Here is a 43,113-nt window from a genome sequence, read left to right as displayed (position 1 = left end):
GGTCGAGACGCGCGGCCCCAACACGCCGGCAGCTCCGGCATCCAGCACGCCGGCTATCGATTCCGGGGCGTGGCCCGGAACGCGCACCATGGCGGGCACGCGATGGACATCCGAGGCGCGGACGAGGTTTTCGATCAGTTCACGGCCGATCTGAGCATGCTCGGCGTCGATGCAGATGAAGTCGAGGCCGCTAGCCGCAGTCACCTCTATCGCGACGGGATGCGGGATCGCCGCGAATGTGCCGATAACGCGCTCGTGACCGATACATTTTCTGCGGAAGTCGCTCATCGGGGATACCTTCTGAAATCTGCTGAAACGGCTTTGAAACCTGCGCCAAATTAAAGTTTAAGCCTAAAATTCTGGACGCTGCAAGTGAATTAAACAGTATACTGCAATTAACGATATCGCGCAGAGAAAAGGCAATTATTGCGAAAATTGCTTGAAATCTGCCAAAATCAGTATACGGTTTTTGGAGGAGATTTCGATGTTGAAGCCGAGCGACAATCTGGTGGATGCGATCTATGCCGATCTGCGGCTGAAGCTGCAGCGGAGCGCCGTTTCGCCGACCGACCGCCTGGTGGATACCGAAATCGCCAATGCCCACGGTATTTCCCGCATGCCGGCGCGCGAGGCGCTGCTTCGGCTGGTTTCCGAAGGGTATCTGGTCGGCACGACGCGCGGCTTTGCGGTGCGGGAATTGTCGCTGGAGGACATTTCCGGGCTTTTCGAGGTGCGCCGCCAGCTCGAGCCGCGCGCCGCAGCCTGTGCCGCCCGCGACATGACGCCCGAGATCGAGGCGGAGATCACGGCGGCGATGAACCGGGTGGAGCTGGCGCTGGGTGCGAGCGATATTCCAGCCCTGCTGGCGGCCAATGTCGATTTCCGCAATGCTTGGCTCAAGGCGGTCAACAATCCGCATATGGCGGCGACGATTTCCCGCTTCATCGATTATTTCCAGTCGGTGCGGCTTGGCACGTTCGCCGACCCGGCTACGGCCTATCAGTATATCGACGGTCTTTCCCGTATTCATGCGGCCTTCCTCGCGCACGACCCGCTGATGGTTCAGGACCGCATGACGCTTTTCATGTTCGCGGCGGAGGAAGCCTACCTCTCCGTCCGGCGGCGCCAGTTGGAAGAGGCGGAGACCGCGCGTCCCGCTCGCAGAAGAATACAAAAGAGAGGAACAGCATGATCAAGCCGCATCCGCTGAAAGGCCCCAGCAGACTGAAACTCGGCGTCTTTTCGCCGAATGCGGACGGGGGGCTTGCGATTACCGACGTGCCGGAGCGCTGGCAGGCACGCTGGGAAGACAATCTCAACGCCGTGCAGATCGCCGATCGCGGTGGGCTCGACTTTTTCCTGCCGATCGCCCGCTGGAAGGGTTTCGGCGGCAAGAACCGGGTGCGCGAATGGTCCTTTGAGACCTTCACCTGGGCGGCCGGCCTTGCTTCCGTTACCGAGCGGATCGGGCTGTTCATGACCGTGCATGTGCCGCTCGTGCATCCGCTTTATGCGGCGAAGGCGCTGGCGACTGTCGATCATATCAGCGGCGGCCGGGCGGGTCTCAATATCGTCTGCGGCTGGAACCCGAAGGAATTCGGCATGTTCGGGGTGCCGTTGGTCGAGAAGGGTTACGACCAGGCCGACGAATGGCTGGAGATCATGGAGCGGGCCTATACGTCGGACGCGCCATTCGATTACGACGGAACCTATTATAAGCTGAGGGACGTCGTCAGCCGCCCAGCCAGCCTGCAGTCGCCGCGGCCGGTCACCATGAATGCCGCCTTCGGCGGGCCGGGCCGGGATTTCGCGGCCAAGAACTGCGAATACCTGTTCACCACATTCACCGAGATCTCCGAGGCCGGAAAACACGTGGAGGACATCAAAGCCCGCGCGGACAAGCTCGGACGCGACGTCGGCGCCTATACGGTCTGCCACGTCGTCTGCCGCGAGACCCAGCAGGAAGCCGAGGATTATTACGAGCGTTATGCCGTGACGATGGCCGATCACGCAGCGGTCGACGCACACATGGCCGGCAAGAAGGAATTCACCCAGTCGCACGACAAAAGTGCTTACGATCTTTATCGAAAGCGGTTTGCAGGCGGTGCTGGTGGCTATCCGTTGATCGGTACGCCGGAAAAGATCGTCGAAGACATGATCGCGATCGCCGAACAGGGGTATTCCGGCATTGCCATGTCCTTCGTAAACTACACCTATGAGCTGCCTTTCTTCTGCGATCGCGTCGTGCCTTTGTTAAGAAAAGCGGGGCTGAGGGTCGAATGACGATAAATATTCAAAGCGACGAGGTGGATGCGACACGGCTCGCCTTTCGGGAAGGGATGGCGCAGCTGGCGGCGGCGGTGAACATCGTCACCACTGACGGACCAGGCGGGCTTGCGGGCTTTACGGCGTCAGCCGTCTGCAGCGTAACGGACCGGCCGCCAACGCTGCTGGTCTGCCTCAACCGGTCGAGTTCGGTCGCCGGCATGTTCGAGAAAAACCGGGTGCTCTGCGTCAATACTTTGGGTGCCGGCCACGAGCCGATGTCGAGGCTGTTCGGCGGTTCGACGCCGCAGGATGACCGGTTCGCGGTAGGCGATTGGGTGCTCGCCGCGACGGGATCGCCGCGGCTGACCGATGCGGTCGTGTCTTTCGATTGCGAAGTGGAAAATGCGGTCGAGAGCGGCACGCATCATGTTCTGTTCTGCCGGGTCGTCGGGATTGTCCACGGCCCGGAAGATGAAGAAGCACTCGTCTATTTCCGGCGCCGCTATCATCATCTCAAGTGAGATGGAGACCTCCGCGGGAGTTTGTCCCGCGGAGGTCTTTGCATCACCTGGTCTTGGCGATGATCTCGCCTAGCACCATGTCGAAACGGTCGATCTCTTCCGCCTTGTTGTAGTGGACCATGGAGACGCGCATGCAGCCCGTTTCCATGGTCAGCCCGAGGCGCTTCATCAGGCGCGGCGCAAACATGTGGCCGTCGCGGCTGCCGATGCTGTTCTTGCCGAGTTCGGCCGATAGATATTGCGGCGTCAGGCCCGGGATGTTGAAGCAGATGGTCGGAACGCGCTTTTCCACCTGCGCTTCGTCGGATACGCCGTAGATCGTCGCCCCGTGCTTCTTCAAGACCGACAGCATCTTCTTCGACAGCGTCTGTTCGTAGGCGCGGATGGCGCCCATGGCGGCGGCAAGCGCATCGCGGCGCGAATGTTCGCCTTCGGGGAGGAACCTGCGGCCGAGCTCTTCGAGATAAAGCACGGCAGCATTCATGCCGGCGACGTTCTCGTAGGTGAAGGTGCCGACCTCGATCTTGTAGGGCGGCACGTCCGGAATGAAGTCTTCCTTGAAGGTAGGCAGCTTGACCAGCGCGTCATAGCGGCCCCAGAGGAAGCCCATATGCGGTGAAAAATTCTTGTAGCCGGAGCAGACGAGATAGTCGCAACCCCAGGCCTGGACGTCGATCAGCGCGTGCGGACCGTAATGCACGCAGTCGAGGAAGACCTCGGCGCCGGCCGCATGCGCCAGCTTGCCGACGGTCGCGACGTCGACGATCGTGCCGATCGAATGGGCGGTCACCGTGCAGGCGACAAGACGGGTCTTGTCGTTCAGGAGCGGCTTCAGGTCGTCGGTATGCAGCGTGCCGTCTTCGCGCATCTTCCACCAGACGATCTTGGCACCGTCGGCCTCCAGCGCCATCCAGGTGGCGATGTCGGCATCATGGTCCATGTCGGTGACGATGATCTCGTTGCGCTCCTGGAGCATTTTGGCGATGCCGAGGCTGACGAGGCGGATGAATGACGTGGCGTTGAGGCCGAAGGAGATTTCCTCCGGGCGGTAGGCATTGACCAGCAGACCGACGGAGACGCGGGCTTCGGCAATGGTGCGGTCGACGCCCTGGCTGTGGAGATAGGGCGCCATGCGCTGCACGTTGCAGTCTACGAGATGGGCGGCAACCGCATCGACGACGGCTTGGGGCACCTGGGCACCGCCGGCATTTTCGAAGAAGATGAAGTCCTTGTATTTCTGGAGAGCCGGAAATTTCAGTCTGAGCTCATCGACCGGAAAAGCCTTGGCGAGGTTATCGCCTGCCGTGACATGCGTGTTCATGGATTTCTCCCAGGGTGTCGTATTATCGATGAAGAGGGATACAGGTGATAATAAGCCTCCCCCTATTTATGTTTGCTCGCAGCCTAATGAGCATTTGATCAAACTTTCAAATGTTCTATTGTGCCATTGGCATTTGATCAAGGGGAAACGCGTCGCGAACGGGAGATGGCCGGACGCCGCGAGACTTGAAGAACGCGGCCTGTTATGCGAGGCCTGGTTGTGATTTGAACGGGATCAGAGGGCAAGGATGGCGGATAGCGGGCTTTTGAAGGTCACGTCGCGCGTGACCGTTCAGGATACGGTTTACGAACAGCTGCGCCGGGCGCTGATGTGGGGCTCCTTCGCGCCATCGCAGGCGATCACCATTTCGTCGCTGGCAACCGAGTTCGGCACCAGCCACATGCCGGTGCGCGAGGCACTCCGAAGGCTTGCGGCGGAAAACGGGCTGGAAATCGGCCATAACGGCTCGGCCCGGGTGCCGGCGGTTTCGCGCGAGCGGCTCGACGATCTCTGCCAGGCGCGCATCGCGCTCGAAGGTCTGGCGACGGAACTTGCCGCCAAACATATGACCGACGAGGATATCGACCGTTCGGAAGTGCTTGCACGCGAGCATGAGGAAACCGGCAAGGCCGGCGACGTCTACGGCATGCTGCGCAAGAACCAGGAGTTCCACTTCGGCATCTATGAGGCTTCGCGTTCCGAGGTGCTGCCCCAGCATATCGAAATGCTCTGGCTGCGGTTCGGCCCCTATATGCGGATGCTGACCAATTACGTGGAAAAGGAATTCGACAAGGGCGTTGTACACCCATTCTCGTCCTATCACTTCCGGATCGTCGCAGCGCTTCGCGAGCGCAACGGCGCGCTGGCGCGGGAGATGATGGTGGGGGATATCCTCGCCACCCAGTCGCATCTGCGGGATATGTCCCCGGAACTGCGGTAGCCCCGGCGCGGCCCGCCGGGGCTAGCTTTTAAACTTAGGCTTACTGGCCGAGGCCGAGCGAGGCGAGATATTCGACCGAAGCCGGAATCTTCGACTTGTCCTTGATCTCGACGATCAGGCGCGGATTGCTGGCGAGATCGGCAAGTGCCTGGAAGACCGACGGCCAGAGGATATTGCCTTCGCCGAGCGCCCAGTGGCGGTCTGCGTACCCATCGGCATCCTGCAAATGGACGTGCTGCAGGCGGTTGCCGGCTGCCTTCACATAATAATCGACCGGCGGCGCGCCGGTGGAGCCATGCGCGTAATGGGCGTGGCCGGTATCGATCGAGACCGCGACGGCCGGCGAATTGAAGCTATCGGCGAGTGCCACGCGGACGTGCTGGTCGATGTCCTCGATGTTTTCCAGAACGATCACAGCGCCGATATCTTCGGCCTGCTTGACGGCGTCCCTCATCGTCAGATGCACGTGCTCGACGACGCGCTCGGACTCGCCCCTGTTGTTGTCGAGGTTGTTGTAGGACCAGGTCGTATAGGGGCTGTGGGCGACCATCTGCGTCGCGCCGATCGCGGCGCAAACGTCGAGGCCCTGCTTCAGGCGCTTTGCGACGACGGCGCGGATATCCGGGTCATTCGAGGCGATGGTGAAGCCCCAGAACGGGCCGTGGATGCCCAGGCGGCCTTCAAAACCGTCCAGCAGCTTTCTGGCGCGGGCGGCGAGCGGCATCCAGTCGCCGTTCAGGACGTCGGCGGTGGTGAAATCCTGGAGTTCGAGATCGCGCTGTTTTTCGAAAAGCCAGTTGCGGTGAACTTCGAGCTCGCCAAGCGTCATGGCGGCGCCGATCACGGGGAGGGAAGACATGGAAAACTCCGTCAAAAATAAAGGAAATATCGGGGGAGGGACGCGCAGGAAGAAATCCGCGCAGGCTCCCCATCTCAGAATTCTGTGTCGACAGTATTACATTTGTAACACGAGATGATGAAATTTGCATGCGTGTTCAATTTCATCGAATCGCCAAGTTAGCGTCACGGAACTGATACACAGGCTGGCCAAATAGCCCCTGCAAATCAGGGGGTAGTCGTGAGCTGCAGCAAGACGCTTCTCATCGTTGTTCATCGGGGCGGGCGGCTTTCGCATTCGCAGCCCGAACGGATGGCGTGCCGTTGGCGGCCTAGGCTCTGCGAACCCCTTAGCCGTCACCGCTCAAGCTCGCAGGGGCTGATCGAGCTCGTCCATTAACCGAAGCCAAAGGACAATTTCCATGGTCAACTTCACCCGCCGCAGCACGCTCGGGCTTGCCGGCGCCGCTGCCGGTTCGCTGATCCTGCCGCGCTTCTCGTTCGCCCAGGGTGCCAAGCGCCCGTCGATCACGATCGCCGTTCAGAAGATCACCAACAACAACACGCTCGACATCTGGAACGAACAGTCGAACGTCGGCGAGCGCGTTTTCTTCCCGAACCTCTGGGAAGGCCTCATCCTGCGTGACTGGATGGGCAATCAGGGGCCGCTTCCGGGTCTTGCAACCGAATGGAAGCGCATCGACGACAAGACGCTCGAACTGAAGCTCCGCAAGGGCGTCAAGTTCCACAACGGCGACGAGTTGACAGCAGAAGACGTCGTCTTCAGCTTCTCCGCCCAGCGCCTGTTCGGCACCACCCAGCCTGCCGGCGGCAAGACCATCTTTGCCGACGACAACAAGCCGGTCACCGCCAAGGAATTGCCGGCCGCCATCCCGGGCATCGGCCGCCGCCTGTGGCCGGCACTTGCCGGCGTCGAAGCCGTCGACAAATACACCGTCCGTTTCCACAACGCGACGCCGGACGTCACGCTCGAAGGCCGCCTCTACGCCTTCGGCAGCCAGATCGCCAACCGCCGCGCCTGGGACGAAGCCAAGACCTACGTCGATTGGGCCCGCAAGCCGGTTACGACCGGTGCCTACATGGTGGGCGAATACAAGCCGGACGTCTCGCTGACGCTCGTTGCCTTCGACGAATACTGGGGTGGCCGTCCGCCGCTCGCTCAGATCCGCTTCGTCGAAGTTCCGGAAGTCGCTTCCCGCGTCAACGGCCTGCTCTCCGGCGAATACGACTTCGCCTGCGATCTGCCCCCGGACCAGATCGCCACCGTCAAGGCTGTCAAGGGCTTTGAAGTTCAGGGATCGACGATCAACAACCACCGCATCTCGGTCTTCAACACTCAGAACCCGATCCTCGCCAACCCGCTGATGCGCCGCGCCATGACGCATTCGATCGACCGCCAGGCGATCGTCGAAGCGCTGTGGGCCGGCCAGACAAAGATCCCGGCCGGTCTGCAGTTCCCGTTCTACGGCCCGATGTTCGTCGAGGGCTGGAAGGTTCCGGAATTCAACGCCAAGCTCGCCCAGGACCTGATCAAGCAGGCGGGTTACAAGGGCGACGTAATCCCGTTCCGCCTTCTCAACAACTACTACACCAATCAGACCTCGAACGGTCAGATCATGGTTGAGATGTGGAAGCAGGTCGGCCTCAACGTTCAGATCGAAATGAAGGAAAACTGGGGCCAGATCCACGATCCGGCTGGCGTCAAGGGTGTTCGCGACTGGTCGGCCTCGGCCGCCTTCAGCGATCCGGTCTCCTCGATCGTCGCCCAGTTCGGTCCGAACGGCGAGGTGCAGCAGAAGAAGGACTGGACCAATGCGGAAGCCAACCAGATGGCTTCGATCCTGGAAACCAGCACCGATGCAGCTGCCCGCAAGAAGGCTTTCGCCCGCATGCTGGAAATCTGCGAGCGCGAAGACCCCGTCTACCAGATCCTGCACCAGAACGCCGTGTTCACGGGCATGAAGTCATCGCTCAAGTGGAAGGCCGCTCCGGCCTTCGCGATGGACTTCCGCTCCTCCAACTGGGCGATCTGAACGGATTGTTCTCCTCTGCTCCGGCGACCATGCGGCCGCCGGAGCGTCTGTTTTCAAAAACGGCAATGTCTTCGGTCCGGAACCGGCGGGAGGCAGGAGTATGGCGGGATATGGATAGAGCATCGTCCAATCTGGTGGAACTGCGTGACCTGAAGGTCGCCTTTGACGGTGTCCAGGTTCTGCACGGCATCGATCTCAACGTGGGCCGCGGCGAAGCGGTCGGTCTCGTCGGAGAATCGGGATGCGGAAAATCGGTGACGTGGCTCGCGGCTCTGGGACTGCTTCCCGGCAAGGCGAGTGTCAGCGGTTCCGTTCAGCTTGATGGGCAGGAACTCGCCGGCGGTCCCCGCGAGGCTTTCGAGCGGGTGCGCGGCGGCCGGATCGCGATGATCTTCCAGGACCCGTCGAGCTCGCTCAACCCGGTGCTGAGGATCGGCCGCCAGATCGTCGAGGCTCTGTCGTTGCACCGCGGCCTCCGGGGGGATGCGGCCAAAAGAGAGGCGCTGCGGCTGCTGGACATGGTCGGCATCCCCGATGCCCGTCGCCGTTTCGATCTCTATCCCCACGAATTCTCGGGCGGTCAGTGTCAGCGGCTGATGATCGCCATGGCGCTTGCCGGCGAGCCGGACCTCCTGATCGCCGACGAGCCGACCACGGCGCTCGACGCGACGATCCAGGCGCAGATTCTCGATCTCCTGATTCAGCTCCGGGCCGAAACCGGCATGGCGACGGTGTTCATCAGCCACGATCTCGGCGCGGTTTCCCAGGTCTGCGAACGGGTCTGCGTCATGTATGCCGGCCGGATCGTCGAGCAGGGCAGTGTCGCCCAGCTCTTTTCCGAGCCGCGCCATCCCTATACGCGCGGTCTTTTCGACGCGATCCCGCGGATCGACGGTCCCCGCCAGCGGCTCATCCCCATCCCCGGCACCGTTCCGAACCCGAAACATCTGCCCGAAGGCTGTTCCTTCCAGCCGCGCTGTTTTCGCGCGGTCGAGGCCTGTCGCAGCGAGCGCCCTTCGCTCGAAACGTCGGCCGACGGCCGGCAGCTCGCCTGCTTCCGGCCGGTTCCGGCCAATGGGCCTGTCGAGACAAGAACCAGAATGACCGAGGACATGCTGCAATGACCGCCCTCATCGAAGCGGACAATCTCGTCCGCGTCTATCAGATCCGTCGCGGCCTGTTTGCACAGCCGCATCCGGTGCGCGCTGTGGACGGCATTTCGCTGGCACTGAAGCCCGGCGAAACGCTGGGCGTCGTCGGCGAGTCCGGCTCGGGCAAGTCGACTCTCGGCCGGATGCTGCTCGGAATCGACGCCGCGCAGGGCGGCGAGGTCCGGTTCGAAGGCAAGCCGATGCCGCATCTGAAGACGCCGGAATGGCGCGCGCTGCGGGCCAAGATGCAGTTCGTCTACCAGGATCCGCTGGCAGCGCTCGACCGGCGCGTGACGATCGCAAAACAGATCGGCGAGCCGCTGGACATCCACAGGCTCATTCCGAAGCAGCATCAGGAGGCACGCGTCGCCGAGCTGATGACGGCCGTCGGCCTGCGTCCGGATCAGGCCGGCCGTTACCCTCACGAATTGTCGGGTGGCCAGCGGCAGCGCGCGGTGATCGCCCGCGCGCTTGCCGCACGTCCCAAGCTTCTGGTTTGCGACGAACCGGTTTCCGCGCTCGACGTCTCCATCCAGGCACAGGTCGTCAACATGCTGCGCGATCTGCAGGAGCAGAACGGCATCGCCATGGTGTTCATCAGCCACGACCTCAAGGTGGTGCGCAACATCGCCGACCGGGTAGCGGTGATGTATCTCGGCCGGATCGTCGAGGAAGGCTCTTCCGACGTGATTTTCCATTCGCCGCAGCATCCCTATACCAAGGCGCTGGTTTCAAGCGTGCCGGTGCCGGGCAAGATCCTCCAGGGACGCGTCATCCTCCAGGGCGAGCCGCCGAATCCGGCCAATCGCCCACTTGGCTGCGCCTTCCACCCTCGTTGCGCGCTGGCGCAGGACGTCTGTCGTTCCGTCGTGCCGCAGCTCCGCCCGATCGGCAACGGTCGCACGGCCGCCTGCCATGTCGTGGCCGGCGAAGCCGCCTCGATTGCGGCCTGAGAGGAGTTCCTGATGATCCGCTTCATAGCCGTTCGCCTCCTTCGGGCAATGATCACCATCTTTGCCGTCGTCACCTTCGCCTTCGTCGTGCTGCGCATGTCGGGCGACCCGGCGCAGGTCATGCTCGGCCCGGACGTGCCGCAGGAAGCCGTCGATGCGTTCCGCCGTTCCTGGGGGCTCGACCAGCCGCTCTGGATCCAATACGTCGCCTATATCAAATCGATCTTCACCGGCGATTTCGGCGTCTCGATGCGCGACAAGGCGTCGGCGCTGGATCTGGTGCTGCAGCGCCTGCCAGCAACGCTGCAGCTCACGCTGCCGGCGCTGCTTCTCAAGCTTGTCTTCGGCATTCCGGCGGGCGTCTATGCGGCGCTGCATCGCCAGAGCTTTGCCGATCGTGGCGTGATCCTGCTTGCGGTACTCGGCTTCACGATCCCGTCCTTCGTGATGGGCCTCCTCCTGGTGCTGATCTTCGCGGTCATCCTCGGCGTGCTGCCGTCCGGCGGCCAGGATACCTGGATGCACGGCATCCTGCCGACGGTGACCATGAGCATCGGCGGTATAGGCATCCTCGCCCGTTTCTCGCGCAGCGCCATGATCGAGGTGATGGGCCAGCCCTATATCCGCACCGCCTCCGCCAAAGGCCTGAAATGGGGCGACGTGGTCTGGAACCATGCGCTGCCGAATGCGGCGGTGCCGATCGTGACGATCGTCGGCTTCATGGTCGGTTCGCTGATCGCTGGCGCGGTGGTGGTCGAATCGATCTTCTCATGGCCGGGCATCGGCCGCCTGCTGATCGTCTCGGTCAGTAACCGAGACCTTGCCGTCGTCCAATGCATCCTGCTGATCATCGCCGCCGCGATGGTGGTTTCGAACCTGGTCGTCGACCTGCTCTACGGCTGGCTCGACCCCCGCCTTCGCTCCAACGCGGCGCATTGAGGATAAAGAGATATGGCTACGATCAATCTGTCGGAAACCGCGCGGACGCCGGGCTGGTATGCGACTTTCGTCACCCGCCTTCGCCGCAACGTGCCGTTCACCGTCGGTCTCGGCATTCTCTGGCTGGCGGCCATGGTGGTGGTTGCGATCTTCGCCGACCAGATCCGCCCCTACAACATCACCGCGATGGACCTGTCGAGCCGCCTTTCCCATCCGGGCGCCCTGAAACATCTGCTAGGTACCGACGAGCTCGGCCGCGACGTGCTTTCGCGCCTCCTCCAGTCGGTCCGGGTGTCGCTGATCATCGCCTTCGGCGCGACGATCCTGTCGGCGGTGTTCGGTACGGCGCTCGGCTTCGCGGCCGCGCAATTCCGGGGTGCGGTCGAGCATCTCGTGCTGGTGCTTGCCGATTTCCAGGCGGCATTGCCATTCCTGATCATGTCGCTCGCCGTGCTTGCCTTCTTCGGCTCGTCCATGGTGCTGCTCGTCTGCCTCATGGGCTTCTATGGCTGGGAACGCTACGCCCGCATCGCCCGCGGCCTGGCGATCTCGGCAAGCTCTCAAGGATACGCTGCCTCCGTCGTCCAGCTCGGTGCGACGCCGGCACGCGTCTATTTCCATCATATCCTGCCGAACGTCGCCTCGACCCTGATCGTCTCGATGACGCTGACTTTCCCGGAAATCATCCTGATGGAAAGCGGTCTTTCCTTCCTCGGCCTCGGCGTGCAGCCGCCGGAGACGAGCCTTGGCAACATGGTGGGCTTCGGTCGCGAATACCTGACCCGCGCGCCGTGGATCATGCTTGCCCCTTCGGTGGTGATCATGCTGACCACCCTGTCGATCAGCATCGCCGGCGACTGGCTACGCGACAAGCTCGACCCGACCCTTTCGTAGTCCCAAACGTGGCGTAATCTCAGGTGGCGGCCGCAAGACCGGCCGCCACCTGCATCTGTATTGCGGGGTGGAATGGCAACGGATCGTCAACGATCCGGACGGAAACAGCGCTATTGCGGGCTGTTTCATAAACTCGCCACTTGAGTTTCTGCAATCATGCCGCTAAATCTCAGGCCACCAGGACCGGGCCCCTCTGACAGTTCATCTCTGAGCTGTGATGTCGGACTGGATTAGTCCAACTTGGGTGCCTGGTGTTTGTGGAAATCATGTGACGACAACGGCGGCGACCTACACGGCAGGCGGAATGCAGGTCGTGAGCGTCTTAGGTTCGTCTCGGTCCACACGCGGGCACTCCCGCCTTTTAAGAGATTGGGTGCCAAATGATGGAATTCTTTACGCCGGAGGCGTTGTCCGCGCTCCTGCAGGTTATCATGATCGACCTCGTGCTGGCCGGGGACAACGCGATCGTCATCGGTCTCGCGGCTGCCGGCCTGCCGAAGGAACAGCGGTCCAAAGCCATTCTGGTCGGTATCATCGCGGCGACCGTGCTGCGTATCGGTTTCGCGCTTGCCACGACCCAGCTGCTGCAGATCGTCGGCCTGCTGCTGGCCGGGGGCGTCCTGCTTCTCTGGGTCTGCTGGAAGATGTGGCGGGAGCTGCGCACGCCGCATCATCATGAGGATACAGCCAGCGAAGCGCTGCTGGAGGCCGACCTCAACGCCGATGGCACGGTTGCCGGCGGGGTTCCGCGCAAGACTTTCGCCCAGGCCGCCTGGCAGATCGTCATTGCCGACGTCTCCATGTCGCTCGACAACGTGCTCGCTGTTGCCGGTGCTGCCCACGAACATCCGGGCGTGCTGATTTTTGGTCTGGTCCTGTCGATCGCGCTGATGGGTATTGCGGCGAGCTTCATCGCCCGCCTGCTCAACAAACATCGCTGGATTGCCTATGTCGGTCTCGCCGTCATCCTTTACGTCGCGCTCGAAATGATCTGGCGCGGCTTTCACGAAGTTGCGCCCTATATCGGTGGGTAATGTCTTCCGGCGCGGCGGTCCTGCCGTCGCGCCGTTTCCTTCGGGACTTTAAAGCCCCGTCTTCGCTCGCCATTTGCCAAGCCGCTTTTCCCTGATCTCAACCAAAACTTATGCCGCGTCAGCAGAACCTATTCGTCAGGCTGCCGATCTGCTTTTATGTCTTCATGCCAAGCTGCGGTGCCCCATGCGCCGGCCGTGTTGGAGTGGAGGACGCGGGCTCGATTTTTGGAGGAGATGCGCCTATCCGCCGGGCGCGATCGATCGATCATCTAGGAAAAGCCATGACCGAACCCTGTTATGATGTCGCCCATCTCGGCCACGTCGAGCTTTATTCAGACCGTTTCGACGAGTCGCTCGACTTTTTCACCCGTGTCTACGGGCTGACCGAAAGCGGCCGCGAGGGCGACAGCGTCTATCTGCGCGCCTATGACGACTACGAATTCCACACGCTGAAGCTCACCAGGCATCACACGACCGGTGTCGGCCACATCGCTTATCGCACCTCGTCCGCCGAAGCGCTGGAGCGCCGCGTCAGGGTGATCGAGGAAAAGGGCTGGGGCGTCGGCTGGACCGAAGGCGATCGCGGTCATGGCCGGGCCTACCAGTTCAAGAGCCCAGACGGCCATCTGTTCGAACTCTACTGGGACACCAGGGAATATGTGGCGCCGCCGGAGGAGAAGCCGGCGTTGAAGAACATTGCCCAGCGTTATCATGGCCGCGGCGCGAGCCCGCGCCGCCTCGATCACGTCAATCTGCTTGCTGCCGATGTCAGCCTGATCCGCGAATTCATGACCACGGCTCTGGGCAGCCGGGTTACCGAGATGATCCAACTCGACAACGGCCGTCTCGGCGGCTGCTGGTTCACCATCAACAACAAGACCTATGACCTTGCCTGCTCCGAGGACCATACCGGTTCGCACGGCCGTTTCCACCACGTCACCTATGCCTGCGACCAGCGCGAGGACATTCTGCGCGCCGCCGACATCTTCCTGGAAAACGGCGTTCATATCGAGTCCGGCCCGCACAAGCATGCGATCCAGGGCACGTTCTTCCTGTACGTCTGGGAGCCCGCCGGCAACCGTGTCGAGCTCGCCAATGCAGGCGCGCGCCTGATCCTTCGCCCCGACTGGAAGCCGGTCGTCTGGACCGAAGCCGACCGCAAGAAGGGCCAGGCCTGGGGCATGAAGACGATCGAAACCTTCCACACACACGGCACGCCGCCGGTGGCACACAAGTAAGTCAAGAGGCATCCCATGGCAAAGACAGCATTGGTCATCAGCGCCCATTCGGCGGATTTCGTCTGGCGTTGCGGCGGCGCGATCGCGCTTCATGAGGAAAAGGGCTACGACGTCACCGTCATCTGCCTGTCCTATGGCGAGCGCGGCGAAAGCGCCAAGCTCTGGAAGAACCCGGGCATGACGCTCGAAAAGGTGAAGACCGAGCGCCGCAGGGAAGCGGAAAATGCCGCCAAGGCCCTCGATGTCACCGACATCCAGTTCTTCGATCTCGGAGACTACCCGCTGGTCGTCGACCAGGACGCCAAGTTCAAGCTGGTCGACGTGATCCGTAAGGTTCAGCCGGAATTCATGCTCTCCCATTCCAAGTGGGACCCTTACAATACCGACCACATGTACGCGACGCAGGTTGCGATCGAAGCCCGGATGATCGCCCAGGCCTGGGGCCACAATCCGGGCGAAAAGATCCTTGGCGCACCGCAGCTCTATCTCTTCGAACCGCACCAGACCGAACAGATGGAATGGAAGCCGGACGTCTTCCTCGACATCTCGTCCGTCTGGGAGAAGAAGTGGGCCGCCATCCAGTGCATGGAAGGTCAGGAACATCTCTGGCACTTCTACAAGAACGTCGCCGAGAACCGCGGCAACCATTTCATGCGCAATTCCGGCGGCCAGGCCAGCGGACGCAAGTCGACCCATGCGGAGGGCTTCCAGTCGGTCTTCCCGCGCACCGTCGACGAACTTTGATAGGGGACGAACTCTGATGGCGGTCGTCGTCCAGAATATCGAACGCGCGGATCAGTCGGTCATCGACCGGTTGGCCGCCTGCGGTGTCGCTACGGTGCATGAGGCGCAGGGCCGCAAGGGCCTGCTCGCCAGCTACATGCGGCCGATCTATCCGGGTGCGCGGTTGGCCGCGAGCGCCGTCACCATCTCCGCACCTCCGGGCGACAACTGGATGCTGCATGTGGCGATCGAGCAGTTGAAGGCCGGCGACATCCTGCTGCTGGCCCCGACCAGCCCCTGCGAAGACGGCTACTTTGGCGATCTGCTCGCCACCTCCGCCCAGGCGCGCGGCTGCAAGGGACTGATCATCGATGCCGGCGTGCGTGACGTGGTCGATCTGACCCAGATGAAATTCCCGGTCTGGTCGAAGGCGGTCTATGCTCAAGGCACGGTCAAGGAAACGCTCGGCTCAGTCAATATTCCGGTCGTTTGCGCTGGCGCCTATGTTCGGCCTGGCGACGTAATCGTCGCCGATGACGACGGCGTCTGCGTGGTTGCCCGCGAGGAAGCCGAAGCGGTTGCCAATAAGGCGGAAGCCCGTGTCGCCGCCGAAGAAGACAAGCGGAAGCGGCTTGCTGCGGGTGAACTCGGCCTCGATATCTACGACATGCGCGGCAAGCTCGCCGAAAAAGGCCTGAAATATATCTGAGCGGTGGAGGCCGTTTTCTCTTTTCCCCACCGGGGAGAAGAAGGGAGATCGAGATGAGTGAAACTGAAACCGGCGTCCGTTGCATGTGGATGCGTGGCGGCACCTCCAAGGGCGGATATTTCCTCGCCTCGGACCTGCCGGCCGATCGCGACAATTTCCTGTTGCGGGTGATGGGATCGCCCGATCCCCGCCAGATCGATGGCATGGGCGGCGCCCACCCGCTGACCTCCAAGGTGGCGGTGGTTCGGAAATCCGGGCGGGAAGGGGTCGATGTCGACTATCTCTTCCTGCAGGTCTTCGTCGATCAGCCGATCGTCACCGACGCACAGAACTGCGGCAATATCCTCGCCGGCATCGGGCCCTTCGCCATCGAGCGCGGTCTGGTCACGGCAAAGGGCGACAAGACCGAAGTCTCGATCTTCATGGAAAACACCGGGCAGATCGCCATTGCGACGATCGAAACACCTGGCGGCCAGGTGACCTACAAGGGCGAGGCCCGGATCGACGGGGTGCCGGGGACCTCAGCGCCGGTGCCGATCGTATTTGCCGATACGGCCGGCTCCTCCTGCGGCGCGCTGCTGCCGACCGGAAACCCGGTCGACGTGATCGAAGGCGTCGCCTGTACGCTGATCGACAATGGCATGCCCTGCGTCGTCATGCGCGGCGACGTGCTCGGCATTACCGGCACGGAGAGCCCGAAGAATCTCGAGGCGAACCAGGAGCTGCGCGCCAAGCTGGAGGCGATCCGCCTGAAGGCCGGGCCGATGATGAACCTCGGCGACGTTACCAAGAAATCCGTGCCGAAGATGACCATGGTCTCTGCACCGACGGCGGGCGGGGCGATCTCGACTCGCACTTTCATCCCGCATACGTGCCATGATGCGATCGGCGTGCTCGGCGCGGTCAGCGTCGCAACCGCCTGCCTTCTGCCGGAAGGTCCGGCGTCTGAACTCGCGGTCATTCCGGAAGGCAACGAGAAGCTGCTGTCGATCGAGCATCCGACCGGCGAGATGAGCGTCATCGCCACCATGAAGGACGGCGAAGTCCATCGTGCGGCGGTGTTGCGCACGGCGCGCAAGCTTTTCGACGGCGTGGTTTTCGGCGACTGAGGGTAGGACACGGGCATGAGGATCGCATTTCTAGGTTTTGGCGAAGCGGCACGGGCCTTTCACGATAGCCTAGCGCCGAAGCTCGAGACCGGCGAATTTCGTGCCTATGATCTGCTGCTCGACGACGCCGAAAAGGCGGGCGAGATGCAGGCGGCGATGACCAGCCGCGGCGTCCGGCCGGAAGCCTCGCCTGCGGGTCTTGCCGATGCCGAATGGATATTCAGCGCGGTCACCGCCGATCAGAGCCTCATTGCCGCCCAGTCGATCGCGCCGCATCTCGGCCAAGGCGCGCTGCTGATCGACATCAATTCCGTGTCCCCCGGCCGCAAGCGCGAGACCGCCGCGCTGGTCAACCAGACCGGTGCCGACTACCTCGACATGGCCGTGATGGCCCCTGTCCATCCGAAGGGCCATGCGACCCCGGTTCTGATTGCGGGCAAAAACGCGGCCGAGCTTCTGGAACGTTTTCGTGGTCTCGGCTTCAGCGCCGATATCGCCGGAGAAGCAGTCGGCTCTGCGACAGCCATCAAGATGGTGCGCTCCGTGTTCGTGAAAGGTCTTGAAGCAATTACTGTCGAGGCACTACTCGCAGCTGAGGCGTCAGGCTGTTTCGAGGAAATTCTCTCGTCGCTCTCCCAGAGCTTTCCAGGCCTCGACTGGTCGAAATTCCCGGATTACCAGTTCGAGCGCACAACCCGCCACGGCCGCCGCCGGGCCGCCGAGATGCGCGAAAGCGGCGTCACGCTTGATGCGCTGGGGCTGAACGGCGGTCTTGCCCGCGAGATTGCCGCGGTCCAGGACGAGATGGCGGCAAGCGGCGTGAAGCCGACCGGCGATCTCAGGGATACAATTGCGCGGGTCCTTTCGGCTCGGCGTCAAGGCAAATAAGATCGCGTCTTCAGGGCGTTGCCTTGTATACGCGGCATGCTTTTCCGCTCCAAATCCCGCACCATCATCCACAGCCTGAACCCCCTGTATACATGAGGCTTGGCCAATCCATCAGATGTGGCTAAGATTTGCCGATCGACAGGCGGAGGTTGCGCCGGCTTGTCTCCAGGCAAAGGTGCGGATTTGGAAGAGACCTCGAGAACGACCCACACGATGCGCGCGCTGATGGAGCTGCGCAAGAAGATCCTGAGCGGCGACTATCCCGGCGGAACCCGTCTTTTCGAAGTGTCGCTGGCCGAGACGCTGCAGATTTCCCGAACGCCGGTGCGCGAAGTGATGTCGCGTCTTGCGGAGGAGGGGTTGCTCGACCGGTTGGCGAATGGCGGTTTCGTGGTCCGCAGCTTCACCTATGCCGATGCCGTCGATGCGATCGAGCTGCGCGGCGTGCTGGAAGGGACGGCGGCGCGGCTTGCCGCCGAACGCGGCGTCTCGCAGGCAGGGTTGGACCAGCTTCGGGAAATCCAGGCTCGGCTTGACGATTGTTTCGGGGAAGCCGCGGACGAGGTGGATCTGGAAGCCTATTCGGAGGCGAACGCAAAGTTTCATGTGGTGCTGGTCGAGCTTTCCGGCAGCACGGTAATCCAGCGGGAGGTCGAGCGCGCGACACGGCTGCCGTTCGCGTCGCCATCGGCTTTCCTGTCGGGCCGGGCCCACGTGGCGGCCTTCCGTCAGTCGCTGCATATTGCGCAGGAACAACATCGCACTTTGGTGCAGGCGATCGCCGGCCGTGAAGGTGCAAGGGCGGAATTTATCGCCCGCGAGCACGCCCGCATCGCCCGCAAGAACCTCGAATATGCGGTCTTCGAGGATCCGGAGTTGATGCTGACCGTTCCCGGCCTGGTGCTCCTCAACTCTTGAGAGCCCGGGTGTTCGCTGAAGGTTTTTGATGGCCGGAAGCCTTCGGTTTACTATCCGCAGGCGATCATCAGCCTGCCGAATATTTCCCCTTGAATTTGTCTGCCGATGCCGTCATGTATACACGACATCTCAAGCCACAGACAAACCACAGGGAGGAATTCCGTGACTCAGGCCAATCTCACTCAAGTTTTGAAGGATGCGGGCAACACCGTCGAGCATCTGCGCAACTCCAAGACCGGCATCTATGTATACCCGGTCGTGGCTCCGGAATTTTCCAACTGGCGTTCCGAACAGGCTGCATGGCGTGAGGGCGCCGTTCTTTTCGACCAGTCGCATCACATGGACGAACTCGTCGTCGAAGGCCCGGACGCCGCCAAGTTCCTTGAAAGCCTGTCGATCAACAGCTTTGCCAATTTCGGCGTCGACCGCGCCAAGCACTACGTTCCGGTCACGCCTGCCGGCCATGTTATCGGCGACATGATCATCTTCCGCGAAACGGAAGAAAAGTTCGTCCTCGTCGGCCGCGCGCCGACCGCCAACTGGCTGCTCTACAACGCGTCGCTCGGCAAATATAACGTGAAGCTGACCCACGACCCGCGTTCGCCTTCGCGTCCGGACGGCAAGCTCGTCACCCGCATCCACTACCGCTTCCAGATCCAGGGTCCGGATGCGCCGAAGGTCTTTGAAAAGATGAACGGCGGCCCGATTCCGGAAATCAAGTTCTTCCACGTCGACTGGATCAAGGTCGGCGGCCGCAAGGTCCAGGCTCTGCGTCACGGCATGGCCGGCGCTCCGGGTCTCGAAATCTGGGGTCCGTATGCGGAGAAGGACGAAGTTCGCGCCGCCATCATCAAGGCTGCTGAAGAAGCCGGCGTCGATCTGCGCCCCGTCGGCAGCCGCGCCTATGCCACCAACACGCTGGAGTCCGGCTGGATCCCGTCGCCGCTTCCGGCGATCTACACCGGTGACGAACTGCAGGCCTATCGCGACTGGCTTTCTGCCCAGAGCTACGAAGCTTCGGGCTCGATCGGCGGCAGCTACGTCTCCGACAAGATCGAAGACTACTACCTGAACCCTTACGAACTGGGTTACGGCGTCTACGTCAAGTTCGACCACGACTTCGTCGGCCGCGCGGCCGTCGAAAAGCAGAAGGCGACCCCGCAGCGCCGCAAGGTCACCTTCGAGTGGAATTCCGACGACGTCGTCAAGGTTATCGCTTCGGCTTTCCAGCCCGGCGAACAGGCCGCCAAGTGGATCGACTTCCCGCTCTCCAACTATGCTTCGTCGAGCTTCGACAAGGTTCTGAAGGATGGCAAGGTCGTCGGCCTGTCGATGTTCAACGGCTATAGCTACAACGAGCGTTCCATGCTGTCGCTCGGCGTCGTCGATGCCGACATCGAGGAAAACGACATCCTGACGCTCATCTGGGGCGAGCCGGATGGCGGTACTTCCAAGACCTCGGTCGAGCAGGGCCATAAGCAGGCCGAGATCCGCGTTCGCGTCGCAGCCGTGCCCTACGCTCAGGAAGCGCGTGAAAATTACGCCGAAAGCTGGCGCACAAAGAAGGCCCTCTAAGCAATGGGCGTGCGAGAACGGGTTGTTCTCGCACGCCGCTCCGTCCGTCTGACCGGACGTTTTTCATTGGCTAAACGGGGGGAGGATCAACAATGGCACTTTTAAATTTGTTCAGGAGCAAGCAGGAAGAGAAGTCCGTGGAGCCGGCCAGCTTCAGGGACCTTATCGACGGCTACTCCATCGAAGTCATGCCGCGCACGGCGGCCAAGATCGAAGATTTCAAGACACTGCTGCCGAAGGGCACGCGGGTCTATATCGCCCATATCGACGGGACGCCGATCGAGGACATGGTGCAGACCGCAAGGCGCTTGCACGAAGACGGCTTCCCCGTCATGCCGCATTTTCCCTCCCGCATCATTGCAAGCCATGCGATCCTGGAGGACTGGATCAAGCGCTACAGAAACGAGGCGGGCGTGGAACAGGCACTGCTACTCGGCGGCGGCGTATCGACGCCCGCGGGCGATTTCGACAGTTCCATCCAGCTGATCGAGACCGGCCTGTTCGACCGCTACGGCTTCAAGCGGCTGCATGTCGCCGGCCACCCAGAAGGCAACAAGGACATCGACAAGGATGGCGGTCACAGGATCGTCGACGAGGCGTTGAAGTTCAAGCAGGCCTATTCCGAGCGCACCGATGCGGAGATGGCGATCGCCACCCAGTTCGCCTTCGATGCCAAGCCGGTGATCGCCTGGGCGGAGCGTATTGCTGCCGCCGGCGTCAAGCTGCCGATCCATCTCGGTATTGCCGGCCCGACCAAACTGCAGACGCTCATCAAGTTTGCGATCGCCTGCGGCGTTGGCCCCTCGCTCAGCGTGCTGCAGAAGCGCGCGATGGATCTCAGCAAGCTCCTGGTTCCCTACGAGCCGACTGAAGTGCTGACCGACATCGCCAACTACAAGGCTTCCCACCCGGAAAGTCTGATCCAGCAGATCCATGTCTTCCCGCTCGGCGGCATCCGTGCCAGTGCCGAATGGATGAACGAACAGCTGACCGGCGAGCGCAGCATCGCATTGTGACTTAACCGAAACGGGGCAAGTGCTGGGCTTGCACCGTTTCGACCCGCTGCCGGGAGGAGATTGGCAGGGGAGGACAGATACGTGGACTATCCCAATCTGCGCCATATCCGTCTTTTCTGCGCCTGCCTGCGCACCGGCTCGCTGACGCAGGCGGCCGATATCGTGGGGGTGACCCAGCCGGCGGCATCGCAGGCGATTTCCCGGCTTGAAGAACTTTTCGGCACCAAGCTTCTCGAACGCGGTCCCGGGCATGCGATGGCGACGCCCGAGGGGCGCGTCGTCCAGGCCCGATCGCTGAGGGCGCTCGATCTTATCCGGACCGGCTGCCAGAAACTCCAGGCGGATTCCGGGTCGCGCGGCTCCGGCGCGGATGGGCGGCTGACGATTTCCCACCTGCGCGCCCTGCAGGCCTTTGCCCAGACCGGCGGCTTTCCGGGTGCCGCGCGCATCCTCGAACAATCGGGTGCTGCGGTTCAACGCACCGCTCGCAACGCAGAAGCGATCCTCGGCACAAACCTTTTCGAGGCCGACGGCCGGGCGACGAGGTTCACCAGCGCCGGCCGTGCCGTTGCCCGCTGGGCCGGCCTTTCGCTAAAGGAACTCGGCAACGCCACCGAGGAAGTGCAGGAGCTGCGCGGCAAGTTCGATGGCCTTGTATCGATCGGCGCGCTGCCGATGGCGCGTACCACCATCGTGCCCGATGCTATTGCTTCGCTGGCCCTCACCCATCCGCTGGCACGGTTCGAGATCCTCGAAGGCAGCTACGAACAGCTCCTCAGCGATCTGGAGATGGGACATATCGATTTTCTGATCGGCGCGTTGCGCAGCCGTCTGACGCCGTCGCTAGTTCAGGAGCCGCTTTTCGATTTCCGCCTCGCGGTTGTCGCCGGTGCCGGTCATCCGCTGTCCGGCAAGGCGGATGTCTCGGCAACCGAACTTGCTTCCTACCCATGGGTCGTGGCCCGCAAGGGCACCCCCAACCGCAGAACGTTCGATGCCCTGGCGGCAGCGTTTCCGGATGGACCGCAGACTCAGGGAACGGTTGAGACCGGCTCGCTGACGGCGTTGCGCGGCATCCTGATGCAGACGGACCGGCTGGCGCTGCTGTCCCGTCATCAACTCCGGCACGAATTGAAGGCTGGGTTCCTGACGCTTCTGAATTACGAAGTGCCGGGAAAGCCGTTGTCGATCGGCATCACCACCCGCCGCAATTGGCAGTCGACCGCTCTCCAGGCGGAATATCTGGCAGCGATCCGGCGGGTGGTCGCGACGGAAGACACGGTCAGCGCTGCCGACGGCAGTTGCTTGCCTTCGCTGAACGCCGCCGAGTAGCGCCACTTGCCATTGCAGTTTTCGCAGTTATCGTTATTGCCGCATAGGTCCGGCCGGTCTGATGTCGCGCGCCGTCAGGAAAGAGCGGGAGCATCTTTGAGAAAAAAGGCCGTCAACAGTCTCGAACGCCTTCAGGCAGTGCTTGAGGTTTTTACCGAGGACCGTCTGGAATGGACGCCGGAAGAGCTGATGGAGGAGCTGGGCTATAGCCGGCCGACGCTCTATCGCTACCTGAAGATCCTGAAAGACAGCGGTTTCCTCACCTCCATGCCGAATACCGGCTTCACCCTGGGACCAAGGGTGGTGGAGATGGATTATCTGCTGCGGAAGTCGGACAATCTGATCCTGTCCGGCGCGCCCTATCTCCAGAAGCTCACCGGTCGATACGAATGCACGGCGCTTCTGGTGCGCTGGTACGGTGAAAAGATCCTCTGTGTCGATTCGATCAGTTCCAGCCGCGAGGCGATCAGCAGCTATCCGCGCGGACGGCCGATGCCGCTCAGCCGCGGCGCGATCGGCCGCTCCATCGTCGCCTTTCTGCCGCGCCGCAATCTGCTGCCGCTGATCAACCGTACGCTCGACGACTGGCAGGCGGCAGGCGCCGGCGATACGGTGGAAGCTGTCCTGGACGGGCTGAAGTCGGTGCGTAAGAAGGGTTACGCCGTGGCCCATGGCGAAGTGACGCCGGGCGTCGTCGGTTTCGCAGCGCCTATCTTCGATGCGGGCCAGAGCCCCATCGCCAGCTTTTCCGTAACGATCGCTCAAGATCAGGTCGGCGGCTCCACCGTGGAGGAGATCGGCCGGGAAGTCTTGTTTGCAGCCGGCGAGATCACCGCCGCGCTCGCCTCGCATCGACATAGAATTTCAAGCCGATAATCTCATATTGCAAGAAAATGTGTTGACTTTCGGCGACCGTCTTCGCATTTTGCCGCGACGGAGCATGGTCGAGATCTCGACATCGCTCGGCTCGCGGATTTTTTAAACCCCTCGGGGGCACTGAACTTCCCTTAAGTTCGCGGTGCCGTAGCAGGGATAGACAGGAGGAGCATTCCATGAAGAAGATCGACGCTTTCAACCATATCTGGCCAAAGCCCTTTTTCGACAAGCTGATCGGCTATATCGGCACGATGACCGACGTCACCATGCGCAGCGGCGCGGTGCCGATGATGACCGATCTCGACCGTCGTTTCCAGGTGATGGACATGTTCGGCGGCGACTATCAGCAGGTCCTGTCGCTCGCTTCTCCGCCGCTTGAAAAGCTGGCCGGCCCCGAGCGCGCCTATGACCTCGGCCGGATCGGCAACGATTCCCAGAAGGAACTGTGCGACAAATATCCGGAACGCTTCCCGGCCTTCATCGCCACCGTGCCGATGGAAAACCAGGAATGGATGATGGCGGAAACCAAGCGGGTCGTCGAAGATCTCGGCGCCTGCGCGGTCCAGATCTTCACCAACTACAGCGGCAAGCCGCTCGACCTGCCGCAGTTCGAGCCCTTCTTCGAATATATGGCAAAGTCCGGCAAGCCGGTCTTCCTCCACCCGTCACGTGGTGCCAACTTCCCGGACTACCTGACCGAAGACCGTTCGGAATACGAGATCTTCTGGACCTTCGGCTGGCCGTATGAAACCTCGGCGGCAATGGCGCGCCTCGTCTTCTCGCGCATCTTCGACAAGTACAAGGGTCTCAAGGTCGTCACCCACCACGCCGGCGGCATGGTGCCCTTCTTCGAAGGCCGCGTCGGTGCCGGCTGGGACCAGATGGGCAAGCGCACATCCGACCGCGACCTCTCCACCGTGCTGAAGGCGCTGGAGCGCCCGCATCTCGAATATTTCAAGGAATTTTATGCGGACACGGCGAGCTTCGGTTCGACCAAGGCCATCGAGCACGCCATCGAATTTTTCGGTGAAGACCGGGTGCTTTTCGCGTCCGACGCGCCGTTCGATCCGGAAGGCGGCCCGATGTACATCCGCGAGACCATCAAGGTGCTCGACAACATGGACATCTCCGATGCCACCCGCCAGAAGATCTACGAGGGCAATGCCAAGAAGCTTCTCGGCCTGAAGTAAACGATCCGGTTTTCGGAATTATCGAACGCGCGGGTGGCAACACCCGCGCGTTTTTCATTTGGAAAGCCGGTCGATATAACGCCTGGCGGAGCGGGCAACGATCGCCTGACCGTCCTGGCGGACATTCTGGTGCGAAAAGGCGCCGTAGATCCGCTCGAAAGGCCAGGGCGCCAGCCGCTCGGCGACATCCGCCACCTCCGCGGCGCTGAGCGGCAGCATGTTGGGATAACTCCACATGAAGGAGACATGGTCGGTGCCCGGCGTGACCTGGACGATGTCGCCGGCGAGCAGCACGCCCTTGCCGTCCTCGCCCGTCCAATGCAGCACGGTGCCGCCGGCAAAATGCCCGCCGCCATGGACCAGCGTGACGGAAGAGGAGAGCACCAGCGCGTCCTCGTCCCAGAGCCGGACGTAATCAGATGGGCGGCAGATCCATTCCTTGTCGGCGGCATGCAGATAGATCGGTGCGTCGAAGGCCGCGGCCCAGTCCTGCATGGTCGTGTAATAATGCGGATGGGAGATCGCGATGGCGCTGAGGCCGCCCAGAGCCTGAACGATCTCCCTGGTCGCGTCGTCCAGCAGCGCGATGCAATCCCACAGGATATTTCCCGCCGGTGTACGCAGCAGCAGGGCGCGCTGGTTGATGGCGAAGGCTGGAGCAGTCTGGATCGCCATCAGATCCGGCTCGAGCTGAACCCAAGCATTTCGATGCGTCCGTGCAAGCTTTTCTGTCGTCGTCCAGGCCTGGCCGGAAGGCGGTATATATTGGCGCTCGTCTGTGCAGATAGGGCACGCTTCCGGCGCCTCTTCGGCCTCCGCGAAGGAGGTGCCACAGGCGCCGCAGAGAAAAATCGACATCGAAACCTCCCTCAGGATCTTGTGTGGGTCCTGTCATGAATTTGATAGGAAACGATATTCCGCAAGGAAAGGGAAGTCCTTGGCGTTACCTGAGGCAGTCCAATCGGATACGCTCGTATTCTCGGGATGGATTCACCTTTTCCAAAGGCAGGTGCGATAGGGTCTGGCCTTAAGCTATTTCACCCCAGAGGATCGGATGACGGCCCCGAAGACGCCACGGCTGCTGAACCTGGATATCCTGCGCCTCGTCTCGGCGCTGATGGTGCTGACGTTCCACTACGGTTTTCGCATGCGGATTTCCGGCGAGGGTGGCGGTATCGGCTTTCCGGAACTCGCACCCTTTGCCATGTGGTTCGATGTTGGGCTGCTGATCTTCTTTGCCATTTCCGGCTATGTCATCACCATGTCGGCGGAAGGCCGCACGGCCTATGATTTTGCCGCCGGTCGTTTTGCCAGGCTCTGGCCGACCTTCATCGTCTGCGCGACGATTACCGCCGTCGTGCTCACCGTCTGGCATGTGCCGACCGTCGATCCGCCAACGATCAAACAATGGTTGGCACATGTCGTCATCATCTCGCGCGGCCTCGGCCAACCGTTCCTTGATGGCGCCTACTGGACGATCGCCTACGAGATCATCTTCTACTTCTGGGTTTTCCTGCTCATTGCCACCGGCCTTTTCGAGCGCGGCTGGCGCGTTGTCGTACTGGCGTGGCTGGCGATTTCGATCGTCAACGAGGCCTTCATCGGCAGCGGCGCGATCCAGAAATTGCTGATCACCGAATATTCCGGCTATTTCGCATTCGGCCTGGCGCTCTACAAGGTGAGGCAGCACGCTTGCCTGTCTAGCCTTTGGGTGCTTGCAGCCGCCGTCTGCTGGGCAATCGCCACACCCTTCCTGACAGAACCGGATTTCATCGCAACATACGGCCTGAGCCGCAGCGCCGTCGGGCTCGCGCTCATCGGGCTGCTGGCGCTTGCAGCGGTCGCGGTCTGCGCCACGGCGCCGTCGCTGCGCATTTCTCCGGCATTGGCGATCGGGCTCGGTGGCCTCACCTATCCGCTTTACCTGCTGCACCAGAATATCGGTTACGCGGTGTTTGCCCGTTTCGGCACGGATCAGAACCGCTGGCTCGTTGCCCTGGTGCTGGTTGCCGCCCTGCTCTTCGTCGCCTGGGTGATCGCAACGACCATCGAACCGGCGGCGCGGCGGGCGATCATCCGCGCTGCTGGTCATCTTCGCGTCGGTCTTGGCCGCCTGAGACAGCGGACCGCCTGATCCCGGATTGACGATCCTATTTTACCCGGATAAATCTGCATCTCAATACAGAGGAAGCAGATGGCGGATTTTCATTGGACAGCTTTTTGGGGTGAAATCCGTATTGCGGGTGGATCCCCGGCCGAGGTCGTCACGGCGATCAAGGCCGGTGGCCATGAAAGCGCTCTGGTCTTCGACGATGCGACCGGAAAGCCGGTCGATCTCGATCTGCGTGGTACTCTCGAAGATTGTCTCAGTCGTCTTCCCACGAACAACGTGGAGCCTGTCGAGCCGGTGGAGCGGCGGCCCGGCCGGCCGAAGCTTGGCGTGGTGCCACGCGAGGTGACATTGCTGCCGCGGCATTGGGAATGGCTCGGTCAGCAGCCGGGCGGCGCCTCCGTGGTGCTGCGCAAACTCGTCGACGCAGCACGTGCCGCCGGTAGTGCGGGAGATGATAGGCGCCGGGCTCAGGAGTCCGCCGATCGCTTCATGCGGGCGCTCGGCGGCGATCAGCCGGGATACGAGGACGCGGCGCGGGCGCTTTATGCGGGGCAGGAGGATCGCTTCAGGGAGCTGACGGAGAGCTGGCCGAGGGATGTCCGGGACCATGCTCGATATCTCGCCCGAGGTGCATTCCGGACTGGCCCCGCGGAAGAAAAGTAAATCCTGCTATGTCGGGGTAGTCGGCGGGAAATGCCGCGGACTCAGGTCATGCCGAGCGGTTGGGTCCTTTTTGAACATGTTCTGTCCGCGATTGAACATGGACCTGCTGACAACCGCACCCTAAGTTGTTTCGAGCCGCCGGGGAGGGCGGTTTGGAGGAGCAATTTATGGATCGCATGAAGAATAAGGTTGTTCTCGTTTTCGGCGCCGGCTCGGTCGGCCCGGGTTTCGGGAACGGCAAGGCCGCCGCCGTCGCCTATGCCCGCGAGGGCGGCAGCGTCGTCTGCGTCGACGTCGATCTCGAGGCGGCGAGGAACACGGTCGACGTCATCCAATCCGAGGGCGGTTCAGGCCTGGCGCTCGCCGCCGACGTCACCAGATCCAGTGATATTTCTGCCGTTGTCGAAGCGACCATGGAGCGTTTTGGCCGCATCGACGTGCTGCACAACAATGTCGGCATCAACCTGCCGGGCGGTGCGGCGGAGGCAACCGAAGAGAGTTGGCGCAAGGTGATGGACGTCAACCTGACCAGCGCCTTCCTCACCTGCAAGGCCGTTCTGCCGATCATGGAGAAACAGGGCGGCGGGGCGATCATCAACATCTCGTCGCTCGCCTCCATCAGGTGGACCGGCTACCCCTACGTTTCATATTATGCATCGAAGGCCGCGCTCAATCACTTCACGCGGGCGATTGCGATCGAATATGCGGCCAAGGGCATCCGCGCCAACGCGATTCTGCCGGGGGTGATGGACACGCCGCATATCCAGAAACAGATCAGCGGCTATTATGGTTCTGCCGAGGAGATGAAGGCCAAAAGGGACGCGCTTTCGCCGATGAAACGGCAGGGGGATGGCTGGGATATCGCCTGGGCCGCGGTTTTCCTCGCATCCGACGAGGCGAAATACATCACCGGCGTGGAACTCCCGATTGACGGCGGGCTGCATGTGACGGTGTCCGGTAGCTTGAGCTGAGGCGATCCAAGGTACGGTGTAAGCCAGTCCATACTATGGATCGTCTTTCAAGTTTTATCATCTTCCGGCAAATTCAAGCTTGCCTAATTTAACTGTTTTCAGCAAACTCCGGCAACTTGAAGAGAACAAGATCCAGATAATGGACCACTGCGGATGGCTGGAGGAGCCGGACGTCGGGAGAAGAAGCGGTGACGCCGGAGAGGGGTGTCATCCGCCTGGATTTGCGGCTTGATCGCGATCGATCCGGAGCGTTTCTTTCGCCTGTCCCCTTCGCAGCATAGAGGAGGATGACGCGTGACGGCAGCCCAGAATACAATCGAGCCCATGGACGAGGCCTCGCTGCTCGCCGGCCTCGAAGGCGTGGCGCCGCAGCAGAGCGGCTCCGTCTGGATGCGGCCGGTGGAGGCGATTGCTGCCGCGCTTCTCGTCGGGATCATCGCGCTTCTGTTGGCCGGAGTTGTTTCCCGCTACGTTTTTTCGCTGCCGATCGTCTGGATCGACGAGGTGGCATCGATCTCTTTCCTCTGGCTTGCCATGCTCGGCTCGGCCATGGCCGTAGACCGCAGCGAACACCTGCGGCTGACGCTCTTCGTGGGCATGCTGCCCGAAAGGACGCGTGGACTGGCGAACACGCTGGCCTTGCTGCTGATGGCGCTTTTCCTTGGAGTGATGTTGCGCCCGGCTTATGAATACGCGATCGAGGAATCCTACATCACCTCGGCGGCGCTCAATATTCCGATGAGCTTTCGCGCTGCGGCCCTGCCGGTCGGTGTTGGGTTGATGTTGATCCTCGCGGTTATCAACGCGCTGAAGGGATCGACCTTAAGGCAGGTCGCGATATCGGTGGTGATCATCGCCGCGGCGACCATGTTCCTCTGGCTCGTTGGGCCGGGCCTCAAGCAGATCGGTAACTGGAACATCCCGATCTTCCTCGTCGGTTTCGTGGCGTTGTTTCTCGTGCTCGGCGTTCCGATCGCTTTCTGCTTCGGCCTTGGGACACTGGCATTCCTGACGTTCACGACATCAGTCCCGGTGTTCGTGATGATCGGCCGCATGGATGAGGGCATGTCGAGCATCATCCTGCTGTCGGTGCCGATCTTCGTGCTGCTCGGCTGCGTGCTCGATGCGACCGGCATGGGCAAGGCGATCGTCGAGGTGCTGGCCTCGCTGCTCGGCCACGTGCGGGCCGGGATGTCCTATGTGCTGCTCGGCTCGATGTTCCTGGTTTCCGGTATTTCGGGCTCCAAGGTCTCCGATATGGCGACCGTCGCGCCGGCGCTGTTTCCGGAAATGAAGCGCCGCGGCCACAGGCCGCCAGAGATGATCGCGCTTCTGGCAACCGGGGCGGCAATGGCGGAAACTGTGCCGCCGTCGATCGTGCTGATCGTGCTCGGCTCCGCCGCCGGCGTCTCGATCGCCGGGCTTTTCACGTCCGGCTTCGCGATTGCCATGGTCCTGCTTCTGGTCCTCGCGATCCTGGCGCGCTGGAAGGCGCGGCACGAATCCATGGCCGGGGTGCGCCGGGCACCGCTGACGGTGATCAAGAAAGCGCTGCTGGTCGCCGCGCCGGCACTGGTTTTGCCTTTCCTGATCCGCACCGCAGTCGGCGAAGGCATTGCCACCGCGACGGAAGTTTCGACGATCGCCGTCCTCTACGCGATGATCATCGGGGCGACGCTCTACGGCGGTATCAGCCTGAAGAAGCTCTATGAGATGCTGGTGGAGACGGCGGCACTTTCCGGCGCGATCCTGATGATCCTGGGTGCCGCTTCCGCCATGGCCTGGGCACTGACCCAGACGGGCTTCGCAGCCCAACTTGTGCAGGCGGTCCAAGGCCTGCCGGGTGGTTGGATGACCTTCATGGGTGTCACCATCCTGATATTCATGGTGCTCGGCTGCGTGCTGGAAGGCCTGCCGGCGATCGTGCTGATGGCGCCGATCATGTTTCCGGTCGCCCGCTCGCTCGGCATCAACGATATCCATTATTCCATGGTGGTGGTGACGGCGATGAATATCGGCCTGATGACGCCGCCGATTGGCATCGGTTTCTACATCGCCTGCAAGATCGGCAATGTTTCGCCGGACGAAGCGATGAAAGCCATCTGGCCCTATATCGGCGCGCTGATGATCGGCCTTCTGGTGATCGCAGCCGTGCCCTATTTCTCGACCGCCTTTCTCTAGAGGCTGTGAGGCAAAAAACTGGGAACTGAATTCGGAGGAGGATTTCATGAACGTCAATCGCAGAACGCTTCTTTTGGGCGCGGCCACGACCGGCATCGCTACGACCTTTTCGATCCGCACGCGGCCGGCCAATGCCGCCGAGTTCACCTATAAGTTCGCCAACAACCAGACGCTGACGCACCCGATGAACACTCGCGCCAAGGAGGCTGTCGCCAAGATCCTGGAGGAGAGCGGTGGTCGCATGGCGATCAATATCTTCCCGTCGAGCCAGCTCGGCGCCGATACGGACATGCTGAACCAGGTGCGTTCGGGCGGCGTCGAAATGTTCAGCCTTTCGCCGATCATCCTGTCGACCCTGGTGCCCAATGCCTCGCTCAACGGCGTCGGTTTCGCGTTCCCGAGCTACGACAAGGTCTGGCCAGCCATGGACGGCGAACTCGGCAAATATGTTCGCGGCGAGATCGAGAAGAAGGGGCTGCTGACGCTCGAAAAGATCTGGGACAACGGTTTCCGGCAGATCACCTCGTCCAAGGGGCCGATCGAAAAGCCGAAGGATCTCGAAGGCTTCAAGATCCGCGTGCCGGTCAGCCCGCTCTGGACCTCGATGTTCACCGCCTTCGGTTCGGCGCCCGCCAGCATCAACTTTGCCGAAACCTATACCGCATTGCAGACCGGCATCGTCGACGGACAGGAAAATCCACTCGCCATCCTGACGACGGCAAAGCTGTTCGAGGTGCAGAAATACGTCTCGATGACGAACCACATGTGGGATGGTTTCTGGATTCTCCTCAACCGCCGCTCCTGGCAGGCGCTGCCGGCAGATCTGCAGGGGATCGTCTCTAAGCACTTCAACGCCGCCGCCGAGCTGCAGCGCAAGGACGTCATGGGCCTCAACGCCACCGTCCAGGCCGAACTCGAAGGCAAGGGCATGAAGTTCAACAAGCCGGACGGCGCGCTTTTCCAGGAAAAGCTGCGCGCTGCCAATTTTTACAAGGACTGGAAGTCGAAATACGGCGACGAGGCCTGGGCGATCCTCGAAAAGGCTATCGGCAAGTCATTGAGCTGATCGGTGGCGGCCATGCATCTGATGGGAAACGGCATATGCAACAGGTGATCGAGATCCCCTCGGGTCTTCGGGAAGGTGCCGTTTCCGGCTCGCAGGCGGTGGAGCGGGCGCTGCAGCTTCTCTCTATCGTCGGCCGCGGCGCGGAAAAGGGTGTCGCGCTCGCCGATGTGGTCGCCGATAGCGGCCTCAACAAACCCACTGCCCGGCGGCTGCTGATGGCGCTGATGCGCTCCCGCCTCGTCGAGCAGGACGAACTTACCCGCCGATATTATCTCGGCGGGGAACTTTACGTCCTCGGCATGCTGGCCTCTCGCCGGCACGGCCTTCTGGAAATGGCGGGCGAAAGCCTGAAGCGGCTTTCCGGCAAATCGGCCGACACCAGCTTCGTCTCGATGCGGCGTGACGACTACGCCGTCTGTCTGCATCGCGAGGAGGGCACGCATCCGGTGCGCACCCACGCGCTGCTGACCGGCGACCAGAACCCGCTCGGTGTCGGCGCCGGATCACTTGCGATGCTGGCTGCATTGCCGGACGCGGAAGTCGAGGGGGTCCTCGGCCGTATTGAAGGCGTCATTGCCGCGCAATATCCGGGCTATTCGCCGGACATCATTCGCGAGGATGTCGGCCGCACACGCGAGCTTGGCTACGCGCTCAATCCAGGGCGAGTCATCGCCAATTCCTGGGGGATCGGCATGGCGATCCTGCTGCCCGACGGACGGCTTGCAGGAGCCTTGTCGATTGCCGCGATCGACAGTCGCATGGGTGAGGCGCGTCAGAAGGAGCTTGCCGGGCTGCTGGCACATGAGGTCGATCGGGTGCAGGGCAAGCTGAAATCGCTGTTCAGTTCGGAGAAACCGGCGCCTCGAAAGGCGCCGCAGGCGGCACGGCCGAGAACACCGGAACGGGTTTGAAACGAAGGAGAAGGTCATGGCAGGAGCGCAGATCGTCGGTTGGGCGCATTCGAAGTTCGGCAAGTCCGAAGCGGCCTCGACGCGGGAATTGATGGCCGAGGTGATCAATCCGGCCCTCGAACATGCCGGCATCACGGCCAGGGATGTCGACGGCATTTTCGTCGGCGTGTTCAACAACGGTTTTTCCAAGCAGGATTTCCAAGGCGCGCTGGTGGCGATGGCGGCCGACGGGTTCGACCATGTGCCGGCGGTGCGGATGGAGAATGCCTGCGCCACCGGTTCGGCGGCGCTTTATACAGCGCTCGACTTCATCGCTGCCGGCCGCGGCAAGATCGCGCTGGTCGTCGGTGCGGAAAAGATGACGGCACTGCCCACCAAGGAGACGGGCGACATCCTGCTGTCGGCCTCATACCGCGAGGAGGAGGCCGATGTCGAAGGCGGCTTCGCCGGCCTCTTCGGCCGCATCGCCAGCCATTATTTCCAGCGTTATGGCGACCGTTCGGAAGAGCTGGCGATGATCGCGGCCAAGAACCACGCGAACGGCATGAAGAACCCCTATGCGCATATGCAGAAGGATTTCGGCTTCGACTTCTGCAACACTGTGTCCGACAAGAATCCCTATGTGGCAGCGCCGCTGAGGCGCACCGACTGCTCGCTGGTTTCGGATGGTGCGGCCGCCCTGGTGATTGCGGCGCCCGAAGTCGCGGCTGGCATGAAGCGCGCCGTCGCCTTCAAGGCGCATAACCATGTCAACGATATCCTCGCCATGTCGCGGCGCGACCCGATCGCCTTCGACGGCGCACGCATGGCTTGGCAGAAATCCCTGGCCGAGGCGGGCGTTTCGCTCGACGATCTGAGCTTCGTCGAAACCCATGACTGCTTTACGATCGCCGAGCTCATCGAATACGAGGCGATGGGGCTTGCCAAGCCCGGCGAGGGTTACCGCGTCATCCGCGAAGGGATCACCCGCAAGGACGGCCGCCTGCCGGTCAATCCGTCCGGCGGCCTGAAATCCAAGGGCCATCCGATCGGCGCAACCGGCGTTTCCATGCATGTCATGGCGGCGATGCAGCTCTGCGGCGAGGCGGGCGACATGCAGCTGCCGAAGGCGACAATGGCCGGTGTGTTCAACATGGGCGGCGCCGCCGTTGCTAATTACGTGTCCATCCTGGAGCGGACGAAATGAATGCGACGACCTCGGTTGGCGTCGGCGGTCGGACTGAGCCGAAGGGCGGGCTCAACCCCCGCTCGACGCGGGTGATGAACCTTGCCCGCTTCGTGACGCAGGCGATGCGCCGCGAGCCGCAGGGTATCGCCCTGGTCTGGGCCGAGAAGACCTGGACCTGGGAAGAGTTCGAGACCCGCATCGACGCGATGGCTGCGGCGCTGCAGCAGCGTTTCGGGGTGAGCAAGGGCGATCGCATCCTCGTCCAGTCGCAGAACTGCAACCAGATGTTCGAGAGCATGTTCGCCTGTTTCCGGATCGGCGCCGTCTGGGTGCCGACCAATTTTCGGCAGACCCCGGAAGAGGTCTCCTATCTCGCCAAGGCGAGCGGCGCGACCGGCCTGATCTGCAATGCTTCGTTTCCGGATCACGCCCGGGTGGTGCGCGAAAGCAATCCCGAAATCGGTTTCGTTGCTGCGATCGGCGAAGCGGATTTCGGACCCTCCTACGACGCTCTCGTGGAGGAATTCCGGGGCAGAAAACCGGCCGAAGCGGGGGTCGAACGGGATGATCCCTGCTGGTTCTTCTTCACGTCGGGCACGACCGGGCGGCCGAAGGCGGCGGTGCTGACCCATGGCCAGATGGCTTTCGTGATCAACAACCATCTCTGCGACCTGATGCCCGGCGTCACCTCCGCCGACGCGGCGCTGGTCGTCGCCCCGCTTTCGCATGGCGCTGGCGTGCATCAACTCACTCAGGTGGCGCATGGGGTGAAAACCATCCTGTTGCCGACCGAAAAGTTCGATATCGATGCCGCCTGGGCACTGATCGAAAAGTGGCGCGTCTCGACCATGTTCACAGTGCCGACTATCCTGAAGCTGCTGGTCGAGCATCCGGCGGCCGAGACATACGACCACTCCTCGCTGCGCTACGTCATCTATGCGGGCGCGCCGATGTATCGCGAGGACCAGAAGCGGGCGCTGAAAAGCCTCGGGCCGGTGATCGTGCAATATTTCGGGCTCGGCGAGGTGACGGGAGCGATCACCGTCCTGCCGCCAGCCTTGCATACCGCCGAGGACGGCGAAGCCGCCAGGATCGGCACCTGCGGCATGGAGCGCACCGGCATGCAGGTGTCGATCCAGAACGATGCGGGCGAAGAGGTCGGGCCTTACGAGACCGGCGAGATCTGCTGCATCGGCCCGGCGGTCTTTGCCGGTTATTACGACAATCCCGAGGCCAACGAGAAGGCGTTCCGCAACGGCTGGTTCCGAACGGGCGATCTCGGCCATATGGATGAGGAGGGTTTCCTCTACATTACCGGCCGCGCCTCGGACATGTACATCTCCGGCGGTTCGAACGTCTACCCGCGCGAGATCGAGGAGAAGCTCCTCACCCATCCGGCAATCAGCGAGGTGGCCGTGCTCGGCGTGCCCGATCCGCTCTGGGGCGAAGTCGGCATCGCCGTCTGTGTCGCCAAGCCCGGTTCGGCGGTGACCGAGAAGGACCTGTTCGCCTTCATCGACGGCAGGATGTCCCGCTACAAGATGCCGAAACGCTTCATCTTCTGGGACGCGCTGCCGAAATCCGCCTATGGCAAGATCACCAAGAAGATGATCCGCGAAGAACTGCAGGCGCGCGGCGAGCTTGACGATAAGTCGGCTAACGATCTGCCGGGGCTGCGCCAACTCAAGCATCCGGGCCCTGTCGCACCGATCAGGCGCGAGGCGGTGCGAACCGCGCTGAAGCCGGTCGAGGGCGTGCTGCGGCCGGGAGAGGTTTTCATGGCCGAGGTGGCGCGCGTTTTCGCGGAGGCTGGCTGCAAGGGTGGTTTCGTCAATATCGAAGGTGGGGCCTGCGATCCGTTCCGTTATGTCCTGCCGGCCTTCTCTCCGGACGAGGATCATGCAGCCTGGTACAGCGCCACTTTCGCGCCAGAAGCGGGCGGCAAATTCCACTCGGCGACTGCGATGGTGGGTGAGCGGGACGGCACGCCGTTCCTGCATTGCCACGGCATCTGGGATACCAGCGAAGGGGCTCTGCGCATGGGGCATGTGTTGCCCTTCGACAGCATCGTCAGCGGTCCGATCACGGTCAAAGGTTATGGCAGCGCCACCGCGACCTTCTCCTCCATCCCCGATCCGGAGACGAATTTCACGCTGTTTTCCGCCAAGGGCGAGAGCGGCGGGGGCAACGGCATTCTGCTGCGGATCCGGCCGAACGAGGATGTCGGTTTGGCAATCGAGGAAGTCTGCCGCGAGCATGGCATCGAGAGCGCCCGCATCTACGGCATCGGCAGCATCAACGAGCCCGTGTTCGAGGATGGGCGCCGCGTGGTCTGCCTCGCGACCGAGATCGCCATCGAGAACGGCGTGCTCGAAATGACGCCGGATGGGCTTCAGGCCTCGATCGATGCCGCGGTCGTCGATACGGATGGCGTGATCTATCACGGCCGGCTGGCGCGGGGCGACAATCCCGTCGGCGTCACCTTCGAACTGGTCATCATCAACAATCGGGAGAGCTGAACATGCGCAGCGTCGTCGTCACGGGTGCGGGATCGGGTATCGGCCTTTCAACGACGGAGCTTCTGATCGAAGCCGGCTGGCACGTGCTGGCCGCCGACCGCGATGCTGCGGCGCTTGACCGGTTGGCGGAACGTCTCGGCAATCGGGCCGGTCTCCTCACCACCGTCCTCCTCGACATCACCGACGAAAAGGCGATCGCGGGTTTCGCGGAACGCTGCCAGGCTCTTCAAAACCCGCTGCAGGCACTGGTCAACAGCGCCGGTGTCGGTTCGAATGTTCGGTTCGCCGATACCACGACCGATCAGCTTCGGCGGATGTACGAGGTCAACGTCGTCGGCGCGTTTGCGCTGTCTCAGGCGCTGGCGCCGATCATGCGGGAAAACGGCGGCGGTTCGATCGTGCATATCGCCTCGGTCTCTGGCATCAAGGGCAATCTCGGCCGCTCTGCCTATGGCGCATCGAAGGGCGCGCTGGTGACGCTCACCAAGATCATGGCGGTCGAACTTGCCGACGACCTGATCCGCGTCAACGCCATTGCGCCGGGTCCGATCGAGACGCCGATGGTCAAGGAGAACCACACGGCAGTGACGCGTGAAGAGTGGAAGCGCACCGTGCCGATGCGCCGTTACGGTCGGCCGGAGGAGATTGCCACGGCAATCGCCTTTCTCGTCGACGAACGCCAATCCTCCTATGTGACCGGCCAGATTCTGGCCGTCGACGGCGGATTCACGGCTGCCGGGCTGATGGCCTGAACCGTTCCGGCACGACATTCGTCATATGACAATCTCTTCACGAAAATAGGTGGCTCGACTCATCGACGCTCGTTGACAAGTCACGGGATAGATTAGAAAACTGCCGACTTCCGACGGCAGCCACGGGGGGACTTTCAATGTCTAGGCGCGCGTTATTCGGCTTTCTCGCTCTCATCGTTTCCGCTTTCGCTCTCGTCTCGCCGCTGACTGCGGCCGACCGGCGGATCGAAAGCACTCCGAACAGCGATTATCTCGGTTTCGATCTTCGAACCGTGAAGAATGTCAGCCAGCCCCAGTGCGAGGCGGCCTGCATCGGCGACAATGCCTGCAAGGCTTTCACCTATAACGAGAAAGCCAAATGGTGCTTCCTCAAGTCGGATTACAGCCAGCTCAACCCGTTTCCGGGTGCCACCGCCGGCAAGATCGTCGTAACCGCCGTTGAACCCGATATCGGCGCCCCGCCAAAACTGTCCTTCCTCTCGGAAGAAGTTCTCCAGCAGGCGCGCGATCAGAAAGATGGGCTGACGCTTGGCGACAACCAGCAGGGTTACGGCGTCGAAAATTTGAAGACGATCGCCCAGGGCCAGGTTCTGGCCGGCAATATCGATACGGCCGTCTACAATTTCAAAGGCGCGCTCTCGGTCATCCCCGACGACGGTGCGCTGTGGATCGAGCTTGCCCGTGCTGCCAGCACCGCGAAGAACAACACCACGGTCGACGGCGAAGGCACGCTTGCCGCCGTCAACGGCTATCAGCTTTCACGCACGACGCAGACCCGCGCCGATGCGCTGGCGGTTCTCGGGGCCGCGCTTGCCAAGCAGCAGAATTATCGCGCCGCGCTCAATGCCTACAAGGCGAGCCTTGCGCTGGTGAATGCCCGCACCGTTCAGGCCGCCTATAACGACCTGCGTGAACGCCAGGGTTTCCGCGTGACCGGCAACACGGTCGATGCCGACAGCGCTAATCCGCGCGTCTGCGTTCAATTCTCCGAACCGCTGGTGAAGATCGGCGCCGATTACGCACCCTTCGTCGTGCTCAACGGTCAGGCGCCGAAGGCGATGGAGGCCAAGGACAGCCAGATCTGCGTCGAAGGCCTCACCCATGGTCAGCGCTACAAGCTGTCGCTGCGCCGTGGCCTGCCCTCTTCCGTCGACGAGCCGCTCGCGGCACAGGTCGATATCGATGTCTATGTCAAGGATCGTTCGGCGACCGTGCGGTTCACCGGCGACAGTTTCGTGCTGCCGTCGACCGCGCGCCGCGGCATTCCGATCGTTTCGGTCAATACCGAGAAGGCCAATCTGAAGCTCTACAGGGTAGGGGACCGCAGCATCGCCCCGCTGCTCGCCAACTCGCAGTTCCTGACCCAGATGGACGGCTATAACGCCACCCAGATCCAGGAGCAGAGCGGCGAACTGGTCTGGCAGGGCACGATCGATATCGCCCAGGATCTCAACAAGGACGTGGTGACCAGCTTCCCCGTCGACGAGGCTTTGCCGACCCGCAAACCCGGCGTCTACATGCTGACGGCGGCCGCCGCCAATGCGACGAGCCAGGAATACGATACCAAGGCGACACAATGGTTCGTGGTGTCGGATATCGGTCTCACCACCTATGCCGGCACGGACGGTCTCAACGTCTTTGCCCGCTCGCTCGGCAGCGCCAAACCGATGGTCGGCGTCGACCTGCAGCTTCTCGCCAAGAATAACGAAATCCTCGGCACGGCGAAGACCGATGCGGATGGCCGCGCGGTGTTTACCGCCGGCCTGATGCGCGGCACGGCGGCGATGGTGCCGGCGGTGCTGGCGGCCCAGAACAACGGCCAGGACTATGTCTTCCTCGACATGGCCCGCGCCGGCTTCGATCTGTCCGACCGCGGCGTCACCGGCCGTCCGGCGCCTGGCGCGATCGACATCCTGCCCTGGACCGAACGGGGCATCTACCGCCCCGGCGAAACCGTGCATGCCTCAGCGCTCGCCCGCAATATCGATGCGACGGCGATCGAGAACCTGCCGCTCACCTTCGTTTTCCTGCGGCCGGATGGCGTCGAGGATCGGCGCATGGTCAACAACGGTTCGCTCGGCGGTTACACGCTCGACCTGCCGCTGCTGGCCACCTCGATGCGCGGCACCTGGACGATGCAGATCTTCACCGATCCCAAGGGGTCGGCGATCGGCGAAAAGACCTTCCTCGTCGATGATTTCGTGCCGGATCGCATCGAATTCGACATGACCAGCGACGCCAAGGATATCGCGGTCGGGGAACCGGTGCCAGTCAGTATCGACGGCCGTTATCTCTATGGCGCACCAGCGGCCGGCCTCAATCTCGAAGGCGAGATCGCTCTGAAGACGACGCGCGAAAATCCGGCCTTCCCGGGATACCAGTTCGGCCTCGTCGATGAAGAGGCGAGCGAAGCGGTTCGCATTCCGCTGGAGGAGCTCGAACCGCTCGACGACGACGGCAAGGCGACCTTCGACGCGACCGTTTCCGAAGCGCCTTCGACGACGCAGCTCGTCAACGCCGATATCGTGGTGCGCATGCAGGAGGCAGGCGGGCGGGCGATCGAGCGTTCGATCACCCTGCCGGTCAAGGCGGAAGGTGCGCGGATCGGCATCAAGCCGGAATTTTCCGGCGATCTCGGCGAAAACTCTGTCGGCAATTTCACCGTGATCATGGTGGACGAGGCCGGCAAGAAGCAGGCGGTGCAGAACCTGCCCTGGAAACTGGTCAAGATCGACCGCGACTATCAATGGTATCGCGACGGCTCGTCCTGGCGGTATGAGCCGGTGACCCGCACCAGCCAGGCTGCCAACGGCACGGTGAATGTCACGGCGGACGGCGGCAAGGTTTCCGTTCCGGTCAAGTGGGGCCGCTACCGGCTCGAGGTCGAAACCGCCGATATCGGCGGACCCACCTCCAGCGTCGAATTCGATGCGGGCTGGTTCGTGACCGCGACCTCGACCGAAACCCCGGATGCGCTGGAAATCGCGCTCGATAAAAACAGCTACAAGGTCGGCGAGACGGCCAAGCTTAAGGTTTCGTCGCGTTACGCCGGCGAGCTGATGATCACGTCGGGTTCCGAGAGCCTGATAGCGGTCAAGACCGCGAGCATCGGCGCTAATGGCGGCGAGGTGGAAATCCCCGTCACTGCCGCCTGGGGTGCCGGTTCCTATGTCACCGCGACGCTTTATCGTCCCGGCCAGGCACAGGAAAGCCGCATGCCGATGCGCGCCATCGGCGTCACCTGGCTGAAGGTCGATCCGGAAAACCGCGATCTGCAGGTATCGATCACGGCGCCGGAAAAGACGCTACCGCGCCAGCCGCTGAATATCTCGCTGCAGGTCGCCGGAGCAGGCGCCAATCAGGACGCCTATGTCACCGTCGCTGCGGTTGATGTCGGCATCCTCAATCTGACGCGTTACCAGCCTCCGGCGCCGGACGACTGGTATTTCGGCCAGCGCCGCCTCGGCCTCGAAATCCGCGACCTCTATGGCCGCCTGATCGACGGCTCGCTCGGCGCGACCGGACGGTTGCGCACCGGCGGTGACGGCGGCAGTGCGGCGCTGCAGTCGAGCCCGCCGAAGGAAAAGCTGATCGCCTTCTTCTCCGGTCCGGTAAAGCTCGATGCGCAGGGCAAGGCGAATGTCTCCTTCGACATTCCGCAGTTCAACGGCACGGCGCGTGTCATGGCGGTTGCCTGGTCGAAGACCGGCGTCGGGCATGGCGTCAAGGACGTGGTGATCCGTGATCCAGTCGTGGTGACGGCCAGCCTGCCGCGCTTCCTGGCGCCTGGCGACCAGACCAATCTCAGGCTCGACATCGCCAATACCGATGCGCCGGCCGGCGATTACCAGCTCGCCATCACCACCAACAAGCCCGTCTCCGTCGATCAGAAGGGGACCGGAAAGATCACGCTCGCCGCCGGCGGCAAGTCGGATGTCACGCTGGCACTTCGCGGCGTCGAGCCGGGCGACGGGTCGATCTCGATCCGCCTTTCGAATGCGTCGGGCATGTCGCTGGACCAGGTGCTCGATATTCCGGTGCGGCCGGCTGCCATGCCGATCACCCAGCAGCGGCTTGTCGAGCTGAAGCCGGGTGCCAGCGTCACGGTCGATGCCAACCTGCTTGCCGACAGCATCCTGCCGGGTGCCTCGATCAGCGTGAATGTCAGCCGTTCCACCGCCTTCGACATCCCGGCGCTGCTGATGAGCCTCAGCCGTTATCCCTATGGCTGCGCCGAACAGACGACCAGCCGCGCCTTGCCGCTTCTCTACCTCAGCCAGATGGCGGTGCAGAATGGCCTTGCCGACGATACGGAAATCAAGAAGCGGGTCCAGGATGCGATCTATCGCGTGTTGTCCTACCAGTCCTCGGCCGGCAGTTTCGGCCTCTGGGGTCCGGGCGGCGGCGATCTGTGGCTCGATTCCTACGTGAGCGACTTCCTCAGCCGGGCCCGCGAACAGGGTTACGACGTCCCCGAACAGGCGCTCGTCCAGGCTCTCGACAGCCTGCAAAACTCGCTCGGCTTCACCAACAACATCAAGGATCAGGGCAACGAGATCGCCTATGCGCTCTATGTTCTCGCCCGCAACCGCAAGGCTGCGATCAGCGACCTGCGTTATTACGCCGACACGATGCTGAACGATTTCCCGACGCCGCTCGCCAAGGCCCATATTGCCGCGGCGCTGGCACTTTATGGCGATGCGCAGCGGTCAAAGAATATCTTTGCGGCCTCGCTGCAGATGTCGCAGGACGCGCGGATCCACCGGGTCAGCCTGTCGCGTTCGGACTACGGCTCGTCCTTGCGAGACGGTGCCGCGGTTCTGGCGCTCGCCGCCGAAAGCCGGCCGGTGCCGCCGATCGTCCCGGCACTCGCCACCATCGTCGCCAGGGAATGGGGGCAGAAGAAATATACCAGCACCCAGGAACAGACCTGGATGCTGCTCGCCGCCCGCGCGCTGCAGAACGGTGACGACGGTCTGCGCCTGCAGGTCAACGGCGCCGACCATCGCGGCACGCTGATGTCGCAGATGACCGGCGATGCGCTGATCGGTCATCCGCTGACCGTCAAGAACAACAGTGCCGATCCGCTGTCTGCCTCGATCACCACGGTCGCGGCGCCGGCACAGCCGCTGCCGGCCGGTGGTGACGGGTTCCAGATCACCCGGGCCTACTATTCGATGGACGGCGAGGAGGCCAATGTCAGCGAGGCGCAGCAGAACCAGCGTTATGTCGCGGTGATCAAGATCACCGAGAGCAACAACTGGCCGTCGCGCATCGTCGTCACCGACCTTCTGCCGGCCGGGTTCGAGATCGACAATCCGAGCATCGTCAACAGCGCCAGCCTTGCCAATTTCGATTGGATCGAGGAGGTGCAGGCAGCCCATACCGAGTTCCGCAACGACCGGTTCGTTGCGGCCTTCGACCGGAGCGCCGGCGACAACCGCGAGATCACGCTCGCCTATGTGGTCCGCGCCGTGACCCCCGGCGTCTACGATCATCCGGCGGCCCAGGTCGAGGACATGTATCGTCCGCAGTTCTCGGCCCGTACCGCAACCGGCAAGATGGAGGTGCTTGCCGCCCAGTAAGCGGCAGCTCGTTCCGATGAAGCTCAGGTGGAAACTTTCGATCGGTCTGGGTATCGGCCTCGGCGTAGCGGCGGGGCTGATCGTCGGCCTCGATGCGGCCGACAGGGCCTATCCGCCGCCGCTTGAAAAGGCGCGGGTGGTGTCCGCCGAAGTGCTCGACGCGGATGGCGAGCTGCTGCGCGCCTTCGCGACGCCGAAAGGCCGCTGGCGGCTTCGCACGAGCACCGAAAACGTCGACCCGCGTTTCCTGAAAATGCTGGTCGCCTATGAGGACCAGCGTTTCTACGAGCATGCCGGCGTTGATCCTTGGGCGCTCGGGCGAGCGATGCTGCAGCTCGTCACCAACGGTCATGTCGTCTCGGGGGCTTCGACGCTGTCGATGCAGGTGGCGCGGCTGATCGAGCCCCGCGAGAGCCGCTCCCTGACGGCAAAGCTCCGCCAGGTCGTGCGCGCGGTCCAGATCGAGCGGCGGCTGTCCAAGAAGGAAATCCTCGAACTCTACCTGACCCACGCGCCCTATGGCGGCAATCTCGAGGGTGTGCGGGCCGCAAGCCTTGCCTATTTCGGCAAGGAGCCGCGGCGGCTGACGGTGGCGGAAGCGGCGCTTCTGGTTGCCCTGCCGCAATCACCGGAGGGCCGGCGGCCGGACCGGCATTTCAAGATTGCTCAGGCGGCTCGCGAGCGGGTGCTGATGCGTT

At 62.4% G+C, this 43,113-nt stretch carries 36 protein-coding genes and 1 pseudogene; 33 read left to right on the top strand and 4 right to left on the bottom strand.

All coding sequences use genetic code 11. From position 1 onward, the window contains the following. On the bottom strand, window positions 1–288 hold a 288-nt coding region (locus tag MOV63_RS21235), incomplete at its 3' end, for an aldolase/citrate lyase family protein (RefSeq protein WP_247036571.1). A gap of 196 nt (window positions 289–484) precedes the next feature. Between MOV63_RS21235 and MOV63_RS21230 the strand changes: the two genes are divergently transcribed. The 3 genes from MOV63_RS21230 to MOV63_RS21220 are packed head-to-tail and all read left to right on the top strand — an operon-like array spanning window position 485 to window position 2,789. After that, window positions 485–1,192 carry a GntR family transcriptional regulator gene (locus tag MOV63_RS21230; RefSeq protein ID WP_051899878.1) on the top strand — a complete coding sequence of 236 codons (708 nt, stop codon included), beginning with the start codon at window positions 485–487 and terminating at the stop codon, window positions 1,190–1,192. Then, window positions 1,189–2,283 carry an LLM class flavin-dependent oxidoreductase gene (locus tag MOV63_RS21225; RefSeq protein ID WP_247036566.1) on the top strand — a complete coding sequence of 365 codons (1,095 nt, stop codon included), beginning with the start codon at window positions 1,189–1,191 and terminating at the stop codon, window positions 2,281–2,283. Before MOV63_RS21230 ends, MOV63_RS21225 begins: the two co-directional genes overlap by 4 nt. Then, a complete protein-coding gene (locus MOV63_RS21220) occupies window positions 2,280–2,789 on the top strand; it encodes a flavin reductase (protein ID WP_051899875.1) in 510 nt (169 codons plus the stop codon). Before MOV63_RS21225 ends, MOV63_RS21220 begins: the two co-directional genes overlap by 4 nt. Window positions 2,790–2,832: 43 nt before the next feature. On the opposite strand, the gene MOV63_RS21215 is transcribed toward MOV63_RS21220, so the two are convergent. Continuing rightward, window positions 2,833–4,110 (bottom strand): cysteine desulfurase-like protein, encoded by a 1,278-nt coding sequence (locus MOV63_RS21215; RefSeq protein WP_247036563.1) that lies wholly within the window; start codon window positions 4,108–4,110, stop codon window positions 2,833–2,835. A 247-nt stretch (window positions 4,111–4,357) separates the two neighbouring features. Between MOV63_RS21215 and MOV63_RS21210 the strand changes: the two genes are divergently transcribed. Next, on the top strand, window positions 4,358–5,050 hold the full coding sequence (locus MOV63_RS21210; protein WP_038546917.1) for a GntR family transcriptional regulator: 693 nt from the start codon (window positions 4,358–4,360) through the stop codon (window positions 5,048–5,050). Between the two features lie 40 nt (window positions 5,051–5,090). Here MOV63_RS21210 and MOV63_RS21205 read toward each other — a convergent pair whose 3' ends face one another. After that, window positions 5,091–5,909, bottom strand: a complete 819-nt coding sequence (locus tag MOV63_RS21205) for a sugar phosphate isomerase/epimerase (RefSeq protein WP_247036562.1) — start codon at window positions 5,907–5,909, stop codon at window positions 5,091–5,093. Window positions 5,910–6,309: 400 nt separating this feature from the next. Here MOV63_RS21205 and MOV63_RS21200 point away from each other — a divergent pair, with 400 nt between their 5' ends. The 17 genes from MOV63_RS21200 to MOV63_RS21120 all read left to right on the top strand — a co-directional run bounded on the left by MOV63_RS21200 (window position 6,310) and on the right by MOV63_RS21120 (window position 24,486). Next, entirely contained in the window at window positions 6,310–7,941 is a 1,632-nt protein-coding gene (locus MOV63_RS21200; RefSeq protein ID WP_247036561.1) for an ABC transporter substrate-binding protein, read from the top strand. A gap of 110 nt (window positions 7,942–8,051) precedes the next feature. Continuing rightward, a complete protein-coding gene (locus tag MOV63_RS21195; RefSeq protein WP_247036556.1) occupies window positions 8,052–9,065 on the top strand; it encodes an ABC transporter ATP-binding protein in 1,014 nt (337 codons plus the stop codon). Next, window positions 9,062–10,045: an ABC transporter ATP-binding protein gene (locus tag MOV63_RS21190; protein WP_247036554.1), complete on the top strand. Its 984-nt coding sequence runs from the start codon at window positions 9,062–9,064 to the stop codon at window positions 10,043–10,045. Before MOV63_RS21195 ends, MOV63_RS21190 begins: the two co-directional genes overlap by 4 nt. A gap of 12 nt (window positions 10,046–10,057) precedes the next feature. Beyond that, window positions 10,058–10,984 (top strand): ABC transporter permease, encoded by a 927-nt coding sequence (locus MOV63_RS21185; protein WP_038546902.1) that lies wholly within the window; start codon window positions 10,058–10,060, stop codon window positions 10,982–10,984. Window positions 10,985–10,996: 12 nt separating this feature from the next. Next, window positions 10,997–11,878, top strand: a complete 882-nt coding sequence (locus tag MOV63_RS21180) for an ABC transporter permease (protein ID WP_247036552.1) — start codon at window positions 10,997–10,999, stop codon at window positions 11,876–11,878. Between the two features lie 380 nt (window positions 11,879–12,258). Then, a complete protein-coding gene (locus tag MOV63_RS21175) occupies window positions 12,259–12,912 on the top strand; it encodes a TerC family protein (RefSeq protein ID WP_247036550.1) in 654 nt (217 codons plus the stop codon). Between the two features lie 281 nt (window positions 12,913–13,193). Continuing rightward, complete coding sequence (locus MOV63_RS21170; RefSeq protein ID WP_247036549.1) at window positions 13,194–14,150, top strand: VOC family protein; 957 nt, start codon at window positions 13,194–13,196, stop codon at window positions 14,148–14,150. Window positions 14,151–14,165: 15 nt separating this feature from the next. Then, window positions 14,166–14,894, top strand: coding sequence for a PIG-L deacetylase family protein (locus tag MOV63_RS21165; RefSeq protein WP_247036547.1), 729 nt, complete (start codon window positions 14,166–14,168; stop codon window positions 14,892–14,894). 16 nt (window positions 14,895–14,910) lie between these two features. Then, window positions 14,911–15,582, top strand: a complete 672-nt coding sequence (ligK, locus tag MOV63_RS21160) for a 4-carboxy-4-hydroxy-2-oxoadipate aldolase/oxaloacetate decarboxylase (protein ID WP_247036545.1) — start codon at window positions 14,911–14,913, stop codon at window positions 15,580–15,582. Between the two features lie 53 nt (window positions 15,583–15,635). Beyond that, a complete protein-coding gene (locus MOV63_RS21155; RefSeq protein WP_247036543.1) occupies window positions 15,636–16,691 on the top strand; it encodes a 4-oxalomesaconate tautomerase in 1,056 nt (351 codons plus the stop codon). Window positions 16,692–16,706: 15 nt separating this feature from the next. Next, complete coding sequence (locus MOV63_RS21150; protein ID WP_247036541.1) at window positions 16,707–17,579, top strand: NAD(P)-dependent oxidoreductase; 873 nt, start codon at window positions 16,707–16,709, stop codon at window positions 17,577–17,579. Between the two features lie 159 nt (window positions 17,580–17,738). Then, window positions 17,739–18,497 carry a GntR family transcriptional regulator gene (locus MOV63_RS21145; protein ID WP_405029361.1) on the top strand — a complete coding sequence of 253 codons (759 nt, stop codon included), beginning with the start codon at window positions 17,739–17,741 and terminating at the stop codon, window positions 18,495–18,497. Between the two features lie 162 nt (window positions 18,498–18,659). Then, window positions 18,660–20,072: an aminomethyl transferase family protein gene (locus MOV63_RS21140; RefSeq protein WP_247036539.1), complete on the top strand. Its 1,413-nt coding sequence runs from the start codon at window positions 18,660–18,662 to the stop codon at window positions 20,070–20,072. Between the two features lie 92 nt (window positions 20,073–20,164). After that, window positions 20,165–21,088, top strand: coding sequence for a methylenetetrahydrofolate reductase (locus MOV63_RS21135; protein ID WP_247036537.1), 924 nt, complete (start codon window positions 20,165–20,167; stop codon window positions 21,086–21,088). Window positions 21,089–21,169: 81 nt separating this feature from the next. Next, window positions 21,170–22,420, top strand: coding sequence for a LysR substrate-binding domain-containing protein (locus MOV63_RS21130; protein ID WP_247036535.1), 1,251 nt, complete (start codon window positions 21,170–21,172; stop codon window positions 22,418–22,420). 96 nt (window positions 22,421–22,516) lie between these two features. Continuing rightward, window positions 22,517–23,296 carry an IclR family transcriptional regulator gene (locus MOV63_RS21125; RefSeq protein WP_038546879.1) on the top strand — a complete coding sequence of 260 codons (780 nt, stop codon included), beginning with the start codon at window positions 22,517–22,519 and terminating at the stop codon, window positions 23,294–23,296. A 176-nt stretch (window positions 23,297–23,472) separates the two neighbouring features. Next, the gene (locus tag MOV63_RS21120; RefSeq protein ID WP_038546876.1) at window positions 23,473–24,486 is read left to right on the top strand and encodes an amidohydrolase family protein; all 1,014 of its coding nucleotides are present in this window, start codon (window positions 23,473–23,475) and stop codon (window positions 24,484–24,486) included. A 54-nt stretch (window positions 24,487–24,540) separates the two neighbouring features. Here MOV63_RS21120 and MOV63_RS21115 read toward each other — a convergent pair whose 3' ends face one another. Beyond that, complete coding sequence (locus MOV63_RS21115) at window positions 24,541–25,344, bottom strand: MBL fold metallo-hydrolase (RefSeq protein ID WP_247036533.1); 804 nt, start codon at window positions 25,342–25,344, stop codon at window positions 24,541–24,543. Window positions 25,345–25,540: 196 nt separating this feature from the next. Here MOV63_RS21115 and MOV63_RS21110 point away from each other — a divergent pair, with 196 nt between their 5' ends. The 12 genes and pseudogenes from MOV63_RS21110 to MOV63_RS21055 form a co-directional block, all read left to right on the top strand. Next, window positions 25,541–26,620, top strand: coding sequence for an acyltransferase (locus tag MOV63_RS21110; RefSeq protein ID WP_247036531.1), 1,080 nt, complete (start codon window positions 25,541–25,543; stop codon window positions 26,618–26,620). Between the two features lie 60 nt (window positions 26,621–26,680). Then, complete coding sequence (locus tag MOV63_RS21105; RefSeq protein WP_247036529.1) at window positions 26,681–27,262, top strand: DUF2239 family protein; 582 nt, start codon at window positions 26,681–26,683, stop codon at window positions 27,260–27,262. Window positions 27,263–27,429: 167 nt separating this feature from the next. Then, window positions 27,430–28,233 carry an SDR family NAD(P)-dependent oxidoreductase gene (locus tag MOV63_RS21100; RefSeq protein ID WP_247036527.1) on the top strand — a complete coding sequence of 268 codons (804 nt, stop codon included), beginning with the start codon at window positions 27,430–27,432 and terminating at the stop codon, window positions 28,231–28,233. A 324-nt stretch (window positions 28,234–28,557) separates the two neighbouring features. Next, window positions 28,558–30,414: a TRAP transporter large permease subunit gene (locus MOV63_RS21095; protein WP_247036575.1), complete on the top strand. Its 1,857-nt coding sequence runs from the start codon at window positions 28,558–28,560 to the stop codon at window positions 30,412–30,414. A gap of 46 nt (window positions 30,415–30,460) precedes the next feature. Beyond that, on the top strand, window positions 30,461–31,480 hold the full coding sequence (locus tag MOV63_RS21090; protein WP_038591116.1) for a TRAP transporter substrate-binding protein: 1,020 nt from the start codon (window positions 30,461–30,463) through the stop codon (window positions 31,478–31,480). A gap of 35 nt (window positions 31,481–31,515) precedes the next feature. Further along, window positions 31,516–32,391 (top strand): IclR family transcriptional regulator, encoded by an 876-nt coding sequence (locus tag MOV63_RS21085; RefSeq protein WP_247036525.1) that lies wholly within the window; start codon window positions 31,516–31,518, stop codon window positions 32,389–32,391. 16 nt (window positions 32,392–32,407) lie between these two features. Beyond that, entirely contained in the window at window positions 32,408–33,577 is a 1,170-nt protein-coding gene (locus MOV63_RS21080; protein ID WP_247036516.1) for an acetyl-CoA acetyltransferase, read from the top strand. Beyond that, window positions 33,574–35,205 (top strand): annotated as a pseudogene (locus MOV63_RS21075) (acyl-CoA synthetase); the annotation flags it as partial. The gene MOV63_RS21080 and the pseudogene MOV63_RS21075, both read left to right, overlap by 4 nt. A gap of 132 nt (window positions 35,206–35,337) precedes the next feature. Then, a complete protein-coding gene (locus tag MOV63_RS32865; protein ID WP_309500844.1) occupies window positions 35,338–36,078 on the top strand; it encodes a PCC domain-containing protein in 741 nt (246 codons plus the stop codon). Window positions 36,079–36,080: 2 nt separating this feature from the next. Then, window positions 36,081–36,830, top strand: a complete 750-nt coding sequence (locus tag MOV63_RS21065) for an SDR family NAD(P)-dependent oxidoreductase (RefSeq protein ID WP_247036514.1) — start codon at window positions 36,081–36,083, stop codon at window positions 36,828–36,830. Window positions 36,831–36,967: 137 nt separating this feature from the next. Beyond that, the gene (locus MOV63_RS21060; RefSeq protein ID WP_247036512.1) at window positions 36,968–42,415 is read left to right on the top strand and encodes an alpha-2-macroglobulin family protein; all 5,448 of its coding nucleotides are present in this window, start codon (window positions 36,968–36,970) and stop codon (window positions 42,413–42,415) included. 16 nt (window positions 42,416–42,431) lie between these two features. Next, window positions 42,432–43,113, top strand: a 682-nt coding sequence (locus MOV63_RS21055) for a transglycosylase domain-containing protein (RefSeq protein WP_247036510.1), incomplete at its 3' end; no start/stop codon positions are given.

Origin of the sequence: Neorhizobium sp. SHOUNA12A (assembly GCF_023006505.1) — a bacterium.
GTDB lineage: Bacteria > Pseudomonadota > Alphaproteobacteria > Rhizobiales > Rhizobiaceae > Neorhizobium.
The sequence above is the reverse complement of the archived record's forward strand: the minus strand, read 5'-3'. Positions and strand labels throughout refer to the sequence as shown.

Bases quoted from the DNA above. Each gene is read 5' to 3' on its own strand.
- MOV63_RS21230 (WP_051899878.1), top strand. From the start codon at position 485: ATGTTGAAGCCGAGCGACAATCTGGTGGATGCGATCTATGCCGATCTG.
- MOV63_RS21225 (WP_247036566.1), top strand. From the start codon at position 1,189: ATGATCAAGCCGCATCCGCTGAAAGGCCCCAGCAGACTGAAACTCGGC.
- MOV63_RS21220 (WP_051899875.1), top strand. From the start codon at position 2,280: ATGACGATAAATATTCAAAGCGACGAGGTGGATGCGACACGGCTCGCC.
- MOV63_RS21215 (WP_247036563.1), bottom strand. From the start codon at position 4,110: ATGAACACGCATGTCACGGCAGGCGATAACCTCGCCAAGGCTTTTCCG.
- MOV63_RS21210 (WP_038546917.1), top strand. From the start codon at position 4,358: ATGGCGGATAGCGGGCTTTTGAAGGTCACGTCGCGCGTGACCGTTCAG.
- MOV63_RS21205 (WP_247036562.1), bottom strand. From the start codon at position 5,909: ATGTCTTCCCTCCCCGTGATCGGCGCCGCCATGACGCTTGGCGAGCTC.
- MOV63_RS21200 (WP_247036561.1), top strand. From the start codon at position 6,310: ATGGTCAACTTCACCCGCCGCAGCACGCTCGGGCTTGCCGGCGCCGCT.
- MOV63_RS21195 (WP_247036556.1), top strand. From the start codon at position 8,052: ATGGATAGAGCATCGTCCAATCTGGTGGAACTGCGTGACCTGAAGGTC.
- MOV63_RS21190 (WP_247036554.1), top strand. From the start codon at position 9,062: ATGACCGCCCTCATCGAAGCGGACAATCTCGTCCGCGTCTATCAGATC.
- MOV63_RS21185 (WP_038546902.1), top strand. From the start codon at position 10,058: ATGATCCGCTTCATAGCCGTTCGCCTCCTTCGGGCAATGATCACCATC.
- MOV63_RS21180 (WP_247036552.1), top strand. From the start codon at position 10,997: ATGGCTACGATCAATCTGTCGGAAACCGCGCGGACGCCGGGCTGGTAT.
- MOV63_RS21175 (WP_247036550.1), top strand. From the start codon at position 12,259: ATGATGGAATTCTTTACGCCGGAGGCGTTGTCCGCGCTCCTGCAGGTT.
- MOV63_RS21170 (WP_247036549.1), top strand. From the start codon at position 13,194: ATGACCGAACCCTGTTATGATGTCGCCCATCTCGGCCACGTCGAGCTT.
- MOV63_RS21165 (WP_247036547.1), top strand. From the start codon at position 14,166: ATGGCAAAGACAGCATTGGTCATCAGCGCCCATTCGGCGGATTTCGTC.
- ligK (WP_247036545.1), top strand. From the start codon at position 14,911: ATGGCGGTCGTCGTCCAGAATATCGAACGCGCGGATCAGTCGGTCATC.
- MOV63_RS21155 (WP_247036543.1), top strand. From the start codon at position 15,636: ATGAGTGAAACTGAAACCGGCGTCCGTTGCATGTGGATGCGTGGCGGC.
- MOV63_RS21150 (WP_247036541.1), top strand. From the start codon at position 16,707: ATGAGGATCGCATTTCTAGGTTTTGGCGAAGCGGCACGGGCCTTTCAC.
- MOV63_RS21135 (WP_247036537.1), top strand. From the start codon at position 20,165: ATGGCACTTTTAAATTTGTTCAGGAGCAAGCAGGAAGAGAAGTCCGTG.
- MOV63_RS21120 (WP_038546876.1), top strand. From the start codon at position 23,473: ATGAAGAAGATCGACGCTTTCAACCATATCTGGCCAAAGCCCTTTTTC.
- MOV63_RS21115 (WP_247036533.1), bottom strand. From the start codon at position 25,344: ATGTCGATTTTTCTCTGCGGCGCCTGTGGCACCTCCTTCGCGGAGGCC.
- MOV63_RS21110 (WP_247036531.1), top strand. From the start codon at position 25,541: ATGACGGCCCCGAAGACGCCACGGCTGCTGAACCTGGATATCCTGCGC.
- MOV63_RS21105 (WP_247036529.1), top strand. From the start codon at position 26,681: ATGGCGGATTTTCATTGGACAGCTTTTTGGGGTGAAATCCGTATTGCG.
- MOV63_RS21100 (WP_247036527.1), top strand. From the start codon at position 27,430: ATGGATCGCATGAAGAATAAGGTTGTTCTCGTTTTCGGCGCCGGCTCG.
- MOV63_RS21095 (WP_247036575.1), top strand. From the start codon at position 28,558: ATGGACGAGGCCTCGCTGCTCGCCGGCCTCGAAGGCGTGGCGCCGCAG.
- MOV63_RS21090 (WP_038591116.1), top strand. From the start codon at position 30,461: ATGAACGTCAATCGCAGAACGCTTCTTTTGGGCGCGGCCACGACCGGC.
- MOV63_RS21085 (WP_247036525.1), top strand. From the start codon at position 31,516: ATGCAACAGGTGATCGAGATCCCCTCGGGTCTTCGGGAAGGTGCCGTT.
- MOV63_RS21080 (WP_247036516.1), top strand. From the start codon at position 32,408: ATGGCAGGAGCGCAGATCGTCGGTTGGGCGCATTCGAAGTTCGGCAAG.
- MOV63_RS32865 (WP_309500844.1), top strand. From the start codon at position 35,338: ATGGCCGAGGTGGCGCGCGTTTTCGCGGAGGCTGGCTGCAAGGGTGGT.
- MOV63_RS21065 (WP_247036514.1), top strand. From the start codon at position 36,081: ATGCGCAGCGTCGTCGTCACGGGTGCGGGATCGGGTATCGGCCTTTCA.
- MOV63_RS21060 (WP_247036512.1), top strand. From the start codon at position 36,968: ATGTCTAGGCGCGCGTTATTCGGCTTTCTCGCTCTCATCGTTTCCGCT.